Raw genomic sequence first — 57,671 nt, forward strand, 5'->3', positions numbered from 1 at the left:
GTTATCTCGCACGCTTAAAAAAGAACCCGTACAAGGGGATTTGAAGTGTTCCACTTTGCCATTCTGGATTTTAGAGAACATGATGTTATTACTAATCAGTACATAATCTTGATAAGCCACCATATCAATATGAAAAATTTCGAAATTATCTTCCCAAATTACTTTCCACCGATCGCCTTTACCTTGGAATATTTTTCCGCCTTTTTCATCTTTACCAAAAATATAGACCCAGCCATCGGGGCCACAGCAGATGCCGTAGGTATCTAGTTCACGATAACCTAAATCTCTCAAATTGGTTTCATTCCAGATGCCGGCTTCTTGATACAGAACTATGCCTTCATTATCTAATAAGTAAAAATCCTGTGGCGTGAAGGCATCAAAATCTATGAGTAAATATTTTCTGGGTCCAGAAGAAGCACGGTTATCTTCCTGCAACGACTCTGGTAGGTCTATCCTTTCCCAAGTGTTATTCTCACTATTACGCCAATAAACATAGCCCCCATTCATGATGTAGAGCTTTTCCCATAAGGTTTTCATTTTTTCCATGGCCGGGACATCATCCTTGCCATAATCACCTAATGAAGCGTTTCCATTGGTATCAGTGAGCATTAAGCGATTATATGGTTCACCTTCTACAGCCAACGCAGGAACAGGTCTAAAGTTATAATGACGCTCGCATATAACACTCTGATCACCACCAAGCACTTCGGGGCCCCAACTGATTAAACGCCACTCTTCATCATCAATATGACCGTCTTCATCTTCTTCTGGGGGCTCATCCTGTACCGCTAATACATAAGCAATTTGTTTACTTTTGATGGCACAGTCAACGATATAAAAGCCGTCTAAGTACTCAGCCCATTCTGATTTTTTCATGTTATACCTATAATTACTTTATAGACGGTTAGGACCATCTGGCTTGTATACAGCTCTTGTTTTATGATCCGACAAAGGTACCTTATCGACTGAGCCGCAGAGCTTATCGTAATAATCTTCTATCTGTGCGACTAAGCACTTCTTATCACATCCAGAGGCAGGAAAGGTATTCTTAATTGATGCAGCTGCCATATCAGTCGCTTTGTCCATTGATATATCTGGCTGTAACACTTTACGAGGCACACTATCAATATCCATTAACTTATCTTTTTTTAGAAGCTTATCAAGGTTATCGTGCATTCCTTGGTGCGAACCGCCCTGATTATGGCTTCGCCCTTCTGTACAAATAGATAAACCAGCGCCCTTGGTATACCTTACGCAGCTCGACTTTTTCATCCAGGTATCAGGTATAACATGATGGGGAGTTTGACCTGGGCAGCATCCCTTGCTCTCTTTTAAATTTTTGCTTTTCGTTGAAGACGTATCTTCGTAAGGTTGTAGATTACAACGCTTAGCCCGAATACATGGATTCATATTTGCCCACAGCGTGACTAAATCCATCAAGTCCTTTTCATCGATGTCACCGCTTTTAAGCTTATCCCACCACTCTTTACCTTGACCTGTTGCAAGCTTTTTATAGTCTTCTAGCAGTTTTTCAAAGTCTTGAGATAAATCTTGCATAGAATTTACAAATTGGCTGGCGTCATACCCCAACATCGCCGCATTAGCTCCCGCCCATACCCAACCAGCAACGGGGATCCATGCTCCAGCAGCTGCTTTAACTACAGTCTTAGCCGTTGTCTTAAGTATGAATTTCTCTACTGCTTCTTCAATTACCGGCTGCAAAATACTACGAGCAGCTTCAGGCCCAGATCCTAGCAATGCTTCTATATCAGCAAGATTAGCCTGCAAATCTTCTTTTAGGTTACCGATATTTTCTTTACTAGGCTTAAACATTAAGCCATCACAATGAGCTTCTTTCCAATTAGATGCTTTATCAGTTTTTCCGCCTTTGCGCTTTTTGTTATAGCGTTTGCGGTCTTTTTCTACTTGACATTTTTTATCAACTTTTTTCTCATGCTTTTCACATGGATGCTTTTTAAGCCAATAATCTTTATAAATCCAATACCCCGTATTAGGAGGGTTACTATGGTTGTGCGTCATCGAATCCAGATGTCGGCATGCGTTGTAGCCTTCGACAAACACATCCGGTGACCAGTTTACAAAGTGTGCGCCGCCGGTAATGACATGCGTGACAATACCCATACCGACTTTATCCGTGGCGTTCTCGTTACCGGTCGAGTTAGCAAAGTAGGATTTATCCTTTTGCGCTACTGGCAAGTGGCTGATAAATACGCTGACGCTGGCATTGGTTAATTGAGAAGCATAGGCGATATTTTTATAAGGTTTAGGGATACCTTTACCGGGGCTGTGGCATATATCAACCAATTGTAGGCTAGATTTTCCGTCATAAGCCTTAGCGGCATACGACATATCATTGGCAAAAACAGTGGCTTTACTCATACTTTTCTACTGATCAGTTATTGTGAATGTTTTTGCCTTGAAGAGTGATATCTCCAGCGGCTTCAAGATTGATTTCCCCTGATGCCGATAAATTAATATCCACTCCACTAATATCGATGGTGCCATCCGCTTTCATGACGATTGAAGATTTACCCACGGTAATACGCAGCTCTTCACCCACATTGATGTCCATCTGTTTACCCACCGAGAGGCTTTCTGTTTCGCCTACGTTGGTGGTGCGCGTCATGCCCACTGTGTTGGTCTGCATCATACCTACGGTATTCTGCTGGGCTACACCGACTGTATTAGTTTCGTTTATGCCTACGCTATGCACGCGCACCATGCCGACGGTTTTGATTTCCGATATGCCGACGGTATGCATTCGGTTGGTGCCAACAGTGATTTTCTCATTACTGCCCACCGTCTCTGTGCGGTTGGCACCGATGGTGATTTTCTCGTTAACGCCCACTTGCTCTGTGCGATTCACACCGATGGTGATTTTTTCATTATTGCCGACTTTTTCGGTACGGTTTACACCGATGGTGATTTTTTCGTTGTTATCAACGGTTTCGGTGCGGTCGTGATGTACAACAACGGTTTCGTCATTGTCGATGGTTTTGCTGCGGTCGTGCCCTACCCAGTGTGATTCGTCATTTTCAACTTCGATGCGCTGGTCTTTCTCTGCATGTAGCCAGACCTCTTCTTCGCCCATTTTATCTTCAAAACGTAGGGCATTGGCGGTGCTGCCGGAACCGTCTTTTGTTGAGCGCGTTAAAATCCCACTTTGGGTTTTGTTAGCGGGTAACTCATACGGTGGCATCTGCTCGGCATTGTAAACACGGCCGGTAATGATGGGCCTGTCTGGGTCGCCGTCCATGAAGTCGACGATGACTTCTTGGCCGATGCGTGGCAGGTAGATATTACCCCAGTTTTTACCTGCCCAGCTGTGTGTAACACGTACCCAACATGAGCTGTTTTCGTTGTAGGCGCCGTATCTATCCCATGGAAATTGAACTTTAACGCGGCCGTATTCGTCGGTGTAAATTTCTTCTGAGGCGGGGCCCACAACGATGGCGTTCTGCGGCCCTTGCATACGCGGCCAGCCAGTAACAGTGGGTGGCCGGTAAATAGTTGCAGAGGCGATACAGCGAAATACGTTGCTGTATTCTTTGTCTTCTTCATCATTAATGGTGTAGGAGTAATCTTGTGCTTTATGGTGTACACCTAACAGTATGTATTCACCGGTTTCTGCCGGAGCGTCTTCATGGCGTTGCAAGCTGAAGGTATGCCCTGCGGTAAAGGTACGACAGCCCCCTTCTCCACTGATTACATCATGCGCGGCTTCGTCTGCTTCTACACGTAAGCGTGTGAGTTGGTCTCCGAGCCCTTTGTCTTCGTAGCGGCCGGGGTAGATAAAGTGCTCATACTTACCAACGCCGGGCACTACCATACTGGCCGCCACTGTGCTTTGTAAGCGGTTACTCGGCTTTTTAAAGTCGTAGTCGCGGTGCGCGTATTGGCCTGTTTTAAATTCAAAGCTGTGATACCAATTGTGTACCGTATGTTCGCTTAAGGTACCGGCACTGTAGCTAATAGCTTGCTCTTCGCAGGCACCGTAACCGCCGACATGATCACTTACAATGAGGGTGTGCTTACCACTTTCTTGTTTGAAGTAATAATAGATGCCTTCTTCTTCAAAAAGGCGTGATATAAAGTTGAAATCACTTTCTTTATATTGAACGCAGTAATCTCTTGCTGGGTGCTGGCCGACTAAGCGAAATTGAAAATCTGTAAAGCCATTTTCGCTAAAGATGGATGCAGCAATTTCTTGTACGTTTTTAAATTGGAAAATTTTACAGTCACTGGTTTGGGTTAAAAACCATAACCAAGGGACGACAACAGCAGAGTAACAACGCAAGTCTTGTAAATGCCGGCCTTCCTGGCGAAAGCTTTTTACAAAACCATTGATGTAGCGGTGGGTACCAGGAAGAAACAAGGCCGTTTCGTCAGTCGAGGCAATTTTAAGCGTGACATTTTTGCCAACTATTTCTGCCGGCGCAATGTTTTTACGCAAAGAGTACGCTTCAATCTCGATGTTATACAACGAAGAGACCGCATCCTCACCTTCTAGCCGCGTGAGTAGGAGGACATCCTCACCTAACGGGCTATCAATTGCTAACAAACGACTTTGCTGTTTGAAATCAGCCATATACTTCCTTGTGCTTCCATTTTTATAGGCACTTGTTGATGCCTTAATTAGCATTAGTTTGATATCCGCATAGTCTATATGCGGCGCCAAACGTTTACTGAATCACTATTGCCCGGGACATATCAGGCTTTTACGATCTGCTTCCCAGCCTTTTTCACTTTTTGCCGCTCGAAACTGTAGGCCATACTTCCACGGTGCTTCGTCATCTATCACTGCAAAGTTGATATTAATGCGGGCAGCATCGGTTACATGATGGCTATGCGCCTTAATGCTGACGTTTTCAGATTCGGCCAATACAGTGAGATAATGGCTGATGATATCTTGGGCTGTACGGCTGTTTTCTCGCCCTGCCGATTGGCACGAGCTATTGGATGTTATGTCTACATCACTCAGCTGCATCATGAGATCAAAAGCTTCTGCTTTTGTTGGCAATGCTTCATGAGCAACAGCACTGTGCGCCAAAAACATAAAACTCACTGCACACAACCATCGTTTAGCTGATGAGTGTGCCATAAAAAACTGCATAGCCTGCTCCCATATAATGTCTCGAAAACTGAGCCGGTGTTTGTCTCACTACTTGGTCTTGAGAATTAGAGTAGTGATAAATGAAACCATCAGCAAACACGCCAATATGTTTGCGCGGCACGTTCGACATGACCTTACGTGCCAAGTTAACGTTGCCTTCTTTTGTAATAAACGCTAAGCATGTTTTCAAGCTCTTGGGCTTGTCGCTCCAAACACCGACAATAGGGCAACGAGCAAAGATTTCTTGCACGCGAATATTGGCACCTTCTCCCGGTAGCTGTGTTTGGTTGCCGCATTGATAGCCAAACTGGTAACCCATTATGTGCGATACAAAATGCGCACAATGATTGAGGTTATCGGCTGTCATTTGTTGTGAGCAATGGGTGGAGATATGTGTACCCATAGCGCCTTCAAGTAGATCCTTAGTCGTCATCAACTTTCATCCCTGTTATGAAAAAAAGCGCAACGAAATATCGCTGCGCCTTAGTGGTGCTATTACAGACGTACGCCTGTAGCAACATCGTAACCTGCAGGCACGCTGCCTTCTGGCTGGTGCTGCTCGTTCCATGTAGTGTATTTCATTTCAACTTTAGTAAAGTTCAAAGAAATAGCTTCTACAGGACGGTCGCCATTGCTCATTACGTTGTAACCACTGATTAGCGTATTTGTCAGCGTATATTCCATGTACGTTTCGATGCCTGATGAGCTCGTCTGTACCATATGGATTTTTGCTGTTTTACCTTGGCCTACGCAAGATTCAGCAAATAATACGGGAGATGTTTTATCCATTTTAGTGGTTAGCGTAATCTCGCCTACCACTGGGTTTGTGGATTCACGATCTTTACCCTGACCTGGTTTTGTACTCAGGCTGCGCGTAACACTCCAGTCCATTGAGTCACACTCTACCCAGTTTTCGTGGCCAGATGCGGTTACGTCTCCGTCGATGCCGTCAATTTTTAAATAAATCGCCATGAATTTACACTTCCTTTTTTTGACAAAAATACATTACAGGGGACATCCCTGTACGTTAAAAACCTTTAGCTACTCTCGTTATAGAGCGTATCTAAAGAGTATTCTCCAGTTAATGCATGAATCGTCTGCCTGAGCTACATCCAAAAAATAGGCAAGAGAAGGGTATCTGAGTTTGCACATACCAAAGCATGTGGAACAACAGGGGGAAGACATCCTTTTCTTACTATCATTTTGAGCGGGCTAACACACACGCAATAATAGGTGATCCTGGTTCATAATAATCAACAACACGTCTAGCTATTTTTCAGTAAATAGCTGTGCTACCAAAGCGCCTTCTTGCCCGCAGTTCTTTCCTGCTGTACAGAAGCCACTGTTATATATGTATTTATCAAACCATTTTACTTCACGCTTGCTGAATGCATGATGTTTGTTAGTTGACTGGTTAATATGACTAATAAAGTAGCCACCCGCAGCAGACAAGAACATACGACCTCGTTCAATCTGATAACTACTTTCTTGCTCGTTTAATTTACAACTCGTCCACCAATTAACACGCGTCACCCCATCACTGTTACGTACTTTGCCTAGGTTAACAGTGAATTTGGCACACGCTGATGTCAGTTGTGTTTCAAGTATTGTATTCAAAAATTCTTTTGGTTTATTAACACCCAGCTCAGACAAAACAGCCGGATAATAATCGGCTAAGTACGTTTGAAGACGTATGATTTTTGTCTCCGTCGCGTTTTTCCCGACCTGAATCTGAGGAGAAAAAGTTGCACTTCCTCCTTGCAGGACAGGGTTTACTTGATGCTCTACCACCGCGTAATTATCAGGCAAAGCAAAACGAAAATTTTGTGCACCCGGCGCTATATCGGCAGCCATGACACCTTGGCTATTGAAAAGAATAGCGATAACAAATGTGAGCAATGATTTAGGTTTAAGCATTATTGGCATCCTGCTGGCCTCTCTTCAGATTAAAACTGAATTCACTATGGGTATCGACGTCTATAAACACCGACTCGAGTGGCTGGTTATCCCCCATGGACTCTAAAATTTGCATCGAGATTTCTGGCAACAAGCTGCGATTAATGATGTGTATTGCATTTCGGGCACCGGTATCTACTTCTTTGCAACGGTCTACAATGGTTTTGATTACTTGGTCACTGTAGGTAAATTGCGCGCCATATTGCTCTTGTAAGCGCTGACCAACACGCCCTAGCTGCAAGCGAACGATGCCTGCCATTACCTCATCATGTAATGGCATAAACGGCACTAAACGTGCTCGCCCAAGAAAAGCAGGTTTAAAGTAAGTGAGTAACTCATCCTTAACGAGTGATTCAACCTTATCTGGCAAGGGTGCCGTATCTGGATCTGCACAAACACGGGAGATTGTTTCTGTGCCTGCATTGGTTGTCATGATAATAAGTGTATTGCGAAAGTCGATATCGCGGCCTTCGCCATCCTTCATCGCACCCTTATCGAACACTTGATAGAAGACATCTTGCACACCGGGATGCGCCTTTTCCATCTCATCGAGCAAGATAACGCTGTAAGGTTTACGGCGAACCGCTTCAGTAAGCACGCCACCCTCACCGTATCCTACATAACCTGGAGGTGACCCCATAAGTAAGGAAACTTTATGCTCTTCTTTAAATTCTGACATGTTAATAACTGTCATGTTTTGCTCGCCGCCATAGAGAAGATCAGCCAGTGCCAGCGCTGTTTCAGTTTTCCCTATTCCGCTGCTACCACAAAACATAAAGACACCAATAGGTTGCTTGGGATCTTTTAATTTAGCGCTTGAAATACGTACACTCTGGCTCACCGCTTCTAATGCGTGATCTTGCCCAATAATGCGCTTTTTCAGTTCATCTTGAATGTTCAGTACTTTCTGGATTTCACCCGAGACCATCCGTCCAGCAGGAATACCTGTCCACGAAGAGATCACTTCAGCGATCACTTGTGCATCAACATGAGGGCGCATCAACGGCAACTCACCCTGCATATGATGTAAGCTAGCCAGTGCCTCTTTTAGCTGCGCCTTTGTGCTTTCTTCGGTATTACCGTCGTGAATCGCTGTACGCAATTCAAGTATCAGGTCCACACACTGCTTTTCTTCTTTCCAGCGCTCTTCTATCGCTGTTTTCTCGTGGGACAATGTAGCTAATGTTTCATTTAACGATGCCACCTCAGACGAATCACCGCCGTACAGTGCAATTTCACGCTCGGTACTGGCTAACTGCTTTTCATACTGATCTATCATCGCTTTAATATCATCTAACGCCGCCGGAGTGTTACGCAGCTCAAGATTAACGCGTGAACAGGCGGTATCGAGTACCGACACACAGACGTCCGGTAGTTGGCGCCCCGAAATATAACGTTTAGATAATAGAACGGCATCACGTATGGCTTCGTCTAAAATCATCACCTGATGATGCTTTTCAAAAGCAGGCTGTAACGTGCGCATCATGCGCATGGCTTGTTCAGGGTGCGGCTCTTCTACTTTTACCACTTGGAAACGGCGTGTTAGTGCGGCATCTTTCTCAAAATATTTTTTGTATTCAGCCCATGTGGTTGCGGCGATTGTACGCAATTCACCACGAGCCAGCGCAGGTTTTAAGATATTAGCGGCATCGCCTTGGCCACCGGAGTTGCCCGCACCTATGAGGGTATGCGCTTCATCAATAAAGAGAATAATAGGCTTAGGTGATTGTTTAACTTCATCAATCACACCTTTCAAGCGGTTCTCAAACTCACCACGTACACCGGCACCCGCTTGCAGCAATGTAAGGTCGAGTATGTGGATCTCAACCTCTTCTAATGTATCGGGCACTTCACCCGCAACAATGCGTTGTGCTAAGCCTTCGACGACGGCCGTTTTGCCTACACCCGCTTCCCCCGTAAGAATGGGGTTATTTTGGCGGCGACGACAAAGAATATCGATTACTTGGCGGATTTCAGATTCACGCCCGACAACCGGATCAAGAGCTCCTGCACGCGCCTGTTCGGTCAAATTCAACGTATAGGCATCTAATGCCTGCTGGCTAGAAGCGTGCGGCTGAGCAGCCGGTTCATCACCATTTTGCTCTGCCTGGGAAGCGCTGTTCGTTTGTTGTGTTGTTTGCTCAAGCTTTATCAGGTTAGGGCCGTTACGAACAAAGTCTGCATCATCGAAATAATTAAAAGCACGTAAGCGCGATGTCACTTGAAGGCTCATTGCCTCATCACTGAACAGGGCAACCATCAGGGCGACACCCGTCACTTCAGTTTCGCCATATTCCAAGCTAGACAGTAACCATGCCTTACGGATGAGCTCAACCACTCTCGGGGAGAAAGAGGGAGCATTCGTATTACCTTTATCGAATGACTCGAAGCGAGAGGTAATATCACCTTCTAATTGATCGGTGTTAACGCCGTACTTCTTTAATGCAGAACGAATCCCTGTAAGCTCACCTTGAACTAAAGAAAGCAGTAAATGTTCGATTTCAATGGCATAGTGGTGATGACTAACAGCAATAGATGCCGCTTTTTCAAAAGCCGAACGGCTTGTAGGCGACAGCTTGCCAATCAATGCGCGGGTATTCATTCAACATCCTCTGTTTTTCTGATAACAACGGTTCTGTTTTCAGATTCGTCTATCTCCGTTTCCGGCAGCTCGTCTTGCTCAAAATCTGGATCAGATTCCCGGATAAACGTTTCCATTTGTTCAGCCAGCTCATTAAACTGGCGCTTAGCATATCCTATTTCATCGATTCGATCGACGTGCAGACGCGTATAATAGTTCCCTACGTACACACTTTGCAATGCATTACCTAATTGCCCAAACTGACGGGTAAAGAAACGACAAAGATAATAGACAACGGCGGTCATAATGACGCAGGCAATCATGATAAAAAGTCCTAACGCCCACGCTGTTCGCACCCACACATCGGTGACCGAGTCAGCAGACAACCCCATGACAACCGCACCTATTTCTTTGTCATTAAACATAATCGGTGACGTAAGGTGGTAAATACGTTTACCTGTTTCATTTCGGTCAAGCTCGAAGATATTGATATTCTGCGTTTGTTCTACCCGAATCAATTCTAGCGGAGGGCGATACGCTTCTCCCACCATGTCAGAGCGGCTTGAGGCTTTAATATTGCGCTCATGATCAGTGACATAGAGGTATTCAATTTCATTGTTTTTCGAGAGCCTGTCAACGGTAACTCTCAAGCCAAGATCATCACCTAACAGTAGCGCTTCATCTACCTGATCATTCGTTTGCTGAACCAACATTCTTCCATAACTACCCAATACTCCAGACAAGCTGCTGGAAAGATCGTTGAGGGTATAAGTCAGCAGAGCTATCAGTAAGGTACTCAAGACTGTTGCTACAATCGCGGTGTAACGCCACGTAGATGTTATTTTCTCTGACCACTTGGGGTCACGGGTTGAAAGCTCAGTCGCTACCGCGCGAAGCTGCATACCCAACTCACCTGCGGTAGCGTAACGAAAGCCCGGCTTTTTATGTAAAAGGCGACGTATCACTTTTTTAACAACATGCGGGCATTTAGAGGCGGTTAGATCTACTTCAGACTTTTGAATTAAGTCGACAAGGTCTCGAATACTCGAGGCCTCAAATGGCAAGGTACCAAACACCATTTGGTAAAACACAACGCCTGCTGAGTAGATATCGCTACGGCTATCCGGCAAATGCCCCGCCAACTGCTCAGGTGACATATAAAACGGAGTCCCTACAATATTTTCATCGTCGTTTTCTGTGTGTTCATGTAGGTATGCCACGCCGAAATCGGTCAGGCGAATACGGCCATTACTTTCAATCAATATGTTACTGGGCTTAATATCGCGATGGATGATTTTTTTACCATGCGCGTAGTCTAGGGCATCTGATAATTGAGCCATGATATCGATAACATCACTCAATGGAACATCGCCGACCTCTCGCATCCAGTCATCAAGGCTTTGCCCATCAACAAATTCCATTACAATAAAAGGCACATTGTCGACTTCACCCACGTCGAAAATTTGTACTATATTATGATGGTTGAGCTTGCCTGAAACATGTACTTCGTTAAGAAAAAATCTCAGACGTTCTTTATCTTCAGCAAACTCGGGCTTTAACACCTTTATCGCTAGTGTTCGCTGTAAGACCGGGTCATAAGCTTTATATACTAATGACATGGCCCCTTCACCAATCAGCTCTTTTAACTCATAACGTCCCAGCTGCTTCATCATCTTTCCCTACTACTGAGTGATGTCGTAGATAGCATCTGCTACATCGTCTTTAGACGCGGTAGCACTTAACCATAATCCTTCACCAAGCCTGAGAGGCTGATCCGGGTCTTTGGCATGCGTTATTCTAAACGGAGGTCTTTCAGCACCCTTGAGCACAACTTGTAGGTCCATTAAATAATCCCGGCCTACGTATAGCTGAATGAGTTCTTGAAGTTGCTGATATTTTGGCTGCCCTGGCCGAAGCTGTTTAAATTCAGCCAATGAAACAGGCGCTGTTTTGATGCGTATACTGCATGAGCCTTCAAACACAGAGTTCCCAATAACAAAATCTTTCCCTAATGTTGCATGGCTACATCCAATTGTATTTCTTTGTTCTGGTTCTAGCTCAAACCATCGCCCATGAAACTGTTGAATGGAAGCGTCACATTGCAACACACTACTAATAATCGACTTTAAAGCAGCAGCATTTCGAGGACGTTTACTATAATACCCAGAAAAATAGAATGCTAGAGATTCTGTTTTCGATTCGCCACTTTGCTCGTATTCTTGTATACCCAATCCTGTATAGCTTTTGAGCATTTGCACACTAGGGTCGATGTTTCGTTGATGCCCACTATTGCTCGTATGCTCTTGCGCGATGGCTAAGCGGTTCTTTTGCCAAGCACGGTATAAAAAGCTGATCGCTCGGGCATTAAATCCATCCATTAACACCCCAAACGCGGTATCTTTCTCCCGCCCTCGATCACTTAACAGCTCGGTATAATGCAGCGGCATGACCCCCGACGGCCCCGTCAAACCAAAACAAGCAATATGAAGCTTCGATTTTTTTAAGCCGTCACCCTCTGTTGTTTCAATCTTTGTGCAGGAACTGGCCGCAAACGCGAGAGAATGAACAACCGTAAAATCTGCAAACTCTCGATGTATGGGTAAATCATGACCGATAGCACCACTCGCCTGCCCAGGCGTCATTCTGGCTTGGCACTCTAGCGTGCGTAATAGCTGAAATAAACCAACATCCGGCAGTGTAGTTGAGTTAGCAAACGAGCCATTCATAGTAGCGATTGATCCCCTGCTCGTGCTGGCCATACTTTTAATGGCTGCTCGTCACCGTCCAGTACGACACTCAGTTGCACAAAGGAATTCAAATGCGTGTACAGCCCCAAGAAGCGCTCCATCACACTGGCGAATAAGAACGGACTGCTCCCAGAAAAACGCGTTTTATCCAATGTAATAATTACCTTAGTACCTCGACAAAAGAACGGGATACCACGCTCATCCGTCATACGTAGTGTCGCTGCTTGAACTTCACTAATGGTCACGGCATCGATGAGATGACTAGCCTCTTGTTGGTTAGAAGTATTATAAAGAGAAAGTATTTTACGTAGTGCAGCCGTACCTTGCGGACCATCAGTGAGTGAGATGTAGTTAAGGTTTAAATGCGATAGTAAATGCCAATAGACCTCTTCACCTAGTTTCGGCCTTGCTACATCACTAAAGGGGATTTCCGTTTTTACTCGCTTTACTGACGCCGTTCCAGCGCTTAGCAGCAAGTTCGGCTGGCTGTGCGTTTGAGAAAGCCGCTTAGGTAAGCCCCCATTGAAACACCGTAAACGAGTTAACACGACGGCCTCGCCCTGAGGCGCAAGTAACGAATCAATATTGATTAACGATAAGTGTGTTTGGCTGCGAATATTGCCATATTCAATTTCTTCACGACGGGCATGCCAACGGGCTTGTGTTAAGTTATTCGTCGAGGCGCCACCGACACCAAAAAATGGGGTTACTGCTTCTATTTTGTCTTGGTCTGTGGTGATGGAAACCGATTCTACATTGTAGATTTCAACTTTATCAGGGTTGCGCGCATCAGCTACTAATGGGTACTCATGATCCTTGTGCGTTAAACGGGTAGGCTCAGAATACTGTTCATACATGTTAATGACCGGTGTCGCATTGAGCACAAAATTAGCAGCACTCACCGTCGCTTCTATATCCGGCGCATTTTTATTAAGGTAGAAAAATAATTCAAATTTATCTCCCTCTAATACTGCTTTAGTACGCTCATTCAACATGACATCGAAAAATAGAAACTTATCGGGGTATGCGAAATACTCTGTTAACAGCCGGTATCCAATAAAGGACTGCTCTGGGTAAGGCAACATTCCTTCATCTTCTTGGAAGCCCACCTGAAGCAACGCTTCATCAGGCTTTAAAAACACCGCTTTGTTATCAAATTCATTACGTGCAACGGCAATGGAAACCGTATGATTATTAATCAGCTCATATAAGGCAAAACCGTAGTGTCGATTCCCTTTTATATAAAACCGAACTTTATCTATATCCAGTTTTTCTAACTCTGCATCACTGTTTGTTGTGGTTAACTGAATCCGTAATACCGACTCCAACTCAGCTACTTGCGCCACTCTTGGCGCTTGAGCGGGATAACTCTGCAATACTGCTTTCTCAACTTTCAAAGGCAGCACGTCGGCGTTATATACCGTTTGAAAGCGGCACGCAAAATGCTCGTCTACATCCGCATCAATAAAGGCACCCTTTTCAACTACAGCACAGGTAGTAAGGTCAGCTTCAGGCTCAAAGCTTACGATAGAGTAGCTGGGTAGCGGCCTCAGGTAATGAGGGTAAATTACATCCAGCAACGTTTGGCACAGCTGTGGAAAATCATCCTCGATCTTTTTCCGAATACGCGCATTCAGAAACGCTACGCCCTGAATAATTCGTTCCACGTGCGGGTCACGAGCTAGGTCATCAGTTACCTGCAGCCGCGCTGCAATTTTTGGGTACTCGTCTGCAAACGCTTCTCCACGTCGCTTTAAGTAGTTGAGTTCACGCTGATAATAGTCGACTAGATTTTGCTTCATCGTGATTCTGACTGGAAGTTAAAGACTTTACGTGCCGGCTCAAACGACGCACTTATAATGACAGGCTCTGCATCCGTATAAACATGCAACCTCGCCTCAATTCTAAACCCTAATCGATTGGGATCAGATTGCTTATCTAATAGAGCCACACGTATGTCACTCAGGCGCGGCTCATTCGTGCGGATAGCATCCTGTATTTTACGGCGTAACGCTTCACGACCACTGAGTGCGGATATATTAATATGTGCAAAGTCAGTTACGCCATAGCTCAACAGCAGCTCGTCGTCTTCGAAAGCATCACTGCTATCTAAACGGCTGCGATTATTCAACAGGTTTTCCAGATCCAGCATTACGCTATTTTTATAAGCACGATAGCGTGCTGATGGCGCCTGATATCCGTCATTACGTTTATCAGGCTCATGATCTAGCATTTGTTGCATAAATGCAGACTGGAAGTGCTCTGTATCAACCATGCGTGAGCTCCTGTTAAACCTTAAGAAAGATTCACACGCGTGAGCCGGTCAATTTGAAGCAACGGAATTAACCGCTCTCCAATCAAGAGGCATTTTTGCCCTTCACCGGTCACTATTCCAACAGCTTCATCATCTTTCCAATCCGTTGTGCGCCCCATGCAAGCGGCCACATCTTCTTGTGACGTTAATGCATAAATTGCAGGAATGTATGTTTGTAGTGGCGGTGTTTCTGGCGTATCGGTGATACGTCGAATAACAGCACGACGGTAGATCAAATCCATCGGTTTCTCGTACGGATGCAACTCTACAGATTCAATATTTTCCCACGCTAACCAGCTATACCCCTTACGAGCAGTAAAGACTTCTAAGCCAAAAGCCGTCAGGTCATCTGGTTCAATAAGCTGTCCAACTTCTTCTTCGCCTTGCGTATGGCATTGCATGGTTAACGTCGGACGCTGTGCCGTAATACGTGCCGCATCATCAGCGGCTAACTCACCCGACCTAGCCGCCTGAAACAACAGGTAGGCGTCCTTGAGAAGAGGTTCATCTTCTTCAAATAAAGTAGGCACTGTATCAGCAGGTTTGTTATAAAACGCTTGGCGCTCAATCTCACAATTAATCATCTCCCCAATAACCTTTAAGGTCATATAAGAGGGAAGATCATCCTTTTTTTGAAACTCCAAAAACTCTAACTGTTTCTGTGCTTTTTCCAACTCACCCGCAAAAAGATAAAGCTGCATTAAAAGCCCACGGCCTTCATCGCTATCTGGGTTGTCACGTACCAGTGTTTTAGAGTGAATTAAAGCACCTTGAAGATCACCTGCTTTATATAACTCACCAATTCCTTTGATATCCATAACTATCCTGTAATGCGGTTTGGAACGACTTCAGCACTAAACTGAATCGACGTCTCTATAGACTCTAATTGAAAGTGTGGCTTTAGATGCGCCACACATGTATATGAACCACTAGTGCCTGCTTTCTCACGGACACTTACACGTGCTTCGCGTAATGGGTATTGCGAAAGCAGCACATCACTAGCTTCATCAGTTGACATGACATAGTTCAAAATCCAGCTTTGCAAAAAGCTCCGACACTCTTCAGTGGTTGTAAAAGCACCGACCTGATCACGCACGATAACTTTCATATAATGCGCAAAGCGGGATGTGCACATTACATACTGGAGCATCGCTGAGTAACGGGCATTAATTTGGGCCTGTGGGGTACTGTAAAGTAACGGGCTTTGAATCGACGATGCACTGTAAAACATCCCTTTCGCCGTATTGACTGAATAACACACAGGTATAAAACCTGCATCAGACAAGGAGCGTTCAAGGGTATCAGGGATCATAACCTCAGCAGCCACAAGTGCCTGGCCATCTATATCCGACTGGTGCTCAGATAAGCCGGGGACTCCACCGCCTCCAAAATAACGCTTGCCGGTAATTTCGGCCAACCACCCTGTATGCGAAAAGCAACGTGCTAACACGGCTCCCAACGCAAAAATAGCACCGACTTTAAGATAGTCAGTGCGAGCCTTTATGGACTCACGGTAGATAAAACCATCATGCCGGAAACGGTCATGACGATATGGCTTACGCAGAAAGAGGTAAGGCAGTGTGAGGCCAATAAAGCGTGCATCTTCTGTCTGGCGAAGCGCCTTCCACTTAATGAAGCTTTCCTGTTGATAAGTGCGATCCAAGTCTAAATTAGAGTGCATTGCAGAAAAGTCTTCCAGATCCAATAAAGAAGGATCTGCATTAAATAAGAAGGGAGCAAAGCTAGCCGCAGCAACAGAGGACAAACCTGACAATACCCGTATATCATCCACGCCAGAGTTTTTTGGCGACAAGCTTATTGGGTAATTACAGAGCATCACCCCAAAAGGTTCTCCCCCCGCCATACCAAACTCGCGGCTGTATACTTTATGGAATATTTCGCTGTGGTCAATTTCGATGGCTCGTGTAATATCACGCTCCAACTCGACCCATGTGACATCTAATAGTTTGATTTTTACTTGCTGAGTAAAAGCAACTTGTTGTAACAGGTACTGACACCCCATCCATGCGGATTCAAGCGCCTGAAACTGGTCATGATGCAGAACAGCATCCAGCTGAATACTAATAAGCCGATCGATTCTTGCGATTTCTCGATTGAGTAAACTGATAACGCTCAGACGCAGGCAGTCGCCCTTGAATGCAGAGGCACCAAAGTAATCGACTACATCATTTATCCATAAGGATTTTTCAAGATCAGCAGCTTCTACTGAGTCACTAGTACTGGCGTGCATTCGGATTAACAACCTTCCCTGCGAATCACTCAAATCTTACGGGCATCATGCCGTAAAACGCGAAAAAGGATCGGCAAGACTGCCGACCCTATTAAAGCAGCGCTTTACTTACCGAGCTGAGGAATTCGAGCTACCATACGCATAGATGCGGTTAGCTCTTCCAACTGTAGCCATGGGCGCATCCACGCCACCACGTTATATGAACCTGGGCTACCCGGTACTTCTGTTACTTTTACTTTACCCGCACGCAACGGGTATTTAGCTTTCATTTCCTGGCCTGAATCTGGGTTGTCATTCACATAGTTCAACAACCAACGATTCAACCATTGTTCTACGTCTTCTGCTTCCATGAATGAACCAATTTTATCCCGGCCCATTACTTTCAAGAAATGCGTAAAACGTGACGTTGCCATAATATAAGGAAGGCGTGCTGAAATTGCCGCATTCGCGGTTGCTTCAGGCGTGCCGTACTTGGCAGGTTTCTGTGTAGATTGCCCACCAAAAAACACAGCATAATCTGTATTTTTATAATGACACAATGGCAAGAATCCCATTTTTGAAAGCTCAGCTTCACGACGGTCTGTGATGCCAATTTCTGTAGGACATTTCAGGTCTAGATCGCCATCTTCACTGGTAAACACATGTGTCGGCAAATTTTCTACTCGGCCGCCACCTTCAGCACCACGAATAGACGTACACCAACCGGTGCTTGCATACGACTCAGTTAAACGTACACCCATGACATAAGCAGCATTCATCCAGCAATACTTTTCATGATCTGCCGCTCGAGCAATACCGTCTTCATCAATGGGGGCTTCTTCATAGCCAAAGTCATCAACAGGATTTGTCTGTGAGCCATAAGGAAGACGCGCCAAAGCACGGGGCATGGTCAAACTAACAAAGCGTGAGTCGTCAGATTCACGGTAGCTACGCCATTTTGAATATTCTTTTGAATCAAAGATTTTTTCAAGATCTTTAGGACGAGATAAATCAGTCCAGCTTTCTAAACCAAACAGTTCAGGAGCAGAAGCGGCGATGAACGGGCAAAAAGCTGCTGCCGAAACACTGGACATCTTGCTGAGAAGATCAACATCATCATTGTGTTTGGTGAACTCATAGTCACCAACGATAGCACCAAATGGCTCTCCACCCGGGGTACCGAACTCTTCTTCGTATAACTTCTTGAACATTTCGCTCTGATCAAAATCAACAGCACGGGCAAGATCTTTATATAGATCCTTCTTGCTCAAGTTCAAGACTTTTAGCTTTAACGAAGAACTAGTCGCACTGTTATCAACCAGGTGCTTCATTCCCCGCCATGATCCTTCCAGCTTAAGGAACTCATCAGAATGCATGACTAGAGACAACTGTTCAGACAGTTTTGCATCTAGCATCGCGATGGCTTGGTTAATCGTTTTAGCTATATTGCGGTCCCAAACAACAGTCCCGTCCATAGCTTCATCAATCAGCGTTTTGAGCAGATCTTTTGCTACATTTGTTTCTGTTTGTTTCGTTGCACTAATTACCTGATCAAGCAAACCACCCGTCTCTTCTAATACGGTCGTGGCGCCTTGCATAGTAGTCGTATCTGTCATCCTTGTCACCTTATTCGGTTTCGCCAGCCTTTAATTCTTTAGACAGCTTTGCCATTTCATCAGTGCTTTGTAATACATTCTCAAGCAATGTCTCAAGCTCTTCGGAACGGTCCGCTTTTGTTAATAGATCACGCAGTTTATTACGCGTTTCCATTAGATTACGCAGCGGCTCGATTTGATCAACCACACGCCCTGGTTCGAAGTCGTCCATAGATCCAAACTTCAACTCAACAGGCAGTGAGGTATAATTATCCTGAAGCAAGTTATCCACTTTAAATCGAAGGCCTGGCGCCATTTTGGCCATGACTTCGTTTAAGTTATCGCTTTCAACTTGAATGAACTTTCTGTCTTTGAGGCTCTTTAGTTCGTTAGCTGGGTTATTACCGGTGAAATCACCCATAATTCCCATAACGAAGGGCAGCTCTTTATGAACAACAGCACCTTCCGTTTCAACATCGTACGTTATATGTACACGTGGCTTTCTAACTCGCGCGAGCTTCTTATGAATGCTTTCTGTACCCATAAGTATTCCCCCTTTATTTCCCTATTAAATGCATACAACACTCTATTGAGTGTCTTTGGATAATCCTATTAGCCGGAAGAATTGATTACGGATGACATCATCGTCGAGTAGTTCATCCATAAGCTCTGCTAACTCCATTCTTCCCCAACGCTCCACTCGCTCCATTTGATACGACAAAGGCGAGTGTGGCTCAGTGTCTCTAAAAAAAACACTCAGCTTTGAAACCATCATCAGCGCTTCCTCACGAGAGGAGGGATAGTACGCTTCAGGACTGAATTGCAGCACCGCTTGTGGCGTAGTTTTTCCTGAATCAACACTTTCACTTTCTATCAGTGGTTCAGGAACTTCTTCAACAGGCGCTACATCTTCATCTAAAATAGAAGCATCTACTTTGGCTAGCGCACATAGCGCATCCCAAGCCATTGTAAGTACATTCTTTATTGCCGATGTCGGCGGTGAGTCATGGCCACATTGCTCAATTAAAAACTCATCCATCAATGCAAATTGCGCTATGCACTGATCTATAGCTTTAGCCATTATACTCACTTGCTGCGGGTCAACACCGTACAACAACTGCTGCCATTGTTCCAGCGTTTTGCTACCTTCATCAATTTTTCGCTGACGCTTTTGCTCGTCCACTATTTGGGTAAGTTCACAGCTTTTTAGGTAGTCCCAACCGGATATTGTTTCATCAGAGCTATCCGTCATTACCGTGGCCATACGAATAGGCATCACGAGCGTACCTTCGCCATTTTCTCCATTTAACCCGGTAAGAGGATAAAGAGTGGAACTAATACCCTCTTCATCAGGTAGCGGATAAACCTGCCCCCAATATTGGCGTAAGCAACTATTGATCAATGTAAAGACATCAGCTAATCCAACGAAACCATCTACCCGAATGGATGCTTCAGCCAACCAAGCCAACACCTCAGTATCTTTCGATTGATTCTCAAGAATAACTACACATTGCTCCTGTACCGCGCCCCACTCAGAACGCAATGCGTATATATCATCATTTGCCATCGCTTTACGTTCGCGAGAACGAATTGAATTTCGTAAATCACGTAGCTGATGAAAGCCATCGGAAAACTCCGAGTGATTCCGGATATCCACCCCCGCCGGGGATTCATCACTGATTGGCGTTAATGCGTGTGTATAAGCCATAAAATGCCTTACCCTATTCCATTAAATTCAACGCGATTATTCAATATTACTTAACTTGTCCAACAGCTTCTGGCAACGCGCTCTATAAATACCCGCCTGCCCATGCGCAGGGTCAGTCGCTAGTACTTGATTGAACGCAGCAATCGCCAAATCTAACTTTTGCTCTTGGTAATATTGGAGCCCTTTTGCATATGGTTGCGCTATTAAACTATCTGTCAGCGACAAGAAAGCGGCTTCGGCACTTGCCGTGCGGTTTTCTAACTTCCCAAGCAAATGATAAGCACGATTTTTCTGACCGGAGTGATACAGGTCCATCGCCTTCTGTTCTTTCACGCTGGCAAGAGCGACAACAGGGAGAGCAACGTCTTTGGCTTCGCTAGCCATACTCGCTTCGGTGTCTACTTTTAGCTCTTCGGATCTCTGCTCATCACTTTCAGGGGTTTCAAGCAAAGCCTTTGTTTCTTCTCGATTTTTATTCTCACTTGTTAATATGTGAGTAGCTGCTGTATCTGCCTTAACATCCGCAACTTTCGTAACTTTCGTAACTTTCGTAACTACTGGTGTAATTTCAGTAATCTCTATATTAACAGGGGAAGCCGTTTCTTCAGTTTCAACCGTCAGTACTGGCATCATTTCGACAGGGCGGACAGCAGGTGCATCAATAGGCTTGAGCCACTCTTGTTCTATCACTTTTTCTAGTGCTAGTTCAGGTTCTATTTCAGGCGCGATATCTAGCTGAACTGCATCCGCAACTACAGATTCAACTACAGGCTTTGGTTTAACAACACGCTTATTTACCGACTTAACAATGGCTTTAGGTTTCTGTATTACTCGTTTAGCTTTCACTGGAGGCGGCAAAAGTATGCTCATGCCTTCATGTATAGATATATTCGCCATGTTGTTGATACGCATGATGAATGGGTAATAGTCGGAACGGCCGTAAACCTTGCGAGACAGTGCCTTAAGCGTATCCTGCTTTTTAACTGCGTAGTGAGATGAAGCCGAACCCATCAGGAAATTCTTCGCAATTGCATATTCATACGGACTAGCTACAACTTGCTCAATCAAACGCTCCGCAACAACATCCCCTGGCTTTAAATACAAAGCCCGGCTCAAATTTAGGCGAGCCTCTTCAAAATCTGCTCTCTCTTGCATCGCTTTTTCTGCACGACGAATATAGACAGCCACATTCCCTTTGGACGTTTCATCAAGGTAGCGTATGCCTACCTGATCTAAGCCCATATACGCTGGAAAGGCGCTAATGAACTGGCTCTCATCAGAGATAACACCGACTCGGCTTAAACCACCCGTTACACGATGATCCACATTTTGCTGTAAAGCACACCCTTGAATTAAGACCATCACTGAAATTAAACCGGTATAAATTATACGTTTCATCAATTACACCTTGTCCACTATTAAAGCGCTAACATTGTCATTAGCTTGGCGAGCTAACGCCATGTTGATCAGGTTAGCCACTGCCCTCTGCTTGTCTTCGCTGTAGTAAATAGTTTTACCCAAATCTAACTGGTCTATCATGTTGGATAAGCCATCACTACATAACAAAAACACATCTCCGGGCTCCACTTGAAGCCTAACGGTATCTAGTTCAAGTTCCTTTCCGACACCCAGCGCACGTGTCAGCATGTGGCTTGCTGGATGGCTCGCTTCACTAGACAAGTCATCAATCAGCCCACGACTCACCAGCTCTTCGAACTGAGTATGGTCACGAGTAATTAGTTCAAACGCTGTATCTCGCATTCGGTAGAGACGAGAATCACCCGACCATGTTACTGCGCCTGTATCACCACGGATAAATAAGACAACAACTGTCGTACCTATCAGCTCTTCTCCATAGAAGCTCTCTGACATCTCACGTAATGACCGGTTTGCCTCATGTAAAAGCTGGTGCGCCTCAACAACCAACTCATCTAACGTGCGGATCTCTTTTTGCTGCAGACTCTCTAAACTCTGCGTCACCAAATGGCTGGCAATACCACCCTCTTTATGACCGCCCATTCCGTCAGCAACACACCACACACCGATAGGGTCTATGCCTATAAAGCTATCTTGGTTTTCGTCTCGGACAGCACCAACATCCGTTTGGCCATAGCCGTTCCAGTTAATCTCAGACATAGGTTACTTACTACTCCAACTCATTGACCTGTCAGCAGGAACTGATAGTCCGCTACTGTCGGTAAGTCACTGAAACTACAAAGAGGCGATGAAAAACCGTTCAACTCCATTGCCGACCACCACAAGGTGACATCTCCCATGTTGCTCAGAGGTTTCTCCAGCAACTCTTCGATATGAATCACATTTTTTTGGGTTTCTTTTGGCAACAATAAAGACTCACCTAAATCAAACGCTGAGGTTTTCGCCTCTAACAGATCAATTACCTGATTCAGTGATAGTCGCTCTTGCAAGGCTTGAATCCCAACCCCTTCTAGCAGACTAAATAAAGGGTTTGCTTCGCGATATAACCACTCTGTTTTCATACCCTGAGCATCAATTTCAAACACCAAAAACATAGGAAAATAACGCCCAACAGCATCCACACTTGGGATCATGACACCGATAATTGATTTTTTCCGCTGTTCCGTTTCAGGTAAATAAAATCGCCATACTGGCGATATCAGATAAGCAGTTAGCCAGCTAGTTTCACCCATATTTTCTTTTGAGTGGAAAACAACTTGTTGCGTCCAGTCATAGAGCTCAGAGGTCAATTCTGGATCGACACAATGGCTAACAAAATCAGCATGCGAGGGTAGTTTGCCATAAACACTAATAACTAAGCCCGCCATCAGTTGCACCTCACCTGGCTCAGCTCAGCCATCTGGAATGGGTTATATACACTACCTGCTCGTAACTCTAACGAGACGGTGAATTCATTTTTGAGCGTAAACGTTAGCTTATATCGTTCACGATCAATGCGTTTGATTTTCGCTTTATCGAATAACCGAAACAGCGCCCAATCACCCTGCTCTGTAATCGACTCTTGACCGGAGCTAGTCACTATCACCAACCGCGCTAAACCGCGGTCTGAATTACGATCCAAATCTGGCCAACGAAACCGTTTTCCACCTTGAGGCCCGTGGGCATAAGTCATCTGCTGGCCATTAACAAAGAGACTCATGCGCAGAATAGATTTATCCATGTTAGTAGGCCGTAATTCAAAGCTAATAGATGGGTCAGAAGAGCCCGTACGGTAAAATGTATCGCGAATCATACGTCCTATTTCTAACTGGCGAAGAACCGCTTCAGAAAAGCCAAGGCTCACTCCATTGTTTTTATTCCAGCGCCATGGTCGATGTGAAGTATCAACAAAATCTACGACCACATTTTGAAAATAATTTTCTACAATACCGCCAGGGCCAAAGTAAGCGGAGACATCATCAAGGGTTGCTTCGCTACGGCTTTTCTTATTGAACGGGTAACGCTTTGTAATCATGTTATTACAATGTATCGCTACGTCATTTTCCCACTGACGACCCATGTATTTTTTAGCATCGAAAGCGGTTTGTAATTTTGCGCGATCTGAGATCTTATCCAACAGTGTTGATAAAGGCTTCGATTGGCGCGCAGCCGCAACATCAAGTTCACGCAACACGGCCGCAGAGCCCATAGGATCTGCAGCGCCTTCAAATGCCACTTTCCCCTTATTGCTAGCGCCCTCAATAGCACTCATATAAATATAAAGCTCATCGAGCATTTTTATCGTTTCTTCAATGGGGGCAGCACGATCTTCACTTGCTTGAGTTTGCTCATTTAAGGCAGCAAAGTACTCAATAACAACATTGGTCTCCCCCAGTAATGGAGGGTCGATATTCTCAGGTTCTGACTCACCAAAAATATCAGTAATCGCATCGCCCTCTATCTCACCCAACAGCGAAAATGCATCGGCTGATGTATGCACACGAATTGAACTTAGCAATGGAATAATCGGGGAGTCCGCCCGTGATAGCTCTTTAAGAATGGCTAATGTTTTACGCGGATTGTTCATAGCAGCAAAGTCGAGTGCCTCTATGTAATTACGCCACGTGTTCAGATAATCATCCAGATAGAGTGACTCCACTTGCTCTTGCAGCGCCTCTCCATTAAGCCCAACAGACTCTAAGCCATACTCTTTACCCATCACCCATTCATCCGTGAGGTATCGCTTTATCATGCCGTCACGCTGTGTAAGGAAGTAGTGCTGGTAACCTTGCTTAGTGTAGAAACCGTTAATTTCGCTAGTAATGGGCTCGCCATTTTTGAACTGAAATAGGTACGCCGCCTCACTTCCGATTGCATCAACCATGCGATACGGCTCCAAAGAGCGCTTTACTATCCCTTCCTGCTTTAAGCGAAAATAGAAACGACGCGCTGGCGGTAGTGTACTTAACAGCGTTCGCACACTAGATACGAGTTCAGCATTGGGTTTTAAAGGCGTCTCCTTTGGTAAGTACTCCAACAATGCATCGAGGTGAGTTTGTAGGTTTTCATATTGAGCTTTGCGGATATTACGAGGTAGCACGCGCTTCCAGTCCGCTAATACCCACCCCTTAACCGCAGGAATATCCAGATGCGAAGGATCACTTAACATGAGGTAAACACGCAAAGTATCGTAAAGGTATTCTGCATTATTACGCTTCTCATAGAGTGCAGTTTCAACCTGTACTAACAAGCGAGGCAAGAATGTCTGATAAAGCAAACGACCATACGCATCTGTTGCTTCTTGGCCTAATTTATCACCTTGATACAAGCCAAAGTGTAGCCAGTGCGATTCATCTTCTTGAGCTTCTGCATAGCCTGTTGGCAAAGCTCGTAAGGTATTAAGCGATTCAACAGGCACTAATATATCTTGCTCATAGCGACTCATATCACTAATGATACCGTCTGCTTCAAGCGTTTTAGCTTCTACATTGGCAATAAGAGCACGGTTCTCTTGGAAGCCATATAGCCAAAATCCAGAGATGACAACGGCTGCTGAAAATACCAACCCATATGCTGCTGTATGGAGTATAAATAGTCGCCGGGCATGCTTAATATTTATGCCCGCCAAGCCTGATTCGCGAAAGATAACTTTCGTAAACAAGTTATGTAAAAAGTACCCTTTGCCTTTAGATATACGTTTAGCGCTACCATCTGTACGCAACCCAAAACGTGAACCCAGAGCATTAACCACTCGATCCAGAGTTGTGCCGTCTTGCGTGCCGCTGTTGAAATACACCCCACGCAATAATGGCTGTGTTTCAAAACGTGTCGGTTTGAATATTTCTTGCAAGAACGTAGCTATTGGGTCTTGAAGCAAACCAAGTGTGCGAGGAAAAACGTATATTAAATCACGTCTCGCAATATCGGATTCCATCTGCAAGCGATCCGCTTCTCTTGACTGAATCCTCTCCTGTAGAGTACGAAACTCCATCAGAAAATGCTGAACAGCATCCTGCTCTTCGTTGTCATCATTGTAGGGATAGGTAAACCCCCACACTTGCTCACGCTCTTCTCGTCCAAGGTCATCAAAATACTCGGTAAAGCCTGGTAACATATCGAACTTAGTGATCGACACATACACAGGGAAACGAATCTGGAAGGTATTTTGGAACTCTTGAATACGCTGCTTTATAAATTTGGCATGAGTGATCAGGTCAGATTCTTGCATTTTAAGCAAGCTATCCACAGGGAAGGTTATAATCAGACCATTAATAGGCTTTCGGCTTCGGAGTTTTTTCAGCAGGCCTAAAAAGCCTTTCCATTCAACCTCATCCAACTCACTTTGGTTATTTTGGGTGGTGTAACGGCCAGCCGTATCCAGCAACACCGCTTCATCGGTGAACCACCAGTCACAATTTCGCGTCCCACCCACTCCTTTAACTGATGCACCAACAGAGTCCATCAACGGGAAATGCAGATCAGAGTTTAATAATGCGGTTGTTTTGCCTGAACCCGAGGGCCCTATGATCACATACCAAGGCAGCACATAAAGATAACTCCCTTTACCGCCTTCTTTCGTTTGTACTTTCTTTAATAACCCTAAAGCTTCATCAAACTTATGACTCAACTCTTCTACTTCACGTTTACCCACTTCTTCTTTCGGTGCAGACTCAGTGCTCGTCATTTCAGTGGCTAGCTGTTCGTTCTTTTTACGCGCCATTAAATAGCCACGTAACTTATAGATCAGAGCCATCCCAAACATGCTGCCAATCATCAGGCCTCGCGTCATCGCCGAACCAAACGGATCAGAACCTCCCATCGTGATCGCTGGCAATACAAACCAGATAAGTGCCCCAATGGTAATAAGCGCAACAAAACCTAGTAGATTTTTTAGCTTCCCAGCTATTGATGATAAGCGCATCACTTATCCCCTCCATTGGTGCGCCAAATAACATTAGATAACAAAACAATTTCTACACGGCGATTTTTGGCACGCGACTCAGCAGTCAAATTATCAGCTACAGGCTGTGTATCAGCCTTACCTTCAGATTCATAGCGAGCAAACTCTTTTGAAGCATTGGCCAGCAATTGCATTACTTCTTCTGCACGCGCTAGCGACAAATGCCAATTCGATGGGTATTTTAATGTTTTGATTGGCTGGCTATCTGAGTGCCCTTCTATCAACACTTTGCCTTCTACTTCATACAGCGCCAGCGAGACACGACGCAACAGCGGTTCATAATCAGAATTAATATTGCTTTTTCCTGACAAAAATAATCGATCACCTTGAATGATGATACTGACCTTTCCGTCTCGCTCCTCTACTGATAAAAGGCCTTCATCAATTTCAGTTTGAAGAAAAATCCGTAACTTTTGCAAAGCAGATTGGTTGACAAGCTTAGGTCGGTCAAACGAGGTAGTAACACCTTGTCCCAAGGCGGCTAATGACTGATAAGAAGGGTTTGATAAATGATTAAGCTGGAAGAGTAAGAAAAAGAACAGCACTGCCAGCAACCCAGCTAAAACAGATGCAAATACCCATAGAGGTATAAAACGGCGCAGCTTACGATTGGCAACCGTCACACCTTGCCAGTGAGGTGACAACATGCGTGCGGGCTCTCCCCGCTGACTACGAATTAAACGATAAAGACGCGCACGCTCTTCAGCCAAACGACCTACGCGATCGGCCTCAACGGCATAACGCCCCTCAAACCCTAATGTTAAACAAACATACATCAGCTCTAGAAGATCAATATTAGTCGCGGGATCTTTTTCTAGGTTTACCAACATGACAAAAAAGTTTTCGCCACCCCATGTTTCTTTATGGAAATGGCTAAGTAAGCTTCGCGTCTGCCAGTCACTCTGACCACCCCACGGTGTATTAAGTACTACCTCATCAAGTACGGTACAAAGAATGTAACGGCCTATCATGACAGTTCGAGAATCAATTCCAGACTTTCGCGCCACTGTTTCAAATTGCTCAATTTCCTCGACCATTTGCTGGCGCAATAAAGCGGCACTGGGGTTGGAATGAGATTTTTTAATCGTGGGGATCAGTGACAATAACTTAAACGCTGCGTTCTCTAGGCGATTAAACCCGGAACTAACAAACTTATCAGCGTCGTCGAATAGCGTAGTCCAGCTACCGGTATCCGTTACATTTTGTGTTGGTGCGGAATCAGCCGTTGATGGCCGCCCACCAGGGGTTGGAATGATAACCGTACGGTCACCTTTAAAGTCCATTTACTGTACATCCATACTAAAAAATTAACTACTTGATGGCCCACAACTCGAGCGCCACGCCAGGAAACTGATTACCTATATGCAAAGCAAGCCCTTTTGAGGTGCGGATTACGCTCCACAATTGAGCCTGTGTATCCAATTCAAAATAAACAGCTCCAGAATAATAAGGGACTTGTCGAGGAGCCACAGGCAAGGGATCAATCCGCACGCCGGGCAACTGGTGATTAACCAGATTATTGATTTGCTCCAGCGGCCCTACTTTCGCCTGTACTGGGAACAAGCGCCGTAGCTCCTCACGAGGCATATCCGCTTTAACGGATAACACAAAGTGTGTTGAGCTCATTTCAGATTCAGGAATAACACCTACTCGTATACCAAAACCTTTTTCTATCAGGTCGATGCAAACTGCGCTTTGATCCAACATCGCACTCAGCGCGGGCTGTAATAAAGAAAAGAGTGTGCCAAAGGTTTCTTCCAACCGAGAGTGTTGGTAACTAGGCATTTCTGCAATTTTCTTATCGGGATGCGTCAACGTTGCTAACTCACCGGCAAACTGAATTAAGGTTTCATAAACAGATTGAGGGTGAAGCTGGTCAGATACTAGGTAATGAGCTAATACCGGTTCATAGCGATTTAATAGCTGCAATAATAAGAAATCTGCTATTTCAGCTGAGCCCGCTCCAGCAATCGCCTTAATGCGTTCTGCTAACGCATCTCTACGCATATGGGTTAGCCCATGCACTTCTCGTAAAATACGGGCCAACGCTTCTGATGACATGTAATTTAACGTGGGCGGCACAAAGCTGTCATCTAAGATGATAGCGTTGTTTTTGATCATTTTTACGCGTGCGACAGGGATAGCGGCATATTGGTGATGAAAATCACTTTCACTCAGTAAAACAAGCTTTTTACTAACCACTTCGACATCCGCCAAACTACGGCTACCTGCAACGATATCAGGCACTTCTACGTTATCAATGCGAAATCGGGCATTAGCATCCGCTATCGCCGTTCTATCTATATCCTTAGCGCCCGCTCTCCATAACGGCAAACCTAGATAGATTAACTCGCCTTCATTCTCGACGTTCAACGCTATCGGCTCAGGCACATCATCTTCGTTAGGTAAATTTATTGGAGTACCATCAGGTAATACGCCTCTACATTTACGAACAATCACATTTCCTAAACGCAAAGCGGAATCATCAAACTCGAATTCCGTAATACCCCAGCCATAGCTAACTAATTGCTTATTCAGGGCACTCATCATTCCTTCAATATAACGGTCTTGCTGCTGAAAATGCTGAGGGCGAATAAACATCCCCTCAAGCCATGCGACTTTCTTATGCCAACTCATAATTATCTACTCTTGATCAGTCAATAAAACACGACTGTTCAACGCCAGAGCATGTAGAGACATTACTTTTTGCGATGAGATCATGCGTTTAAAAAAGCCACGAGAGTCACGAACTTGGACTACATCCTTCCAAGTAGCGTTATCAATATCTTGATACGCGGCAACTACTGCAATGAATTTTGTTTCTGGCTTCAGTTCCGTTATAAATTTTTCAATTTGGCTAGGGCTAATAATAAAGGAGCGGCTTTCCTGTAAAGTAGTCTTGAGTGGCTCATCGTTATATAACGTAAAAAAATCTGCCTGCTCGAACTCAGATAAACTACTTAGCTGATATATACGCATCTCAATAGGGGAAGGGTCACTCTCTTTATCAAAGTTCACATCATGAGCTGCTTCAATGAGCATATCTAATCTTATGGCTTCACTATCATCTTCAGAGAAGGGCATGATAGATGAACAGCCAAGCAGCAGAGATAATACAACACCCCATACAAGCAATTTAACCCTGCTCATTGCTCTAAGCTCCGAAGCTGTTGTTCGTAAGCTTTGGCAAACTCTGCTGAAAAAAGATCCTGAAATTGATCTTCCATCATGGCACAAATATCCTCATAAAAATCGAAGTACTCCAGCCAATAATCAACTTTCTGCCTTCCCAGGATGCCTTTTTGATGCCGAGGGCGGCGGTTAAATTTTTGCTGCAACGCCTCTGGTTCAAACCGTTCAAGAAGGTGTACAAAGGCTGCCTGAATACCTGACATCATTGCCAGTTGATGAGCTTGTATATCCTTAAAGCTCTCATCTACCGCTTTAGGTGCCGGCATGTAAGCAGCGGAATCAGCCAACATCATGATTTTAAGAGCTTCAACACCCGATGGAGAAAACTTTAGAGGATTGTTATCTACTGGGCGGATCATCGTCTGCTGCAAGCGAAACTCACTTTTTACCAAGCTACGCGTAGCCAATGTTTCAACGACACCTTGCGAGTAGTTTTTAATCATCGAGCCCAATTCACGCGCTAGCTCTGATTTATCCTTACCTTCGAGTAATGCTACCGGTATACCCGCGGCTTCTAATAGTTCATCGAAATAAACATCACGCCCACTGTCTGCAACAGGTGCTACCGCTTCAGAATTTACAAACACGCTATTAGTTGCATCTGCCTGATTGGGTGGATCTTCTGCCCTAAATTCATCTTGCCCTTCCACCAGCGAGGTAATATTCACAACCCGATTTGCATCAATACCAACATCAGATACATCTTCTATAGGTTTCAATGCCGGGGCTACTTGTTCATCTAGTAACGCTGATAACTCAACCGATTTATCAACGACAACTTCACAAATAGTTTCATCCAGAGGCGTATCGTTAGCAGGTAGCGGCTCTTCGGTATCAATAGAAGCAAGTTCAACTTTATCAGCAAGGCTATCAACATCAGATGCCATCTCTTTATTTAACAACTCTAACCAGTTGTCAGGAATTTCTGCTGAATCTATTTCTTGTTTATCCGTAAAAGAAGCGCGAGGTTTTTCAGTCAAAGAAACAGAATCAGGAACGGGCTCAGTAATGTGTGGCGCTGTAGGAGGACGAAATACTTCTCGCTCAGGAGAAACAGGGTGAAGCAACTCACTCACTGAAGGTGTATCAGAAAGCATACCCTCTTGAGGGCCATCCAGCAGATCTTCTATTGTTTCACTGACGGCTACTTGCTCACTCGGCTCGACAACATGCTGTAATATTTCTGAAAACTCAGGCTTCTCTAGCTGCTCTTGTGATAAAACGAGTAAGGACTCAATATCCTTGTCGGCTGAATAACCATCATCAACTAAGGACTCCAAAGAAACCTTAAGTTGGTACCCGCCTATTTTAAGAGAGTCTGAATTTTTGAGGATTATTGTGCGCCCACGACCTATAGGGTCATCTTCGCCATTAACATAAACACCGTTAGTGCTGATGTCCGTTAAATGATATTCACTATTTTTTTTATGGATAACACAGTGTTTGCTGGAGATATGGAGTTTAGGATCAGGTAACACCCAAGAGTTATCAACACTACGGCCTATTGAAAAGATGTCTACATCCACATCAATGTGTCTGACATCACCCAATAAATGGTGCTGTCCACTCGTAACCATGAGCCTTAAGTCCATTTGAACTACTTCCTGTATCAATAAAACATCCGTTAGCCAAACATCAATGGAAAATAATAAACTCTCCAACAAGTACGTAAGTACTCATGATTCAGCTGCGCATTTTTTGGCAAGCATTTTCGCATAACCCCAGCCTAATGCCTACTCAATAGCAGAAAATTAAAATATCCTAATTGAATCAAGAGACTAACGAGCAGTACGAACAAATTTAGTTAGGTGTATCTACTTACGTAAGCGAACTAATGTCGTCATTTTATGGCAAAGATGCAGGTTAGGTGCGAGAACCTATGCCTTATACCTTCGCCCAATCCATCTTATTTCATTGATCTAGGTCGGTATTTTCCCTTATCGGCACCGCTACACTCAGGAGAGACTCATTATTAATCCAACATATTAATAAGAATACCCTATTGGAGTGATGTCATGTCGACTGCTGAGCAGATTCAGAACAACCCTAGTATTTTCATTTCTGGTAACGAAGCTGTCGCACTAGCCGCCAGAGACGCAGGCTGTCGCGTTGCATCCGCTTACCCTGGGACACCTTCTACTGAGATACTAGAATACATATCCTCCTACCCTAACCTGTACTCTGAATGGTCAATCAATGAGAAGGTTTCATTAGAAGTGGCTATTGGAGCCTCACTTGCCGGTAGCCGCGCCTTGTGCGCCATGAAACACGTTGGCATGAATGTCGCTTCTGACGCCCTTATGACACAAACATTAATTGGCGCTGTTGGCGGTTTAGTTATCGTTATAGCAGATGATGTAGGGTTATCCTCCTCACAAAATGAACAAGACTCGCGCTACTGGGGGCGCTTTGCCCACCTTCCTGTTTTAGAGCCTTCTGATTCACAAGAAACTTACGATATAACTCGCTTTGCTTTTGGCCTATCTGAACAATACTCTGTACCCGTTATTGTTCGCCTAACCACCCGCATCTGCCATGTGAAAGGTGTGGTTTCTCTTTCTGCACCTCAAGTCAAAGAGGGACATAAGTTTATTAAGGACACCAGCCGTTTCGTTATGGTCCCTGGTAATGCCAAGCAGCGAATTCCATTGATGCTTGAACGAGATAAAACACTGGCGAATTTTTCTGAATCTTGTTTACTCAATATAATTGAACAAGGAAAGAATCGCTCAGTGGGCTTTATCACCTCAGGTGCCGCATACTGCCATGTTCGAGAAGCCTTTCCTGATGCGCCATTAATCAAATTAGGGCTTAGTCATCCTGCGCCAATTGAGATGATTCGAGAGTTTGCAGAGAGCGTTGACAAGTTAGTCGTCATAGAAGAAGTTGAACCTTTACTGGAAACAGAGCTGAAGGCGGCAGGTATTGATCTATTCGGTAAAGATATCGTCCCTCGTATTGGCGAACTAACACCTGCAGTCCTTACGCCAGCCATTGAGCGTTTACTAGGTAAAGAAAAAAGCATTGCTAGTATTGGCATGACCGATGTATTCCCTCGTCCGCCAACAATGTGTGTTGCCTGCCCACATCTAGGGATTTATTACTGTTTATCTCATGTGAAAAACACCATTATTGCTGGCGATATTGGCTGTTACACCTTAGGTGCAGGTCACCCTTGGAACGCATTAGATACCTGCATCAGCATGGGTGCCTCCCTTAGCGTTGCGCAAGGCATAGATAAAGGGCGTAGCGAAGAAGACACTAACAAAAATGTGATTGCCGTTATCGGTGACTCTACCTTTTTACATATGGGTATGCAGGGTCTTTTAGATATTACTTACAATAAGGGCAACGTCACTATTTTGCTGCTGGATAACCGTGCGGTAGGCATGACTGGAGGGCAAAATGCACCGTCATCCGGTATTGATATTCATGGTGAAGCGACCATTCAAGTTGACTTTCGCAAGCTTTGTGAAGCATTAGGTGTGAAACCAGAGCGGATTCACGAGCTTAACCCTTATGAGCTTCCTACACTTTTTAAAGCATTGCGTGAAGAAGTCAAAGCCAAAGAGCCCTCAGTCATCATTACCAATCAACCTTGCGTACTAACCGAACGCTACTCCAAGCAACCACCACTGACCGTCGAAGATGATAAATGTACAGGATGTAGTAATTGTTTAGATGTTGGCTGCCCGGCTATTTTAGTGACACGCCGAGAAACCGTGGTTAAGCCTAACGGAAAAGAGAAAGAACTCTCCTTTGTTAAGATTGATACGGCAGCCTGCACAGGATGTAATTTGTGTATTAATACCTGCGCACCCGATGCCATTGTTCCGCTGATAAACGTTGGCCACATTAATGCTGTGGAGGTCAAATAATGGAGCAAATAACCAATATTATGGTTGTGGGTATCGGCGGGCAAGGCGTAATGACCGCTGCTGATATCATCTCCCAGGCAGCTATTATGGAAGGGCACGATGTTAAAAAAACAGAAGTAGCAGGAATGGCTCAACGCGGTGGTGTTGTCACCTCGCATGTGCGCTTCGGTAAAAAAGTACTGTCGCCTTCTATTCCGCCGGGCACCGCTGACCTGATGTTAGCTTTTGAACCCGCCGAAGCATTACGTTGGGTAACCCATGTAAAAGACCAAGCTACTGTCATGGTAAATACTTATCCACAAGCACCGCCTGTGGTTTCTATTGGTTTGTTCGATTATCCTGACCAACCTGAAAAACAGCTACAAAGCCACCCTATTCAGTTGATCAGTTTTGATGCAGGCTCACTATCAATAGAGCTAGGCGACCGCAGATTAGTTAATTCCATCATGTTAGGCGCCATCGCTAAACAACTCCCCTTTAGCCCTGAGGTACTTAAAGCTGCTTTACTCGCACGCTTTAGAAACAAAGGAGCAGAGTTACTAGCCCTTAATGAAACAGCATTTGAAGCGGGACAGCACGCCGCCCAGCTTAAAACTGCCATAGAAGAGTAACTAAAGGCTTTCTTCATAGAAGCGAATAGAGTTCGCTTCTATAACCATCACAAAAATAAAGCCTTTATTGCTTAAATCTAATCGTTAACATTTGCAACAATCGCGACAGCATTAAACGGCATAGCACTATCTTGGCAGACCTCAACACACTTATCTTTGGCCAATACCAATAAATGAGAAACGTCATCGCTGGTGACATCTTTCACCACTAATAGCTTTGGTACTCGACGCAACATAACCCGGGTAGCTTCAGCAATGCCTGGTTTAACGCGATTTATATCAGAGACCCCATACTCCACCATTAACTGGTCGACATACGATTTCATTTTCTGATGTCGCTCGACGCTTGCCTGATCACGCTGCACAATGGTGCTTTCGTTGGGTGATATTGTACTAAACAGCGAAGAAATCTCATCAACAAACCAATTACTTAAATCGTGTTTGGCCAAATGCGAATAAACAACACACTGATGAAATCCCTGATACTCAGGCCTGAGAATAGTTCTTGATACAAGCCCTGATACTGTACTATTTAGGATCCCAGACGGGATCGTATAATCATCAACCGTTGCTACAAGGTCCGCCATTCCCCCTATATCTGAAATCACACAAAGGTCATCTGAGATTTTGTAATGACTTTCATTATTCCAACAAGCAACAGCCGCTTTTAATTCCTGTGTGATGATTCCTTTTGCAGTCCAACCATCTACAAACAAGATACTATCACCCGCATGGCCCGCTTTTTCCAAGTATTCCAGTGCCGCCGTATCTATACCCTTATCTCTGATAATCGATACAGAGTAATGACTAACATTCGCTTTATAATAATATTTGAGTGCTCTGTTTAATAAAACACCGATAGGTGTACCTGCTCTTGCTAAAGACACAAGCGTGATGGTATCCCCTTTTTTCTCGATGATTTTTTTCGCTAAACCGGCCACCTCAGTCGCTAATCGATGTTTATATTTATCAACTAGGCCAAAAAACAACGTTAAGTATTGATCGCTTGGAGGAAACTCTTGCGAGATCATCGATGAATAGTGCTGCCCCCCGATTTGCATAAGCCGTTCTTTTTCTTCCACGCTAAGCATCGGAATATCGATAGGCTGGAGTAAAAACTGACAATCTTCTCTAGAATAACTGCCTTCTAAAGGCTCAAAACATGTCTTTGAATTCATGCTCACAACAACTTATCTTGGCTAATCTGGCTAACAGACGGTATGACTTGAAAATGGCACGATGACATGAAAGCTAAATCACTTGTACTATCGCCAACGCCGAGAAATAACAAATTACTTTGATGAGCCGTTAGTATTTTCTGTAAAAACTCTACCGCCCGCTTTTTACAAGCATAAGGGGGTAATAAAGCCATATTGTTTCCATTGATATGCACTCTCGCATTACCCGCTTGCTGACAAAAGCGCTCAGCAATTCCTTCAAGTTTAGTAAGGTCTGTAGGCTCACCTTTAATCGATATATAACAAGGGAAGCCAAAATCACTTATGACCCGACACCGAAGCGATAACTGCTGCTCCGCAATGATAGACAATACCTCTTCCACATAACGATCTAGTATTTCCTGCCATTGAGTACTCTCTTGAGTAAGTACCTGTAACCAATCAGCTTCAACTTTATTTTCTTCATTAAGAATAATAGCGCCGTGGTCAATCACCTTATATGTGCTGAAAGATAGAGACACACGATCTAATGCTTCTTTATTTCGCCCAGTAACAGGAATCAATCGCTGATCATTGCACAGGTTGTAGAAATGCAATTGTTCAACAGATGAAAACGAAGCAGGTTGAGCCTCTTTATCAATGGCAGTAACCGCCATCTCAACACCACTTTCACACTTTCTTTTTGTTTGAATAAGCGTGTCATCAATATCAGTAAAAACAACTATCGACATACAAATACCTTTAAATCTAAGTGAGAATAGCGGTTATAGCATTGAGTTTTAACCGAAATGGACAAGAGAAATACTGCTCATGTGTTTCATACAAAATAATGGCTTGTCGATTTTTCTGTAGATTGTATAAATAGTAAACGCCTCTTTGGGCTTCATCGAAAAAACTTTGCTTGCTCGTTATTCCCGCCCCTTCCAGTACCGGTGAACGACCAGTAGACTGAAAAACAACATCTACGCCTTGCGCTTGAAGATCTTCTGCAAATAAGAAAGGTTGAAATGTAAACTCGCCCGTGCCGATGACCGTGTACTTTTCAGTAGGGTTTAATTGACTAATATCCAACCGGGTGCCCTGCGGAGTATAAAAAAGCACTTCAGGTTCTGGAGATGCTAGATATCCCGTTCTGCCAATATCATCCCGGCTGTTTGCACGACTAATACCACTGGCGGTTTTATCGGGTAACTGGAGTGGAAACTGTTCATCGGCATAAAAGCGATAACTGCCATCTAGTAAGCTGATAAATGTAAATGATAGCTGTGGATAGGCTTGTCGATACGCTTCTCGTTGTTCTACTGATAACCAATTTACTAAGCTGACCCATATGATTGTCTTCAACTGGGGAAGATTTTGCTGCAATTTTTGGCTTAATTGCTCCAGCGTTTTCCCCGTACTTATTTCATCATCAACTATAACAACAGACTCAACCTGCTGTTCTGCTAATGTACTATCAAGACTATAAATCAAATGAGAAGGTGCGTGGCTGTGCGCTTCTGTGATCGAAAAGCCGATATCCCGATCCAAATCACAACGTGTCGTATGACTATAAATCACGTTCTGCAAACCAGATCGTTTTAACTCTTGAGCAACACCGGCTCCTAAGCCTGTCGCTGTTTCGGCAACACCTAATACCCAAGTGTTACTGTGCAACAAAAGCGACTGTTTAACGGCTTGTGCCAACGTTTGGTAGGTTTCACGCATATCGCTGGGAAGACAAGGAACATACTTCCCCAACACCTTAGAAATAAATAAGTAGCGGCGTTTAGGGTTCTGACGTGCGCCAAAGGTGAGTAATTTTTCAAGCGGATAGCGCGCATTATGAACCGATATTTGCAGCAGGCCAGTCTGCAATTCAACATCGCATCGGTTTAGCATAGTGACAAATTCCATATTTAAAAGATGCTTAAGCTAGGCTACACACGAGTGAGCGGCTTACTAAAGCGAGTTGAACAGTACGTGGTGATCATTGTATCGCTACGGCTATAGCGATGCTTGAATCTGATCAATATTACCATGCTATTAAAATAAGATAAGCAGCCAAGTACTGACTGCTTAATCTATAAAAAAGCAGTCCGAAGACTGCTTATACTTCACAACACAAAGATTAGCCTACATTAACACCATACTGCTGTGCCATTGGCTTAAGACCACCAGCAAAGCCTTGACCGATGGCTTTGAATTTCCATTCACTATTGTGACGGTATAATTCGCCAAAGACCAATGCCGTCTCAGTAGAATAATCTTCTGATAAATCGTAACGCGCTACTTCTGCATTAGAATCTTGGTTTACAACGCGGATGAAGGCATTAGAAACTTGCCCAAAATTTTGGTTACGAGCATCAGCATCATGAATAGTTACACCCACGATAACTTTATTTACATCTGCAGGAATCAGACTCAAATCTACTTTAACAGACTCATCATCGCCGTCACCTTCGCCTGTCGTATTATCGCCAGTGTGCTCAACAGAGCTACACGCTGATTTCAAATTATTGTAAAAAATGAAATCACCATCGCCACGTACTTTTCCATCTTCACCAACCATGAATACAGACGCATCCAAGTCAAAGTCCGTGCCATCTGTTGCACGAGAGTCCCAGCCCAAGCCTAATAGCATTTTAGTCATGCCTGGAGCCACTTTCTCTAGTGAAACGTTACCGCCTTTCTGTAGTGATACACCCATGTTATAAAACTCCTGATTACGTTTGTGTATTTTCGTCACTGAAACATGGACAGATTAGATATTGTCCAACTTATTCATTCTTACCATATTTACAACATCCCTTGGCTGTGAGGCTTTAATTGGTGCTGCACAGCGGCAACATCATAAATATTATTATATTGTTCAAAGACTACAGCTCAAAACCTGCAGGATCCAAACCTAATTCAAGTGCGACCTTACGAGCAACAACCTTCTCATCATCATCAAATACGCCATCCGCTGCTGCAATTGATAAAATAAGACGCATTACTGTACGACATGCCACATCATCACCTTTCAGTAAATTTAGTGCCTCAAAAGCTTTAGATTCACCGACATCTTCGTCAAACTCAAAATTGCCTAAAAAGCCGTTAAACGCCTCAATCACATCCGAAGTTTTAAATACTGATAATGCATCATTGCTTTCGATGATTTTCAGCATTTTTTTCTTTTCTTCAGAGGACACATCGCCATCCGCACGTGCAATTAGCGCCGTTCCGGCGGTAGCCGCATTAAGAAATTTTTTGTTTTTAAACTTTAAAACTTCGCCTTTAAGCTCATTTGATTTTTGCTTAATTGTCGACATAAAACTAGAAAAACTCATGTTTGATCCTCATTATCTGAATTATTTTCACACCGCCACGGCAATCCCCAAGCAAAAGCACGATCCATTTCGGCAAGATCTTGAAAGTACTCATTCAGTGGTGTGGCTTTTGTTTGGTCTTCATTAAAATCAATCATCGCAACCGCATAGATTGGCTTTGACATGAGCGTCGTCGGCGACAGCTTCTTAGCGGCTAGACCCGGTAGCTGAAAATCAACGCTTACACTAAGCGCTTCCCAACTATCATGGGCGTCCATCATGCTTACAAAGACCAAGTATCTGTTTAGTTTATGGCGAAAGCGTTCGTTAATAAGCAATTGTTCAAAATGTTCATTCAGTTCCCGGCGTGCCTTTATATAAGGAACACCATCGAATGAGCCTTCTAAACTTTCGTCAAAGCTATACACAATACCGCGCTGGCCATTTTCTAATTCATAGAAACAGCCAATGCGTAAATCCGATACGGGTTTAAAATTCTCACCCATAAAATAACGTGCCGCTGATCGCAAGTTGCCTCGACCAGACTTCCACACAAGCGTAATACTAGCATCACCATGATTATGACTAGCTTGTGACGGGTTAACATGTGCTTGCGTAGCGGTTTGCTCAGCAGAGGCATGTGCTGTCGTTGAAACGGTCGTTAAAGCCGACGCGTATGAATCACGGGTAAAACCAAAGCTTTCTAGTAATTTGGGCAGCCCTTCTTTATAGCCTTGCAATATACAACGTATTTTCCAAGCACCATTACGACGATACACTTCAATTAAACTAACTGCCGACTGGCCTGTCAATTGATGAGATATATCGATACTGGCATATTCATCAGCCCCAACTAAATCACTCAGGCTTGCCGACATGCCCGAAGGTGAACCTGCCGAGCGAGTGTCATTAGCAGCAATATAAACCGTTAACTTCTCTACACTCTCAGGAATATCAGGCAAGTTAAGTAGCAGCTTATTATCTCGGGTGGAAACACCTTCTGTCGCCCCTAACAGGCTAACAGGCTCATTCTCCTTTGAGACAACAACACCCCACTGCCAGTTGGCTATATGCAAAGAAAAGCAATAAGCACGGTCACTAGGGATAGAAGTATTTTGCCCCGCTACTAACTGTGTTACTGCCATTCTGGTGCTCCCAAAAATCAGCGATTAATTATAAATAGTTAGCCGCGACTGTTTCGAATAATTTCTCCAACTTTTTATCTTCAGTCGGTTCGCCAACAGCACGGAATTTCCATGCGCTGTTATGGCGGTAAAGTACACCTAACACCATAGAAACAGAGCCGTTAAACTTATCTTCATGGGCGATATTATAATTTGCAATAATATTATCTACTCGACTTGGCGTGCCTTCATAGAGACGCACACTCGCGAACGGAATACTGGCGAAATCTTGTCCCTGGTAGCTATTCAAGACGATAGCAATACTTTTAACGCTCGCAGGCACTTTCCCTAATTCAACAGATACAATCTCGTTATCTAAACCGTCATCGCCGTCTAAATCTCCGGTTCTGTCATCACCACTGTGAACAACAGAGCCATCTTTACTTTTCAGCTGACCAAAATAAACGATATCAGCTAAGTCTTTGCCTTCAGTGTATAGGCCAATACTTGCATCTAAATCAACGGCAACTTTCTTCGTACCGAAAAAACCTTTTTTCTCAATAGCGCCCCAGTTCACGCCCACACAAACTCTGTCTAACCCTGAACCATTTTTTTCTAAGCTAATCCGCTGACCTTTCTCTAAAGAAATAGACATTTGTATATCCTTCACTCATTAATTAATCAGTTAAGTGTTTAGTACGATGATCATAATTTAGCAAAAACTACCTAATCAAAAGCTAAATAGCGACCCATCATTAATATTTATTTATACACTGCTTTTACTTTCTTTTGATTTAAGCATTTGCGAGTGAATAAATGCTACACCTATAAGACCTGCACCGATAAAACCAGTTATCACTTCCGGTATATGCATAAATGTCTTTAAAAACATCATACAAGCCAATGCAACTATTGCATAAAACGCACCATGTTCAAGGTATATGTATTCAGATAGTGTGTCTTTCTCTACTAATAGAATAGTCAACGAACGAACAAACATTGCACCGATACCTAAACCAATGGCAATAATGAACAAATTAGTAGTGATAGCAAATGCGCCAATAACACCATCTAAACTAAAAGAGGCGTCCAACAACTCCAAATAAATAAACATAGCGGCGCCACTTTTAGCCGCATGCGTTGCAACACGCGCCTGCTCTCGGCGTTCCATAAAAGCAGTAAGTTGATGCATGATCCAGAAAGTAGCAACACCCGCTAGACCGGACAATGCAAATGTCTTTTTATCAGCCTCAGGCAACATAAACAGAGCAACGACAGCAATGAGTACTAACGTTAGCAGCTCTGCCGCAAATTTCATTTTTTCCAGTTTAGCCAGTGGCTTCTCAATCATTGGAATCCAATGATCTTTATCATCATCGAAGAAGAACGAAAAACCAACCATCATCAAAAATGCACCGCCAAAGGCCATGACAGATACATGAGCTTCCGTCATCACAGCGGCATATTGCTCAGGTGCGTTGATAGCAATATCCAACGCTCCCCACGGCGACACGCCAGCTAGAATACTAACGATAAGCACAGGGAAAACAATACGCATACCAAACACAGCGATAAGGATTCCCCATGTGAGGAAACGGCGACGCCACACTGCGTCCATATCTTTCAATACCGTAGCGTTAACCACGGCATTATCAAAGGAGAGTGATACTTCAAGCACAGCCAGTACCGAAACGATGAAAAGCGCACTAGGGCCGCCAACAACCAAGGCGGCAATTAGTCCTACAATCGTTACGATAAAACTGCCTGTAAAATACTTTAAATTTTCCAAAATCAATTATTCCCACTTAATACAATAATTTATTAACGAGTTGATAGTTAAATCACCTAGCCTTTACGAAACCTTTAGCGCATGGCCTTACACCTTCTACAAATATTGTAGTAGTTAGTAGAATCGTTCCTTTCTATGTATATGGGGACAAAACCCAAAATTAAAAGTTCATTCCTCCATTCAAAACATTTAGCGATAGATGGACTCATAATAAGACATTAGTCTAAGTCAAAAAACAACCCACAAAGCCTAAGCGTCTCAACAAATGGAAAAAGGCAGACGCTTCTCACTGGATTACACCTCAAAAGACCAAACCACCGTAATTTCATATATTTATCCAGTTAATAAGCTGTACTAAAAGCTCTATTAAAGAAAGCGTATAGTTGTTAGCATTCAATGAAACGGATTTTTAATACAAGCACATTATTTATCATGATAGCTATCAATAAATATGGCTAGAATGAAGGGAGCACAGCATTTTTTACAACCGATTAGGCAGGTTACCAGTTTGAATACTCAGGCAAGTTGGGCAACTTTTAAGACCTATTTGGTTCCCATGCTGATTAGCTTAACCCTAACCGTTTTAATCAGTTGTTCGTTCATAGTCGAGCAAATAGAAGATGAAAAACAATCTCGTCGCCAAGCGCTACGTGATGAGGCCATTCTTGTTGCTGACTGGCTAGACCAAAATCTCAGTTCAATCAATAATGTACTATTTTCATTAGAAACGTTTCATGGAAGTTGTGACGAAAATACTCTTTTCAAAATCCGCAGTATATTATTTACATTGCCTCAAGTCGTAGAAATGGGTTTTGTTGACCGCTATGGAACATTGCTCTGCACCAGCTGGGAAAAAATCAGACATAAAATACAAGTGTCTAAACCCGTAGATTCCTATGGTTTACGCTTTCTTGGACCATTAACAGTAGAATTCATGCTGCAGCCTACCTTCGTTTTAGCCAGAACAACCGATGACAAAGGCGAGGTAAATGCACTATTTCGAATTAGCTGGCTCAAAGACCAACTAAGAAACCATACAAGTACTAAAGGCTTTACTGCTCTAATCGATAGTAAGAGCGGCGTACCTCTTGCCATAAATGGTAGTTACAGCCTACCACTCAAGCCGACACCCGTCAGGTTTCCCATTCAATCTTCTCGTCTTATCGAAGGCATGTTTGATAATGGCAATAAACAGTCGATTATAATAATCCCCTTATTAACACTACCTGGTTTGAGTGTTGCTATTAGCGAAGACCAAGAGGTCCTCTATCAAGGGGTTAACGACATCCCTCATACATGGTATTTGGAAGCATTTACTCTGTTTATCTTTCTTTATATGAGTAGTGCATTTTTCCAAAGACAGCTGACCAACCCAACACTTCAATTAAAAAAGGCCATCCGCAATAGAGAGTTCTTTTCAGTTTTCCAACCTCTCGTTGACTCACGCACCCGACAACTTATTGGCGTGGAAGCCTTAGTCCGCTGGAACCACCCCGTTGATGGATTACGTATGCCGCTTACTTTTCTTCCACAAGCAGAGCAGTCAGGCTTGCTAATGCAGATGACAAGTATGCAGTTGAAACAAAGCGCTAAAGATCTTGCTCCCTTCATTAAGCACTGCCCCAATTGTCTTGTGCACATCAACATCGCTGCCTGTCATTTACTAAGCGAAGATAGCCTCAACGAATTTTTTACATTTCGTGAGCAGATACCCGGCCTTGTATTGGAGATCACCGAAGACACAATGCTAGAACTAGAATCAAGCCAAATACGCCAAGCATTAGAACGTCTAGATAGGGCTAACATACCTATTGCTATAGATGACTTCGGCACCGGATATTGTGGCCTTAGTTACCTGCGTTCTTTGCCCGTTAGTATTTTAAAAGCAGATAAGAGCTTCATCGCCTCTATGGGTACTGATTCTGTGAATGCAGATGTTCTGCAAACCATTATCAATTTGGCCAAAACACTCAAACTCACAACGGTAGCAGAAGGTGTCGAGACCGATTCTCAGTGTTCGCAACTTCAAGCAATGAATGTCGATATACAACAAGGCTGGTTACACGGAAAGCCGATGTCGGCAGACGCTCTATCTAAGATATTCAATTACGATGGTACAAGGCGCAATGAACCATAAAAAACACTTAAACCCTAAGTGATTCAGCTTTAATATTCTCATATACCAAGTAGGCTGCCACCAGATCAGACAAAGCAGTCCCTACCGATTTAAACAGCGTGATCTCCTCTGCTGTATTACGCCCAGCCTTTTTACCCTTCACCTCACTACGGCACAAATCAGCAAGTTCACCCTGTACATGCCCTGCAGTAAAAGCACCCTCTGAAAGAGGGATCAGTAACTCTCCTGCTTCATTGAGGACGTTCAAGCGGCTATCAACAAAGACTTTTGAGCACAGTACTGTCTTCGAGTCACATTCACGTCGATCACGGCTATGGTTCCCTACTAAATCAATATGCGTACCCGCACTCACCTGCTCGTAGGTAAACAATGGCTCTGCCGTCCCAGTGGCACAGCTAATAATATCTACATGTCCGATAACTAATTCGGGGTTGCTCACTCCTTGTACATCAATATCAGGACGCTGCGACTTAATATCATTGACGGTTGCAGTAACTTTTTCAGCGTTACGACCAGCAACATAAATGGTTTCAATCGGCCTCACACAGGCATGCGCTAGTGCCATATAAGGTGCTAACTTTCCTGTACCAAACAGCAGCAGGCTCTTTGCATCCTTTCTAGCCAGATGGTCTGCGGCTAATGCAGAAACAGCGGCCGTTCGCCAAAATGTCAGTTGCGTACCATCCACAACAGCTAATGGCGCACCGGTGGCTCGACTGAACAGCAGCATTTTTGACGCCAGAGTCTCCAACCCCTTTGCAGGATTACCAGGCAAATGAGTAAAGGCTTTCACCCCCATCACCTGATCATTCCAGGCAGGTAAAACAGCAAAGGAATCATCTTGATTACCATCTACATCACTCACTGCAGGAAGATGAAACATCTGGCGTTGAGGCATGCCAAAGTCATTGGAGAAAGCCATTCTGAGCGCAGCTATTAGCGTGCCAAAAGATAATGTTCTCTGAACATCTAGCGAATTTACAACGAGCATATTTATACCTTAACTATTGGTTTTTAACTTATATAGAGTGAGCAGCCAAACATACATACAAAAAACCCAGCCAAAGCTGGGTTTATTCTAGAGTCAGATTACAGGCGTACTTCTATACCCCGTTCTCGCATATAGGCTTTTGCTTCTGGTATTGAATATTCGTTAAAGTGGAAAATTGATGCCGCTAATACAGCATCAGCTTTCCCCTGAATAACCCCATCAACAAGATGCTCCAAGTTACCAACACCACCGGAGGCAATAATAGGCACGTTCACAGCATCTGAGATAGCACGAGTTACGCCTAAGTCATAACCATTTTTAACACCATCCTGATCCATCGACGTTAGCAGAATTTCACCAGCCCCCAGATCGACCATCTTTTTAGCCCACTCAACCGCATCTAAACCGGTAGGTTTGCGGCCTCCATGTGTGAAGATTTCCCATTTATTAGGCTCTCCTTCAACGGAGACTTTCTTGGCATCGATGGCAACCACTATACATTGCGAACCAAAACGTTCTGCCGCTTGGCGGACAAAATCAGGGTTAGTCACTGCCGCACTGTTGATAGATACCTTATCAGCACCGGCGTTTAACATCGTACGGATATCATCACAGGTACGAATACCACCGCCCACTGTTAATGGAATAAATACTTGAGACGCCATACGCTCAACCGTATGCACCATCGTTTCACGGCCTTCATGTGTTGCCGTAATATCCAAAAAGGTTATTTCATCCGCGCCTTGTTCATCATAACGCTTGGCGACTTCAACCGGGTCGCCTGCATCTCGAATATCTAGAAACTGAACACCTTTTACCACCCGTCCATTCTCAACATCTAGACAAGGAATAATTCGTTTTGCTAATGCCATGCTAGTTCTCCTTAGAAAAACTTACGTTAAGAGTGCTTAAGTCTCAACTTAAGGCTTCCCATCCCAGTTCAGAAAGTTCTTCAATAACTGCAGCCCGGCCGTATGGCTTTTTTCCGGGTGAAACTGCACAGCAAATACATTGTCATGCCCAAGTGCCACATCAAAATCAACACCGTAGCTACAAGTCGCGGCTACTTGCTGACGCTGAGCAGCCTTTACATAGTAACTGTGTACAAAATAAAAGCGGCTACCGCTTTCGATTCCCTGCCAAAGCGGATGCTCGCCACTTTGCATCACTTCGTTCCAACCCATGTGCGGTACTTTTAAGCGCTCACCTTGCTCATCTTTATGGTGATCACCAAAATAGTTAACAGTGCCTTCAAACTCACCCAGACAATCTACACCGCCATTCTCTTCTGAAGACTGCATTAATGCCTGATAACCAACACAGATGCCTAAAAAAGGACGTCCCGAACGAATCGCTTCCGCGACCTCTTTATCAACACCCTGTTTGTAAATTTCGGCCATACAGTCACGAATAGCACCGACACCTGGTAATAATACTCGGTCGGCATTTGCTACTTGTTTTGGGTCTGATGTAACTAATACTTCAACTCCGGGCTGCACATGTTCCAGCGCCTTAGCAACTGAGTGCAAATTGCCCATGCCATAGTCAATAACGGCAATGGTACTCATCTATAAAACACCCTTGGTTGATGGCATCATTTCTGCTGCACGTTGATCAACTGTCAGAGCCATACGTAAAGCACGACCAAACGCTTTAAAAATAGTTTCTGCCTGATGATGGGCATTAAAGCCTTTAATATTATCAATGTGCAAAGTAACACCAGCATGATTAACAAAGCCCTGGAAAAATTCCCAAAACAGCTGAGTATCCAAGCGCCCAATAGAGCCACGTGTAAATTCGCAATTAAAGCTCAGCCCTGGGCGGCCTGAAAAATCGATAACCACGCGTGATAAAGCCTCATCCAACGGCACATAAGCGTGTCCGTAGCGCGTTAGGCCTTTTTTATCACCTACCGCTTCTTTAAATGCTTGCCCCAGAGTAATACCTATATCTTCCACAGTATGGTGATCATCGATATAGATATCGCCATTCGCTTCTATATTGATATCAATCAGCCCATGACGAGCAATCTGGTCCATCATGTGCTCCAGAAATGGCACACCCGTATCAGCACTAAACTCACCTGTGCCATCAAGGTTAATAGATACGGTGATCTGAGTTTCCAGAGTTTCCCGGTTTACTGTAGCCTTACGCTCAGTCATGCTGCTCTCCGATGTTCAATACGGTTTAATGCGGTTCAAAACAGAAAACCAACATTATATAACTACCAGACTCAGGATGCACCGCACGAGATGATTAACGTCATATTCACATCTTACGTGCATGCTATAGATACAACTGTTAGTAGTTTTCGCTACACTGATAGCCGACAACAGGCTACTGGGCTTGAATGGTAATATAAGGAAAGAGGTCATTATGGGTAAATTGATTAAAATCGTTCTGGGGCTAGTGCTAGTATGCATCATACTCATTGCAGCAGGCGGTGCTTTACTAAGCACTTTTATTGACCCTAATGACTATAAATCCGAAATTGAACAAGCGGCTCTTGATCAAGGCGGCATAGAACTAAATATTGGCGGCAACATAAGCTGGTCAGTATTTCCACGATTAAGCCTAGCAGTTGACAATATTGATGCCCGTTTCCCCGGCCAGCCTTCTCTTGCTCACCTGCAACAAGCTCAAATTTCTGTTCGTATAATGGAGCTTTTCTCCGGTAACGTGCAGATGAACAGTATTATCATTGAAGGATTGAACCTTGATCTGACAAAAAGCAAATCTGGCAAGGTTAACTGGCAAAGCAACACCCCTGATGAAACGGCCCAAAATCAGACACCTCAAGAAAGCAATCAAGATAACTCCGATCCTTCTACGCCGTCAGGCACTAGTCTAAAAATTGATATTGAGAGCGTGCAAGTGGTTAGCGGTACCGTTAACTACAGTGACGAGCAAACATCACAAAGATTTCTCGTGAACAACATTAACCTTAAAACAGGCCGTATCACCAACAATGAACTGTTTCCCTTTAATCTGAGCCTTAATGTCAAACAACTACAAAGCGGCAAGCAGGTTATGGAAGCAGCGACTCAGTTTGAAGGGATGATTCTTCTCGATCTAAGTAAACAGCAATACCAGCTAAAAGACTTTATCGGCCAACTAAATATCAAAAACGGCACCAATCTACACATTCAGTTTAAAACGAATGCCAATGCTGACTTAATCGCCCGTCAATTGATTGTCGATAGCTGGAATGCAGAAATTGCAAATTTACATCTTAATGGCAAGCTAGCTATTACCAATCTAGATACCCTTGATATGAATGGTACTGTCACGGCAGCTCCTTTTGCTCTTAACCCACTGTTAGAAACACTGGGACAAGCTCCGGTTCAGACTTCAGATCCTGCAGTGCTTCAAAGCATTGGCCTTATCAGCACATTTAGTGGCAACGCTGATGCAATCAATACTAAATCTTTAACGTTAAAACTCGACGATACAAGTTTTGACGGCAACGCGGGGATTAATCTCAATACCAGCCGCATCAAATTAAAGCTTGCAGGTAACAGCATCAATCTAGATCGCTACTTACCTGCTGCTGAAAACCAAACTGCGACGACGGAGAAAAAGGAGGAAAGCTCATCTGCTGAAGGTTACTCAAAAGAGGAAATCATTCCACTCGAGCCGTTACAAAGCCTCAACTTGGATGCTGCTATTTCATTGAAATCAGCAACCTATCAAAAATTCAAAATGAACAACCTTGATTTTGCCATCGATGCCAATAAAGGCATTGTCAAAGCTAAGCGTATCAATGTAGATATGTATAGCGGGAAAATTCGCAACTCCATCACACTCGATGCACGTAAAAAACCACTCAAAATTACTACAAACAAAACAATAACCGGGCTGCAAATTGGTGAACTACTCACAGACTTGGTCGGTGAAGCCCAGTTAACAGGCACATTTAGTACCACGTCTAATATCACTACTTACGGACAGTCTGTTCATAGCATTGTAAACAACATGAACGGCAAGGCTAATGTCACTGTGCTAAATGGTGTTGTAAATGGCATCAATATGGCCCAAGAACTTTGCCAAACAATCAATAACCTTTCTGCTGCTGGCTCTGTAAAATCCGCGCAAACAGTTGACCAATCAACTCCATTTGCAAAAATGGGCGGCAATTTCATAATCAAAAAAGGTGTCATCAGCAACAATGACCTAGGTGTTAAATTAGACGCTATGAACATTAAAGGTAAAGGGGCTGTAAATTTACCCAAAGCCTTAGTCGACTATCAGCTAGCACTCATTATTGAAGAAAACCTGTTTAAGAAAACCTGCCCCGTCAACAATCGCCTTGAAGGCGTAGAATGGCCAGTGCGTTGCAAAGGCTCCTTTGATCTTGAACCAACCGAGCTATGTAAGCCTGACACAAAAGCAATTCGTAACATCCTTAAAAAAGCTGTCACGAGTAAAATTAAGGATAAGCTGGGCAGTAAAGTTCAAGATAAACTGAAAGATAAACTTGGCGACGACGATGCAGTAAAAGGCCTATTAAAAGGGCTCTTTAAATAAACATGACCCCATTACAATTTAATACTGCCGTGCTGAGCTGGTTCGACCAGCATGGCCGGCATAACCTACCCTGGCAGCACGATAAAACAGCATACTTCACCTGGATCTCTGAGATCATGTTGCAACAAACACAGGTAACAACTGTCATTCCTTACTTCGAGCGATTTATTGAGCGCTTTCCCGATGTTCAAACCCTTTCTCATGCAGAGCAGGATGAAGTGCTTCATCTTTGGACCGGCCTCGGTTATTACGCTCGAGCCCGTAACTTGCACAAAACAGCACAAATCATCGCTGCGGATTACTTCGGCGAATTCCCGCAATCGGTAGAAGAGCTCGAGCAATTGCCCGGCATAGGCCGCTCAACGGCTGGAGCGGTCTTATCTATATCAACGGGTAAACGTGCCGCGATACTGGATGGCAATGTAAAACGAGTACTCGCACGTTTTTATGCGGTGGAAGGCTGGACAGGCTCTACTGCCAACCAGAAAACACTCTGGGAGCACGCCGAGAGCAACACACCTCAAAAGCGCGTAGGTGAATACACTCAAGCGATGATGGATCTTGGAGCGACACTGTGTACTCGTAGCAAGCCCAACTGCCAATGCTGCCCACTTAAAAGCCATTGCACTGCGCTGAAGCTAGGCCGCAGTAGCGAATTCCCGCACCCTAAACCTAAAAAGAAAGTCCCTGTTAAGCAAACCATTATGCTTTTGCTCCAAGACGAGCAACATCAAACACTGCTTCAGCAACGCCCTCCCACAGGTTTATGGGGGGGGCTATGGAGCTTACCGGAAGTCGCGGACCTTCGTGATGCCAATAGCACCATAGGGCTTTCTCTGGATATAGATAAAGCAGAACCGCTTGAACCTATTCGACATACCTTTAGCCACTTCCACTTGGACATCACACCCGTACGCATCCCCTGTAATAACCTTACAGACTGTGTCATGGAAGGCGAACCCACACTCTGGTATAACATACAACAACCACAGAATATCGGGTTGGCCGCACCGGTTAAGCGGCTGTTGCAAAAATATACCCGCATTAGCAAATAGATTTGGAGAGTTAGATGAGCCGTACTGTTATGTGCCGTAAATACAAAGAGGAACTAGCAGGTCTTGAAAAGCCACCGTATCCTGGCCCAAAAGGACAAGAAATTTACGAGACAATCTCCCAAAAAGCATGGGCAGACTGGACCGCACACCAAACGATGATCATCAATGAAAAGCACATGAGCTTAATGGATCCTGCTACGCGCAAGTTTCTACAAGAAGAGATGGAAAAATATATGGACGGTGGTGATTACGAAAAAGCTGAAGGCTACGTACCTCCTTCAAAATAATTTAACTCAAGGTGTTGACAGGTAAGCGAATTAAGGTTTTAATACGCGCCTCTTTGAGATGCCCGGATAGCTCAGTCGGTAGAGCAGAGGATTGAAAATCCTCGTGTCCGTGGTTCGATTCCGCGTCCGGGCACCAAAGTACACAAGCCTCACAGTCAAATTGTAAATTTGCGGTCTTTTTGGCACTGATTTGTGCACTTTTTGTCACACGATCAGTGCCTAGTTTATTTAGAAGTTCGTATAAATAAGTTCTTTTACAGCGACTGCTTTTCCCCCTCCACCGACCGTATATTTGTGATCTACTTCTTTCAGGTTTAATCCGTTAAAAAGTGCCCTTATGTCGGGGTGATTGTTGATGCTGATTATCATGTTTCCTTGTATCGATTTGGCTAGTTCTGCCATGGTTTGGTATTCCTCGAAGGGGAAAGCAACGCCGTAGCCTTCGGTCTGCCAGTAGGGTGGGTCGCAGTAGAATAGCGTGTGAGGGCGGTCGTATTTTTTGATGACAGCTTTCCAGTCTAGGCTTTCTATTGTCGCCCCCGCTAAACGGTAGTGAGCATCCGCTAAGTCTTGCTCCATGGTGAATATATTGAATCGTGGACGGCGTGTCGTGCAGGTACCGAAAGTCTGCCCTGATACCTTTCCTCCAAAAGCTTGTTTTTGCAGATATAGGAAACGAGCGGCACGCTGTATATCCGTTAGCGTCTCAACGGGAGTGGCTTGCAACCAGTCCCAATTCTGTCGACTACAGAGCATCCATTTTAGTTGTTTATACAGCTCCTCAAGATGATGCTGTACCACTCGATAGAGGTTGACCATATCGCCGTTGATGTCATTTATAACCTCTGACTTGGAAGGCTCTTTCATAAAGAACAGAGCCGCCGCTCCCGCGAACGGCTCAACGTAGCATTGGTGATCAGGGAATAGCGGTAGGATATGCTTAGCCAGACGACGTTTGCCGCCTATCCAAGGTGTGAGAGGTTTTGCCATGTGTTACTCCATCTTTAGTGATGGGGCTCATGGCCCTCTGGATGTGCCGACAACGTGGGCACTTGATTTCGATTTCAGAAAAAATAGCTTTTGCTAATAATTTTGAGCATTTAGTACAACGTATATCCTTTAACATGTGTGAACCTATCGTTAGATTTGATAGGCTACCTCCGCCATGACGTCGTGGTGAGGGAGCCTTAGCTGGTTCACAGTATCCATGTACTGTGGATTGGGGTTCGATCAACTCTCAACAGGAGATCGAGCCGCTTCCTCTTTGTTTTACTTCATTTCAATTTATCTGGCTTAACCCCATCAACATATACTGCCGCGCTTGCGCGGGTGTTAGTTCTGGTGTAAATGCAGGCCAGACTACAGCAGAACCAATCTCTGTAATGAATGCTCCTACGTAGTGATAATCAGCCTCAAATTGTTCGTGTTGATCCTCCTCATATGTTGCACACCAGAGATGATGTGCAGGGTGATCGAATAGAGCGATAGCTTGCTGTTGTGTTAAGTACATAGCGTTGTCTGTTTGGCTGAAAAGCCATACAGCAGCGAGCAGGGCTTGTTGGTCGCCAGAGAGGGGTTCACCGCTGGCGTCTCGCTCGGGTAGAACATAGGGATCAGTAGCGTTTTCTAATCTCATTGCGTAGACACGATTGGTACCGTCATGGGAGATGCCAGGCATATTGGTTGGCATACGCTCAAGATCAGGGCTGGTGGGTTTATATATTGACCACATCCTAAGCCACCTTTAATAGTTGTTGAGCTAAAATACCACTCATTTTGTTACCAGAAGTTGTACTTACCATGCGTGCATAGGTCACTAATGGTTGAATATCGAAGGTATGTAAACCCGCCTCACTTGCATAACACCCTGAAGCAATGGACGAACTGAGACCAACAGTTGGCCCAATGAAGTCGGTTATATTGTAGGAAACCCGATAAATGTTACCCAAATCAAATACATTAAATTGTGTGACATAAGTGGTGCCGCTACCGAATGTTAGTTCGCTACCTGCAATAGTTGTGTCCCCTGTTTCAATCCACGGGGTCGCGTCGTCAAAGGCTCCGCTCAAAACGGTGTTAGCTGAAAGCCAGCCTATATCAATTTTAGTAAACAACTTCGTAACGGTTACGGGCTGGTTAATACGTCTAAGTACCGGTTTATCGGACACTGAGCCGAGAACTCCTATCGATGGGTTAACATCCGAAGAATGCGCATAGTACGCCCTAAAGTGTGTAGCGCCTGCAGGTACCTCCACAACAGGACTCAGCCCTGCTTTTGATACTTCAGCAGTCGTCACATCGTCCAGTGAAAACTGATACATGAACCGTGAAGAGTTAATCCTTGTTGCCAGCAACGTTTTAAGACCAGCTACCGGAATCCATGTTGTTGATCTTGTGGTGGGGCTGTTTAAGTTAGTGTCTGTACGTGTAGTGCCTGCGTCAATATACCCATTAACGTATCCACTAAATAAGTCTGTCCCGAATGGAGTAAGGGTGTTGTGTAATACCGCTTCGGTACCAGGCTCACTTATTGCAATATCAACAACTGGAACACCGGCATCTTCTACTTCAAAATCAGAAACGGTTCCTGTTAAGTAGAAACCACCAGTAGCGCGTCTACCCAGGTGACTAATGATGCATGGCCCCGCTATGGTGCGTGTCAGTTCTAGGTTCCCGTCTATATGTAGGGTGACCGTTGTGCCTACACGTTCAACAAGGTATGAATGCTGCTTCCCGTCTAACATTGGGTCACTGGATACACTACCGGATGAGCCTTCATACCACACACCACACCCGTTAGTCGTAGAGTAAAGCTCTAAACCGTTGGCACCCGCACCACCAGAAAATATGAATTGTCCTGTTGTACGTAACGTTGCAAATTTACCGCGTATTTTAAAATCACCGTTAAGGGTGATCGCTTTACTGAGAGAATAATACATCCCCGCAGCAGCATTAAGTTGTGAGAAATAACGCTGTACAACGGGCGGTACTGGAATACCGCCAAACCCAACAATATGCCCTCGCGCTTTTGCGCCACCCACCCTATGCCCTTTGATTAGCATTACGACCTCAGCAACACGACAGTAGATGAATGCGCACCAAAGGGCGCACGCCCTGAAATGATGCCGGTAAAGCCGCTGAACTGGCGTTCATCACCGGCATTGATCAAATAGCCGGTATCTGACGTGCTCGCTAGGGCTGCTGCGATAACAATCTCAACGGCCTCATCACCACGGTTTTGGATAGTGACATCAGTGTGTGTTGCGCCATCAGCCCATTCGGCATAGCTAGCGGTGGCGGATATTGGTACGGTTTCAGTCATGGTGGGCTCATCTGGTTTAAGTTCGGCAAAATCTATTTAAACAGACGGGCTGTATAAGGCTTACGGGAAGGGGTTCAGTGGTTTATATTAGTAAAATATCTATTAGCTGTGCCTTAGCGCAGTGTTTACGATTCAGTGACGATGTATAGTTTTCGAAAAACACTAATAACCATGAGGCAGTGTTCCTCATAAATATATTAAGGAAGATACACAATGAGTAATCGGCAGTTAGAAGAAATGCAAGAAGAACAAGCGCATAGAGAGCTGGCCACAGAGCTTGGTATTACTTATGAAGATTTGTGTGAATTAGAGTGGAGCACAGACATAAATGAAAGCAGTGATGGATTAATTTACGACCATGTAATTACATTTTCGGAGGACTCGCCAAAGGATATTTTGTCGAAAATTGAAGGGCTAGAAAACGGATGTTCTATTAGAGTTCCGGCATAAGCTACTGAAAAATAATAAGTAGTTTGGCGATTCAGGTGGCGTTTTTTCGGTTTGACTGTTTTATACGTTAAACAAGTGTTACCTGATTTTCTAATTGGGCTTGAGGAGAGCTAAATGTATTTCTATGTGGATGAAAGCGGACAAACTGGTTTAAATCTCTTTGACGAATCGCAGCCCTTTTTATACTACGGAGTTTTAATATCGAGATTTAATTTAGATATTCTTGCAGAGAAAGATTTAAAGCCGCTGAGAAAGAAACTTGATGTTGAAAGGCTACATGCTTCTGAGCTTGGTAATGGCCGCTTAGTAGAGATCTCCAAAGATATTAATAAGATAAAGAGAAAGTACAATTTAAGTTTCGATTTCCATCGAATTGCTAAGGCAGATCATGCATTAATTAGCTTCTTTGATCAGGTATTTGATCAGGGTTTAAATCCAGCTGTTCCATGGGATGCATACTGGACACCACTGAAATACATGTTATTGGGTAAAGTTGCTTATCTCTTCGATGATGAGACTCTAAAAAAAGCTTGGAAAGCTCGAATAACAGTCAACAATGCACAAGCAAATAAACTTTTAATTGAAGTCTGTGAAGTCATATTAGGTCGAGTTTCTTACCTTCCTGACGCTAGATCTCAAGAAATAATCACTGACGGGTTATCTTGGGTTGTGAAAAATGTGGAAGCGATCTCTTACAACATCGATACCAAGAAAGATGGCTTGCAGATTTCACCAAATCTAATAGGCTTTCAGTCGGTAATGCACGGTATTGCATCACGGCTAGAAAAAGAGAAGACCGAAGCTTCTAAAGTGATTGTTGACCGCCAGTCGGAGTTTAATGCCGCGCAGGAGCATATTACTAAATTTTATCAAGAAGCCCGTGATATTCCCTGGGTTAGTGGCCCGGGACTGCCTGTAATGAATTTAACCCATATTCCTAAGGTTCCAATCACTTGTACTGCAGGAACTGAGAGTGCAGGTTTGGAAATTGTTGATATATTTATTTGGATTTTTAAACGGAATATGGAAAATAAGCCTCTAGCAAATGAGCTTGTTCCTATAATTAATGGCCAACTTCGTAGAGGGCGCTACGATGAAGTATCAATTAATGCACTAATGGACAGATGGGGGAAATGGTTTCAAAACTTACCAGAGCCTTCTGAAGAAAGTCTTGAAAAGGCAAGAAAAATGATTGCAGATCAGGAGGTAATAAGAAAGACGCATGTCAAAAACTAATTTATTAAAAAGTTACTATTATGCGGGCGTTCTAGTTAATCTACCCTAAACATCCACCTCAACAACCACCAGGTTAGGCATCAGCCTAATCACTTCTCCATCCCTTACCAGCGCTCTATTCCCAGTACTCACGCTTTCGCCTTTCACCACTACCGTGTTACCGGCGAGGGTTGTGCCGGTGCTGGTACCGTCTCCATTGTTGGCGGTAATGTTTACCAGTTCGTTGTTGGCGCTACCAATAAGGGCTTTGAAGCGTGAGAATACATTCATTCGTAGTGCCTCAATATGCTTAGGTTTTGATACACCACGGCTCCCATTTTAGAGATAGCGATACTGTTAGCGGTGGCAACGCCTTTCCAGCTTGAGCCGTCTTGGGAAACGATCTTGATTAGCTCGCCAATATCCACAAAGCCTGTGCTTTGATCGTAGAATATACGCCCGCTGAAGACTTCTTTATGCCCTGATTTAGACAGCTCAATGCGGCCTCGTTCTGTGTTAGCGATGGCATCGGTGAGCAAGTTATCCACTATATCGGGCAACAAACTATCGCCTGCGGTACCGAGCTGCTTTACTTTGACTAACGCTCCAGATTCTTGGCCTGCCACGTACACGGCGTTGTATTTGATCTGCGGCTGATACTCTTCTGACATCTCGCTAAACAGTGCTCGCGGGATAGTGCGGTCTTCTGTGGCGGTGTCCCAGTGCCAGGCCGAATGGCTAAAGCGGGGTTTAACCGTCAGTTCTTTATTGGCAGGATGCGGGGCAATCACCGCCCCAATCGCATTGGTTAGGCTTAACACTGATGCAATGGGGGCTTTGCCGCTGTAGCTGAATACATTGGCTGGGATCGACCAATCCGGCGCATTCCAGTTGAGTGTAAAGCCTGTACCAAATAGCTCGTTAGTGGCTACCTGTGCGGCGGTTGATCCACTGGCTTCGGTATGTGTCTTTTGTACGCTGTAGGGGGATGAGAGCAGTTTCGTTTTACTGTAGGCCACCACTGTCCATGTCTTATTCGCAAAGCGCTCTGTCTCGCTGATTTTAGAGACAAAGAACTCCCATACATCGCCATTGATGGTGAGCCTTATCTCTTTAATCATGCTGCCCCGTGGTGAGATAAGATCGACGCTCGCCTGGTTCATTAAGCTAGCGTTGAGCGTCCAGGCGTACGAGTCGATATCGCGGCTGAGCGTTGCCTGGCTAAACGCGATAGGCGTTAGATCTGGCAGTGACACTAAATTAACAATATTCATTATATGGTATGCCTTTTCTAATACGGGCGGGTCTGTTGGGTCTGGATCAGGGTCTACTGGCTCAGGTTCGGGCACTAAAAAGACGGTGCGATACGGGCCAGCAATAATGGCGCGATGGCGTGAATGGCCGTATTGGGTGTTTGTGTAGTCGTCTACTTTGCGGGTGTGATCCCAAGGAGCGGTACTGCTTGAATCTACCGGCGACGGTAGCGTATAAGGCTCTTGGGTATCTGGATCGGTAAAGTTAAACGTGAGCTTTGCTGGTGATGCTGCGTATTCAAAATTAAACGAGGGAATATAAAACTCATAAGCAACCCGTACAGGCTTACTCTTGAATCGATAAACTGAGTGATAGTCATGTGCCCATATACCGTCTTTAGCCGGTAGCGCGCCATAAAACGGGGTAAGCGCCTGCAAATCATGGGGGTGGATAACATCGCCGTAAGCTAACCCGTCTGTGATATCCGTCGTATAAATAGCCGTTACAGGGTGTAGGGTTTGACTATCAATGGCGTTAATTATTGAGCCAAATACCAGCGCCGTGCCAGTGTCGATTTTCGGGATAGGTTTATAGGTTAAGGCGTTTAGCGCCTGTTTTGGCACTGGCTTTACCCATGGCATCGATGGTGCGTTATCCTGCGCTGTGGCTTTGTCGTAGCCTGCAGATATGCCATCGCTCACCGTTGCATCAACTTTCTTCCAGGAAGAAA

The 57,671-nt window shown here is 44.3% G+C and carries 52 protein-coding genes and 1 tRNA gene (1 of these 53 running past the window's edge); 9 read left to right on the forward strand and 44 right to left on the reverse strand.

Annotation, left to right across the window (positions count from 1 at the left end; translation table 11 throughout):
* The 25 genes from QZZ55_RS07415 to tagH all read right to left on the reverse strand — a co-directional run.
* A partial coding sequence (locus QZZ55_RS07415; protein WP_293266685.1) for a hypothetical protein occupies positions 1 to 876 on the reverse strand: 876 nt, incomplete at its 3' end.
* An 18-nt stretch (positions 877 to 894) separates the two neighbouring features.
* Entirely contained in the window at positions 895 to 2,400 is a 1,506-nt protein-coding gene (locus QZZ55_RS07420; RefSeq protein ID WP_293266686.1) for a PAAR-like domain-containing protein, read from the reverse strand.
* A gap of 13 nt (positions 2,401 to 2,413) precedes the next feature.
* The gene (gene tssI, locus QZZ55_RS07425) at positions 2,414 to 4,609 is read right to left on the reverse strand and encodes a type VI secretion system tip protein VgrG (RefSeq protein ID WP_293266687.1); all 2,196 of its coding nucleotides are present in this window, start codon (positions 4,607 to 4,609) and stop codon (positions 2,414 to 2,416) included.
* 105 nt (positions 4,610 to 4,714) lie between these two features.
* Positions 4,715 to 5,134, reverse strand: a complete 420-nt coding sequence (locus tag QZZ55_RS07430; RefSeq protein WP_293266688.1) for a hypothetical protein — start codon at positions 5,132 to 5,134, stop codon at positions 4,715 to 4,717.
* The gene (locus QZZ55_RS07435) at positions 5,103 to 5,567 is read right to left on the reverse strand and encodes a hypothetical protein (RefSeq protein WP_293266689.1); all 465 of its coding nucleotides are present in this window, start codon (positions 5,565 to 5,567) and stop codon (positions 5,103 to 5,105) included. The genes QZZ55_RS07430 and QZZ55_RS07435 overlap by 32 nt, the downstream gene beginning before the upstream one ends.
* Before the next feature lie 62 nt (positions 5,568 to 5,629).
* Positions 5,630 to 6,106, reverse strand: a complete 477-nt coding sequence (locus QZZ55_RS07440) for a type VI secretion system tube protein Hcp (RefSeq protein WP_293266690.1) — start codon at positions 6,104 to 6,106, stop codon at positions 5,630 to 5,632.
* Between the two features lie 297 nt (positions 6,107 to 6,403).
* Positions 6,404 to 7,051: a hypothetical protein gene (locus tag QZZ55_RS07445; protein WP_293266691.1), complete on the reverse strand. Its 648-nt coding sequence runs from the start codon at positions 7,049 to 7,051 to the stop codon at positions 6,404 to 6,406.
* Positions 7,044 to 9,692 carry a type VI secretion system ATPase TssH gene (tssH, locus tag QZZ55_RS07450; RefSeq protein ID WP_293266692.1) on the reverse strand — a complete coding sequence of 883 codons (2,649 nt, stop codon included), beginning with the start codon at positions 9,690 to 9,692 and terminating at the stop codon, positions 7,044 to 7,046. Before tssH ends, QZZ55_RS07445 begins: the two co-directional genes overlap by 8 nt.
* Positions 9,689 to 11,344 (reverse strand): serine/threonine-protein kinase, encoded by a 1,656-nt coding sequence (locus QZZ55_RS07455; RefSeq protein ID WP_293266693.1) that lies wholly within the window; start codon positions 11,342 to 11,344, stop codon positions 9,689 to 9,691. The genes tssH and QZZ55_RS07455 overlap by 4 nt, the downstream gene beginning before the upstream one ends.
* A gap of 9 nt (positions 11,345 to 11,353) precedes the next feature.
* Entirely contained in the window at positions 11,354 to 12,397 is a 1,044-nt protein-coding gene (gene tssG, locus QZZ55_RS07460; protein ID WP_293266694.1) for a type VI secretion system baseplate subunit TssG, read from the reverse strand.
* The gene (tssF, locus tag QZZ55_RS07465; protein WP_293266695.1) at positions 12,394 to 14,220 is read right to left on the reverse strand and encodes a type VI secretion system baseplate subunit TssF; all 1,827 of its coding nucleotides are present in this window, start codon (positions 14,218 to 14,220) and stop codon (positions 12,394 to 12,396) included. The genes tssG and tssF overlap by 4 nt, the downstream gene beginning before the upstream one ends.
* Positions 14,217 to 14,693: a type VI secretion system baseplate subunit TssE gene (gene tssE, locus QZZ55_RS07470; RefSeq protein ID WP_293266696.1), complete on the reverse strand. Its 477-nt coding sequence runs from the start codon at positions 14,691 to 14,693 to the stop codon at positions 14,217 to 14,219. The genes tssF and tssE overlap by 4 nt, the downstream gene beginning before the upstream one ends.
* 20 nt (positions 14,694 to 14,713) lie before the next feature.
* A complete protein-coding gene (locus QZZ55_RS07475; protein WP_293266697.1) occupies positions 14,714 to 15,550 on the reverse strand; it encodes a type VI secretion system accessory protein TagJ in 837 nt (278 codons plus the stop codon).
* 2 nt (positions 15,551 to 15,552) lie between these two features.
* Positions 15,553 to 16,983 (reverse strand): type VI secretion system contractile sheath large subunit, encoded by a 1,431-nt coding sequence (gene tssC / locus QZZ55_RS07480; RefSeq protein ID WP_293266698.1) that lies wholly within the window; start codon positions 16,981 to 16,983, stop codon positions 15,553 to 15,555.
* A gap of 104 nt (positions 16,984 to 17,087) precedes the next feature.
* Positions 17,088 to 18,578 carry a type VI secretion system contractile sheath large subunit gene (gene tssC / locus QZZ55_RS07485; protein ID WP_293266699.1) on the reverse strand — a complete coding sequence of 497 codons (1,491 nt, stop codon included), beginning with the start codon at positions 18,576 to 18,578 and terminating at the stop codon, positions 17,088 to 17,090.
* A gap of 10 nt (positions 18,579 to 18,588) precedes the next feature.
* Positions 18,589 to 19,101: a type VI secretion system contractile sheath small subunit gene (tssB, locus tag QZZ55_RS07490; protein WP_293266700.1), complete on the reverse strand. Its 513-nt coding sequence runs from the start codon at positions 19,099 to 19,101 to the stop codon at positions 18,589 to 18,591.
* Positions 19,102 to 19,143: 42 nt separating this feature from the next.
* Positions 19,144 to 20,265, reverse strand: coding sequence for a type VI secretion system protein TssA (gene tssA / locus QZZ55_RS07495; protein WP_293266701.1), 1,122 nt, complete (start codon positions 20,263 to 20,265; stop codon positions 19,144 to 19,146).
* 36 nt (positions 20,266 to 20,301) lie between these two features.
* Positions 20,302 to 21,663 (reverse strand): hypothetical protein, encoded by a 1,362-nt coding sequence (locus tag QZZ55_RS07500; protein ID WP_293266702.1) that lies wholly within the window; start codon positions 21,661 to 21,663, stop codon positions 20,302 to 20,304.
* A gap of 3 nt (positions 21,664 to 21,666) precedes the next feature.
* Complete coding sequence (locus tag QZZ55_RS07505; RefSeq protein WP_293266703.1) at positions 21,667 to 22,401, reverse strand: protein phosphatase 2C domain-containing protein; 735 nt, start codon at positions 22,399 to 22,401, stop codon at positions 21,667 to 21,669.
* A gap of 20 nt (positions 22,402 to 22,421) precedes the next feature.
* Complete coding sequence (gene tagF, locus QZZ55_RS07510; protein ID WP_293266704.1) at positions 22,422 to 23,069, reverse strand: type VI secretion system-associated protein TagF; 648 nt, start codon at positions 23,067 to 23,069, stop codon at positions 22,422 to 22,424.
* Positions 23,069 to 26,602, reverse strand: coding sequence for a type VI secretion system membrane subunit TssM (gene tssM / locus QZZ55_RS07515; protein WP_293266705.1), 3,534 nt, complete (start codon positions 26,600 to 26,602; stop codon positions 23,069 to 23,071). The genes tagF and tssM overlap by 1 nt, the downstream gene beginning before the upstream one ends.
* A complete protein-coding gene (icmH, locus tag QZZ55_RS07520) occupies positions 26,602 to 27,924 on the reverse strand; it encodes a type IVB secretion system protein IcmH/DotU (protein WP_293266706.1) in 1,323 nt (440 codons plus the stop codon). Before icmH ends, tssM begins: the two co-directional genes overlap by 1 nt.
* Positions 27,925 to 27,952: 28 nt before the next feature.
* Positions 27,953 to 29,278 (reverse strand): type VI secretion system baseplate subunit TssK, encoded by a 1,326-nt coding sequence (gene tssK / locus QZZ55_RS07525; RefSeq protein ID WP_293266707.1) that lies wholly within the window; start codon positions 29,276 to 29,278, stop codon positions 27,953 to 27,955.
* 6 nt (positions 29,279 to 29,284) lie between these two features.
* The gene (tssJ, locus tag QZZ55_RS07530; RefSeq protein ID WP_293266708.1) at positions 29,285 to 29,791 is read right to left on the reverse strand and encodes a type VI secretion system lipoprotein TssJ; all 507 of its coding nucleotides are present in this window, start codon (positions 29,789 to 29,791) and stop codon (positions 29,285 to 29,287) included.
* Entirely contained in the window at positions 29,788 to 31,425 is a 1,638-nt protein-coding gene (gene tagH, locus QZZ55_RS07535; protein WP_293266709.1) for a type VI secretion system-associated FHA domain protein TagH, read from the reverse strand. The genes tssJ and tagH overlap by 4 nt, the downstream gene beginning before the upstream one ends.
* Positions 31,426 to 31,848: 423 nt before the next feature.
* Here tagH and QZZ55_RS07540 point away from each other — a divergent pair, with 423 nt between their 5' ends.
* Together QZZ55_RS07540 and QZZ55_RS07545 are read left to right on the forward strand one after the other, a co-directional pair.
* A complete protein-coding gene (locus tag QZZ55_RS07540) occupies positions 31,849 to 33,711 on the forward strand; it encodes a thiamine pyrophosphate-dependent enzyme (RefSeq protein WP_293266710.1) in 1,863 nt (620 codons plus the stop codon).
* Positions 33,711 to 34,322: an indolepyruvate oxidoreductase subunit beta gene (locus QZZ55_RS07545; protein ID WP_293266711.1), complete on the forward strand. Its 612-nt coding sequence runs from the start codon at positions 33,711 to 33,713 to the stop codon at positions 34,320 to 34,322. The genes QZZ55_RS07540 and QZZ55_RS07545 overlap by 1 nt, the downstream gene beginning before the upstream one ends.
* Positions 34,323 to 34,399: 77 nt before the next feature.
* Here QZZ55_RS07545 and QZZ55_RS07550 read toward each other — a convergent pair whose 3' ends face one another.
* The 8 genes from QZZ55_RS07550 to QZZ55_RS07585 all read right to left on the reverse strand — a co-directional run bounded on the left by QZZ55_RS07550 (position 34,400) and on the right by QZZ55_RS07585 (position 41,703).
* Positions 34,400 to 35,500: a cysteine protease StiP family protein gene (locus QZZ55_RS07550; protein WP_293266712.1), complete on the reverse strand. Its 1,101-nt coding sequence runs from the start codon at positions 35,498 to 35,500 to the stop codon at positions 34,400 to 34,402.
* Positions 35,501 to 35,502: 2 nt separating this feature from the next.
* Positions 35,503 to 36,231: an HAD family hydrolase gene (locus tag QZZ55_RS07555; protein WP_293266713.1), complete on the reverse strand. Its 729-nt coding sequence runs from the start codon at positions 36,229 to 36,231 to the stop codon at positions 35,503 to 35,505.
* A 16-nt stretch (positions 36,232 to 36,247) separates the two neighbouring features.
* The gene (locus tag QZZ55_RS07560; protein ID WP_293266714.1) at positions 36,248 to 37,381 is read right to left on the reverse strand and encodes a phosphoribosyltransferase domain-containing protein; all 1,134 of its coding nucleotides are present in this window, start codon (positions 37,379 to 37,381) and stop codon (positions 36,248 to 36,250) included.
* Positions 37,382 to 37,610: 229 nt separating this feature from the next.
* Positions 37,611 to 38,189 carry a TerD family protein gene (locus QZZ55_RS07565; RefSeq protein ID WP_293266715.1) on the reverse strand — a complete coding sequence of 193 codons (579 nt, stop codon included), beginning with the start codon at positions 38,187 to 38,189 and terminating at the stop codon, positions 37,611 to 37,613.
* 169 nt (positions 38,190 to 38,358) lie between these two features.
* A complete protein-coding gene (locus tag QZZ55_RS07570) occupies positions 38,359 to 38,811 on the reverse strand; it encodes a tellurite resistance TerB family protein (protein WP_293266716.1) in 453 nt (150 codons plus the stop codon).
* Positions 38,808 to 39,935: a TerD family protein gene (locus tag QZZ55_RS07575; protein WP_293266717.1), complete on the reverse strand. Its 1,128-nt coding sequence runs from the start codon at positions 39,933 to 39,935 to the stop codon at positions 38,808 to 38,810. Before QZZ55_RS07575 ends, QZZ55_RS07570 begins: the two co-directional genes overlap by 4 nt.
* A gap of 28 nt (positions 39,936 to 39,963) precedes the next feature.
* The gene (locus tag QZZ55_RS07580; RefSeq protein WP_293266718.1) at positions 39,964 to 40,569 is read right to left on the reverse strand and encodes a TerD family protein; all 606 of its coding nucleotides are present in this window, start codon (positions 40,567 to 40,569) and stop codon (positions 39,964 to 39,966) included.
* 111 nt (positions 40,570 to 40,680) lie between these two features.
* The gene (locus QZZ55_RS07585; protein ID WP_293266719.1) at positions 40,681 to 41,703 is read right to left on the reverse strand and encodes a DUF475 domain-containing protein; all 1,023 of its coding nucleotides are present in this window, start codon (positions 41,701 to 41,703) and stop codon (positions 40,681 to 40,683) included.
* A 451-nt stretch (positions 41,704 to 42,154) separates the two neighbouring features.
* On the opposite strand from QZZ55_RS07585, the gene QZZ55_RS07590 reads away from it, so the two are divergent.
* The gene (locus tag QZZ55_RS07590) at positions 42,155 to 43,840 is read left to right on the forward strand and encodes an EAL domain-containing protein (RefSeq protein ID WP_293266720.1); all 1,686 of its coding nucleotides are present in this window, start codon (positions 42,155 to 42,157) and stop codon (positions 43,838 to 43,840) included.
* 7 nt (positions 43,841 to 43,847) lie between these two features.
* Here QZZ55_RS07590 and QZZ55_RS07595 read toward each other — a convergent pair whose 3' ends face one another.
* From QZZ55_RS07595 to hisB, 4 genes are all read right to left on the reverse strand, one after another.
* The gene (locus tag QZZ55_RS07595; RefSeq protein ID WP_293266721.1) at positions 43,848 to 44,831 is read right to left on the reverse strand and encodes an ornithine cyclodeaminase family protein; all 984 of its coding nucleotides are present in this window, start codon (positions 44,829 to 44,831) and stop codon (positions 43,848 to 43,850) included.
* A 98-nt stretch (positions 44,832 to 44,929) separates the two neighbouring features.
* A complete protein-coding gene (hisF, locus tag QZZ55_RS07600; RefSeq protein ID WP_293266722.1) occupies positions 44,930 to 45,703 on the reverse strand; it encodes an imidazole glycerol phosphate synthase subunit HisF in 774 nt (257 codons plus the stop codon).
* 48 nt (positions 45,704 to 45,751) lie between these two features.
* Positions 45,752 to 46,399, reverse strand: coding sequence for an imidazole glycerol phosphate synthase subunit HisH (gene hisH, locus QZZ55_RS07605; protein WP_293266723.1), 648 nt, complete (start codon positions 46,397 to 46,399; stop codon positions 45,752 to 45,754).
* Positions 46,400 to 46,993: an imidazoleglycerol-phosphate dehydratase HisB gene (gene hisB / locus QZZ55_RS07610; RefSeq protein WP_293266724.1), complete on the reverse strand. Its 594-nt coding sequence runs from the start codon at positions 46,991 to 46,993 to the stop codon at positions 46,400 to 46,402.
* A gap of 214 nt (positions 46,994 to 47,207) precedes the next feature.
* Here hisB and QZZ55_RS07615 point away from each other — a divergent pair, with 214 nt between their 5' ends.
* From QZZ55_RS07615 to QZZ55_RS07630, 4 genes are all read left to right on the forward strand, one after another.
* A complete protein-coding gene (locus QZZ55_RS07615; RefSeq protein WP_293266725.1) occupies positions 47,208 to 49,358 on the forward strand; it encodes an AsmA family protein in 2,151 nt (716 codons plus the stop codon).
* A gap of 2 nt (positions 49,359 to 49,360) precedes the next feature.
* A complete protein-coding gene (gene mutY / locus QZZ55_RS07620) occupies positions 49,361 to 50,413 on the forward strand; it encodes an A/G-specific adenine glycosylase (protein ID WP_293266726.1) in 1,053 nt (350 codons plus the stop codon).
* A 14-nt stretch (positions 50,414 to 50,427) separates the two neighbouring features.
* The gene (locus QZZ55_RS07625; RefSeq protein ID WP_293266727.1) at positions 50,428 to 50,700 is read left to right on the forward strand and encodes an oxidative damage protection protein; all 273 of its coding nucleotides are present in this window, start codon (positions 50,428 to 50,430) and stop codon (positions 50,698 to 50,700) included.
* A 60-nt stretch (positions 50,701 to 50,760) separates the two neighbouring features.
* A tRNA-Phe gene (locus tag QZZ55_RS07630) sits at positions 50,761 to 50,836 on the forward strand.
* A gap of 92 nt (positions 50,837 to 50,928) precedes the next feature.
* On the opposite strand, the gene QZZ55_RS07635 is transcribed toward QZZ55_RS07630, so the two are convergent.
* From QZZ55_RS07635 to QZZ55_RS07655, 5 genes are all read right to left on the reverse strand, one after another.
* Positions 50,929 to 51,690 (reverse strand): DNA adenine methylase, encoded by a 762-nt coding sequence (locus QZZ55_RS07635; protein WP_293266728.1) that lies wholly within the window; start codon positions 51,688 to 51,690, stop codon positions 50,929 to 50,931.
* Positions 51,641 to 51,826, reverse strand: coding sequence for a Com family DNA-binding transcriptional regulator (locus QZZ55_RS07640; protein ID WP_293266729.1), 186 nt, complete (start codon positions 51,824 to 51,826; stop codon positions 51,641 to 51,643). Before QZZ55_RS07640 ends, QZZ55_RS07635 begins: the two co-directional genes overlap by 50 nt.
* 153 nt (positions 51,827 to 51,979) lie before the next feature.
* Complete coding sequence (locus tag QZZ55_RS07645) at positions 51,980 to 52,432, reverse strand: hypothetical protein (RefSeq protein ID WP_293266730.1); 453 nt, start codon at positions 52,430 to 52,432, stop codon at positions 51,980 to 51,982.
* Between the two features lies 1 nt (position 52,433).
* Positions 52,434 to 53,762, reverse strand: a complete 1,329-nt coding sequence (locus tag QZZ55_RS07650; RefSeq protein WP_293266731.1) for a hypothetical protein — start codon at positions 53,760 to 53,762, stop codon at positions 52,434 to 52,436.
* A complete protein-coding gene (locus QZZ55_RS07655; protein ID WP_293266732.1) occupies positions 53,762 to 54,022 on the reverse strand; it encodes a hypothetical protein in 261 nt (86 codons plus the stop codon). The genes QZZ55_RS07650 and QZZ55_RS07655 overlap by 1 nt, the downstream gene beginning before the upstream one ends.
* Before the next feature lie 213 nt (positions 54,023 to 54,235).
* Between QZZ55_RS07655 and QZZ55_RS07660 the strand changes: the two genes are divergently transcribed.
* Positions 54,236 to 54,472, forward strand: coding sequence for a hypothetical protein (locus tag QZZ55_RS07660; protein ID WP_293266733.1), 237 nt, complete (start codon positions 54,236 to 54,238; stop codon positions 54,470 to 54,472).
* A gap of 114 nt (positions 54,473 to 54,586) precedes the next feature.
* Entirely contained in the window at positions 54,587 to 55,708 is a 1,122-nt protein-coding gene (locus QZZ55_RS07665) for a DUF3800 domain-containing protein (RefSeq protein WP_293266734.1), read from the forward strand.
* A gap of 45 nt (positions 55,709 to 55,753) precedes the next feature.
* Here QZZ55_RS07665 and QZZ55_RS07670 read toward each other — a convergent pair whose 3' ends face one another.
* Positions 55,754 to 55,978, reverse strand: a complete 225-nt coding sequence (locus QZZ55_RS07670) for a hypothetical protein (protein WP_293266735.1) — start codon at positions 55,976 to 55,978, stop codon at positions 55,754 to 55,756.
* Positions 55,975 to 57,671, reverse strand: partial view of a hypothetical protein gene (locus QZZ55_RS07675; RefSeq protein WP_293266736.1) — the 3' portion only. It continues 25 nt past the right edge of the window; 1,697 of the gene's 1,722 nt are visible here — the last part of the coding sequence; its start codon lies beyond the right edge, outside the window; the stop codon is at positions 55,975 to 55,977. Before QZZ55_RS07675 ends, QZZ55_RS07670 begins: the two co-directional genes overlap by 4 nt.

Source organism: Neptunomonas sp., assembly GCF_016744175.1.
Classification (GTDB): Bacteria; Pseudomonadota; Gammaproteobacteria; order Pseudomonadales; family Balneatricaceae; genus Neptunomonas.

Excerpts from the sequence above, each read along its gene's own strand:
- QZZ55_RS07420 (WP_293266686.1), bottom strand. The coding sequence starts at position 2,400 with ATGAGTAAAGCCACTGTTTTTGCCAATGATATGTCGTATGCCGCTAAG.
- tssI (WP_293266687.1), bottom strand. The coding sequence starts at position 4,609 with ATGGCTGATTTCAAACAGCAAAGTCGTTTGTTAGCAATTGATAGCCCG.
- QZZ55_RS07430 (WP_293266688.1), bottom strand. The coding sequence starts at position 5,134 with ATGCAGTTTTTTATGGCACACTCATCAGCTAAACGATGGTTGTGTGCA.
- QZZ55_RS07435 (WP_293266689.1), bottom strand. The coding sequence starts at position 5,567 with ATGACGACTAAGGATCTACTTGAAGGCGCTATGGGTACACATATCTCC.
- QZZ55_RS07440 (WP_293266690.1), bottom strand. The coding sequence starts at position 6,106 with ATGGCGATTTATTTAAAAATTGACGGCATCGACGGAGACGTAACCGCA.
- QZZ55_RS07445 (WP_293266691.1), bottom strand. The coding sequence starts at position 7,051 with ATGCTTAAACCTAAATCATTGCTCACATTTGTTATCGCTATTCTTTTC.
- tssH (WP_293266692.1), bottom strand. The coding sequence starts at position 9,692 with ATGAATACCCGCGCATTGATTGGCAAGCTGTCGCCTACAAGCCGTTCG.
- QZZ55_RS07455 (WP_293266693.1), bottom strand. The coding sequence starts at position 11,344 with ATGATGAAGCAGCTGGGACGTTATGAGTTAAAAGAGCTGATTGGTGAA.
- tssG (WP_293266694.1), bottom strand. The coding sequence starts at position 12,397 with ATGAATGGCTCGTTTGCTAACTCAACTACACTGCCGGATGTTGGTTTA.
- tssF (WP_293266695.1), bottom strand. The coding sequence starts at position 14,220 with ATGAAGCAAAATCTAGTCGACTATTATCAGCGTGAACTCAACTACTTA.
- tssE (WP_293266696.1), bottom strand. The coding sequence starts at position 14,693 with ATGGTTGATACAGAGCACTTCCAGTCTGCATTTATGCAACAAATGCTA.
- QZZ55_RS07475 (WP_293266697.1), bottom strand. The coding sequence starts at position 15,550 with ATGGATATCAAAGGAATTGGTGAGTTATATAAAGCAGGTGATCTTCAA.
- tssC (WP_293266698.1), bottom strand. The coding sequence starts at position 16,983 with ATGCACGCCAGTACTAGTGACTCAGTAGAAGCTGCTGATCTTGAAAAA.
- tssC (WP_293266699.1), bottom strand. The coding sequence starts at position 18,578 with ATGACAGATACGACTACTATGCAAGGCGCCACGACCGTATTAGAAGAG.
- tssB (WP_293266700.1), bottom strand. The coding sequence starts at position 19,101 with ATGGGTACAGAAAGCATTCATAAGAAGCTCGCGCGAGTTAGAAAGCCA.
- tssA (WP_293266701.1), bottom strand. The coding sequence starts at position 20,265 with ATGGCTTATACACACGCATTAACGCCAATCAGTGATGAATCCCCGGCG.
- QZZ55_RS07500 (WP_293266702.1), bottom strand. The coding sequence starts at position 21,663 with ATGAAACGTATAATTTATACCGGTTTAATTTCAGTGATGGTCTTAATT.
- QZZ55_RS07505 (WP_293266703.1), bottom strand. The coding sequence starts at position 22,401 with ATGTCTGAGATTAACTGGAACGGCTATGGCCAAACGGATGTTGGTGCT.
- tagF (WP_293266704.1), bottom strand. The coding sequence starts at position 23,069 with ATGGCGGGCTTAGTTATTAGTGTTTATGGCAAACTACCCTCGCATGCT.
- tssM (WP_293266705.1), bottom strand. The coding sequence starts at position 26,602 with ATGCGCTTATCATCAATAGCTGGGAAGCTAAAAAATCTACTAGGTTTT.
- icmH (WP_293266706.1), bottom strand. The coding sequence starts at position 27,924 with ATGGACTTTAAAGGTGACCGTACGGTTATCATTCCAACCCCTGGTGGG.
- tssK (WP_293266707.1), bottom strand. The coding sequence starts at position 29,278 with ATGAGTTGGCATAAGAAAGTCGCATGGCTTGAGGGGATGTTTATTCGC.
- tssJ (WP_293266708.1), bottom strand. The coding sequence starts at position 29,791 with ATGAGCAGGGTTAAATTGCTTGTATGGGGTGTTGTATTATCTCTGCTG.
- tagH (WP_293266709.1), bottom strand. The coding sequence starts at position 31,425 with ATGGACTTAAGGCTCATGGTTACGAGTGGACAGCACCATTTATTGGGT.
- QZZ55_RS07540 (WP_293266710.1), top strand. The coding sequence starts at position 31,849 with ATGTCGACTGCTGAGCAGATTCAGAACAACCCTAGTATTTTCATTTCT.
- QZZ55_RS07545 (WP_293266711.1), top strand. The coding sequence starts at position 33,711 with ATGGAGCAAATAACCAATATTATGGTTGTGGGTATCGGCGGGCAAGGC.
- QZZ55_RS07550 (WP_293266712.1), bottom strand. The coding sequence starts at position 35,500 with ATGAATTCAAAGACATGTTTTGAGCCTTTAGAAGGCAGTTATTCTAGA.
- QZZ55_RS07555 (WP_293266713.1), bottom strand. The coding sequence starts at position 36,231 with ATGTCGATAGTTGTTTTTACTGATATTGATGACACGCTTATTCAAACA.
- QZZ55_RS07560 (WP_293266714.1), bottom strand. The coding sequence starts at position 37,381 with ATGCTAAACCGATGCGATGTTGAATTGCAGACTGGCCTGCTGCAAATA.
- QZZ55_RS07565 (WP_293266715.1), bottom strand. The coding sequence starts at position 38,189 with ATGGGTGTATCACTACAGAAAGGCGGTAACGTTTCACTAGAGAAAGTG.
- QZZ55_RS07570 (WP_293266716.1), bottom strand. The coding sequence starts at position 38,811 with ATGAGTTTTTCTAGTTTTATGTCGACAATTAAGCAAAAATCAAATGAG.
- QZZ55_RS07575 (WP_293266717.1), bottom strand. The coding sequence starts at position 39,935 with ATGGCAGTAACACAGTTAGTAGCGGGGCAAAATACTTCTATCCCTAGT.
- QZZ55_RS07580 (WP_293266718.1), bottom strand. The coding sequence starts at position 40,569 with ATGTCTATTTCTTTAGAGAAAGGTCAGCGGATTAGCTTAGAAAAAAAT.
- QZZ55_RS07590 (WP_293266720.1), top strand. The coding sequence starts at position 42,155 with ATGGCTAGAATGAAGGGAGCACAGCATTTTTTACAACCGATTAGGCAG.
- QZZ55_RS07595 (WP_293266721.1), bottom strand. The coding sequence starts at position 44,831 with ATGCTCGTTGTAAATTCGCTAGATGTTCAGAGAACATTATCTTTTGGC.
- hisF (WP_293266722.1), bottom strand. The coding sequence starts at position 45,703 with ATGGCATTAGCAAAACGAATTATTCCTTGTCTAGATGTTGAGAATGGA.
- hisH (WP_293266723.1), bottom strand. The coding sequence starts at position 46,399 with ATGAGTACCATTGCCGTTATTGACTATGGCATGGGCAATTTGCACTCA.
- hisB (WP_293266724.1), bottom strand. The coding sequence starts at position 46,993 with ATGACTGAGCGTAAGGCTACAGTAAACCGGGAAACTCTGGAAACTCAG.
- QZZ55_RS07615 (WP_293266725.1), top strand. The coding sequence starts at position 47,208 with ATGGGTAAATTGATTAAAATCGTTCTGGGGCTAGTGCTAGTATGCATC.
- mutY (WP_293266726.1), top strand. The coding sequence starts at position 49,361 with ATGACCCCATTACAATTTAATACTGCCGTGCTGAGCTGGTTCGACCAG.
- QZZ55_RS07625 (WP_293266727.1), top strand. The coding sequence starts at position 50,428 with ATGAGCCGTACTGTTATGTGCCGTAAATACAAAGAGGAACTAGCAGGT.
- QZZ55_RS07635 (WP_293266728.1), bottom strand. The coding sequence starts at position 51,690 with ATGGCAAAACCTCTCACACCTTGGATAGGCGGCAAACGTCGTCTGGCT.
- QZZ55_RS07640 (WP_293266729.1), bottom strand. The coding sequence starts at position 51,826 with ATGTTAAAGGATATACGTTGTACTAAATGCTCAAAATTATTAGCAAAA.
- QZZ55_RS07645 (WP_293266730.1), bottom strand. The coding sequence starts at position 52,432 with ATGTGGTCAATATATAAACCCACCAGCCCTGATCTTGAGCGTATGCCA.
- QZZ55_RS07650 (WP_293266731.1), bottom strand. The coding sequence starts at position 53,762 with ATGCTAATCAAAGGGCATAGGGTGGGTGGCGCAAAAGCGCGAGGGCAT.
- QZZ55_RS07655 (WP_293266732.1), bottom strand. The coding sequence starts at position 54,022 with ATGACTGAAACCGTACCAATATCCGCCACCGCTAGCTATGCCGAATGG.
- QZZ55_RS07660 (WP_293266733.1), top strand. The coding sequence starts at position 54,236 with ATGAGTAATCGGCAGTTAGAAGAAATGCAAGAAGAACAAGCGCATAGA.
- QZZ55_RS07665 (WP_293266734.1), top strand. The coding sequence starts at position 54,587 with ATGTATTTCTATGTGGATGAAAGCGGACAAACTGGTTTAAATCTCTTT.
- QZZ55_RS07670 (WP_293266735.1), bottom strand. The coding sequence starts at position 55,978 with ATGAATGTATTCTCACGCTTCAAAGCCCTTATTGGTAGCGCCAACAAC.